Below are 57671 nucleotides of genomic sequence, written 5' to 3' on the forward strand. Positions count from 1 at the left end.
GAGGGTGTTCATTATTCTGTGTCAAGGCTTACAGGTCGATATGATTATCAAGTCGACCGGCGAAGTGGATCGACAACTGAGACAGTGTCAGATTCCAGTTCTGTACCGGGTGGGTCCAGCGCTCTGATGCTCGTAAAATACCGGCATAAAGTAACTTCAGCAAGCTGTTTTCATTAGCAAAACCGCCTTTGGTTTTCGTCAGCTTGCGGAACTGACGGTGGACAGCCTCTACCGCATTGGTGGTGTAAATTGCTGTTCGAACATAGTCGGGATATTTAAAATACGCTGATAACGTCTGCCATTTGTTACGCCAGGAGTTAATAACAACCGGATATTTTTCGCCCCAACGGCTCTCCAGTTCGTCCAGCGCCTGCTCTGCTGCATTCAGTGTTGCAGCCTTGTAGACACACTTTAAGTCGGCCATGAAGGCTTTCTGGTTCTTGCTGGCGACATATTTAAGTGAATTGCGTATCTGGTGGATAATACAATGCTGAATCTCTGTTTGTGGATAGATGGATTCTATAGCTTCCGGGAAACCTTTAAGACCATCAACACAGGCTATCAGGATATCTTTAACGCCCCGGTTATGCAGGTCGGTCAGAACGCTGAGCCAGTGATGAGCGCCTTCATTTTCAGACAGATACAGACCCAATAGTTCTTTTTTACCCTCGATATTCAGTGCCAGAATCGTGTAAACCGCTTTGGTGATGAAGCGGCCATTTTCTTTGATTTTATAGTGAATGGCATCCAGCCAGACCACATCCTGTAAAGCCGGTGTTCAAGCAAGGTGGACTGCTGCCAGCGCTGCCCAGGATGTAAGCTATGCCGCGGGAATGCTTGCAGGCGTACCGGCAGGACTGTATGACGCTGTTGACAGTATCGTGAAAACGGCCAGTAGTCCGGTTGAAACGTATCAGGCGCTGAAGTCGCTGTTTAACAGCGGTGATGTTCTTGGTAACGTGTCGGATGCGGTGAAGCAATCGTATATTGACCGCATTGACCGGATGGAAGCGGAGTATCAGAAAGCCGGAGCCAGCGGGTCGTTTAATGCGGGTGTTGAGGGCGGCAAGCTGGTGACAGACATTGCCAGTCTTCTGGCTGGCGGTGCCGGAGTGGTGAAAGGTGGCGCGGTACTGACGGAGAAAGTTGTTGCTAAGGTTGCGGGTAAGGCTGAGTCGGCAGTTGTAAATGCAGGAAAAGTGCCAAAGAATCCTAATTCATCGAGTGCAATTACAGATAGTGAAGCCGGAGGTTATTCGTACTATGACAAGTTCAAAAATGCTGATGGTGGATGGAATTGGCCTAAGAATCTAGGATTTGAAGGAGATCCTGTTAAAACTACTATACCAGTAGGCACTCGCTTAGATAGGTATGGAGAGCCTAGTGGTTCTTTCCTTGCTCCAAAAGGGACACCTTACGAACAACGTGCTCTTGCACCAGGTGCTAAGGCTGAAAAATACTATGAGTATGAGGTAATCAAACCGTTGCCTGCTATACAGGGTAAAATTGCCCCTGCTTTTGGTGAGCCAGGGGGAGGGATTCAAATATTACCTAATATGCAAGATCGAGTGAATGTAGAATGGCTCTTGAAGAATGAATATATCCGTGAGGTTCGCTGATATGCTGCTGAATATCGAAGAAATACAAAAAAAAATTGACGACCTGACCTTGCGAGCTGGTCTACCAAGACATTCTGTTAATCTTTGTACCTCCCCAATTGGTGATGGTACTCCATATGTTACATTTGAAAATGATGTATATAATTTTATTCATTCAGAAAGAGGGTATGAATTCTCGCGTAAGATTACTGGATCGCTAGATGAGCTACTTTATTGGATTATGTCGGAACTTGCTTATAAGACAGCATTTCAATATGAGTTAGAATACAGGGTGAAAGGTAGAGATGGACGACGCATCGCCTTCCCAAAATTTATTGAGTTAATGGCAAGTATGAATATTTCATGGGAGCCAAAAGCACAACGTGAAATTCAAAATATTCTGACCGAAGTGCCCTACGACGATAGTCTTTATACATAAGGGTAACGAATCCCAGCTATTGCGGCTGGGTTGTTGTTGAGAATAATGCGCTGGGAAGTATTCTGGCAGCAGCGAATAAGCAGAAACCGGGAACCACTGCGAATTACGAATCGGGAACACAGGCTGCTATTAAAGAGGCCTGTAGTGGCGGAACACCGGTGTCCTGTGAAACGGCAATGGCAGCAGTAGGGAGCGCTTTAGCCTGGCCGTTATTACCCGCAGCGGCAGCGACGACCAGCCTGATAGGTGCAGGTGCTAACGCTGGAGTGGGTTATCTGATGAATGGTGAAGTGAACCCGAATGATGTGATTCTGGGTTACTGGACAGGTGCGCTGACTGCCGGAACGGGGCTATGGGGTACAATCGCCGTGAATGCAGGTAGCGGTGCCACCTCCAGCTGGATTAAAGGTGACGATCCGCTGAAAGGTGGTGTAATCAGTGGTGCGGCGATTGGGAGCGGGATTAAAGGGGAGAATCCGATTAACTCTATGGCTGGTGCAGGATTCGGTAGCGTGGCTGGAGGAATCGCTGGGAAGGTTGCATCAGAAGTCATAAAGCCAGTTGTTAAGGAGACAACATCTGAAGTAGCTGAAGCTGCTATTGGTTCCATTACATCTGAAGTGGCTGGTAATAAAGTTAAAGAGCAATTAGACCATGGGAGGAAAAAATAATAATGTTCAAGAAAATTGGATATCCATTGTTTATTTACCTCGTTTTATATTGGGTGATGATGATTTTCTTAATAGTTTTTTTATTAAGTCTTGGTATTGCGTTCATTTTTTACTTGGGAAATGATAGTGGTTTTTATTTTGATTTTTTTAAAGAAGCAACTTATTCCCTAAGTAAGGCTGTACCAGGTGGTAGTATCCTGGGAAGTGGCCTCTGGATAAAAGTCTGGCTACAAGAGAGGAAAGATAAAAAAAGTTTATCAAAATAAACTCTCATCAATTCCAGCCTTAGTGTCGGGATTATTGTGGAGAATAATCATTTAAGCCTGTCAAATGGAATGATGAATTATGGTCAGGCGGTTGCCTCCTGGAGCCAGTACGCAACGGATAATAATCTCACGCCGGAACAAACCCAGACCGGACTGAATCAATTGGCGAAAGGTGATTTACCGGAAGGAGCGAATATCACCAACGTTATCGTTAATGGCTATAAAGATGGGGTCTTGATTGCAGGTGCGGCTTATTTAGGCCCGGCTGCATCAGTAGGTAAATCTGTGGGGGGAGCAGTCATCGCGGAAATCGCTAATGGTTCTTATCAGTGGTTCGATCTGAGTAAGCCGGGAAATGAAAGTAAAGGTTGGGATTACCGGGGGAGTGCTTCGGCAGGTATTACGGGAGCACTGGCTCCGGGCCGTGGTGTCTGGCAGAACGTTGGCATAGCGGCAGGTGGGGCTGTGTTTACGGATGGAGCTGATGCCGGGGCTGTTGGAAGTGCCGCCGCTGGAGCATGGGTCGGCGGAAAGTTCGGGGAATATGCGCCAGGGTTGGTGAACTCGGTCATAGGAAAAGAATCACCAGGATTTATCTATGATGTTGGAGGTGCTTTCGCCTCAGAAGCTACAACAGACGCAGGCAAAAGCATTATCAAAAAACAGGGGAACGAAAAGTGATGAAAACCGTTCTCAAATATATACTGCTTTTTAGCTACTTTACAGTTGGCTTTTTCTTCCTGGGCTTACTTATAAAAATTGTCATTGGCTTTATACATATAGGTGGTTTTTTCTTGCCATTTGAGGAGATCACTAAAAATTTCATCAAAAGTATTATTGCTGGTTCAGCTATAACAGCAGCTGCAATCATCTTTAATCTGATTGATTATTTTAAGGCCCGAAAATCTCCCCCATCCGGTCCGCAGTAAACAGCGCCCCCAGCCCTTGCAGCTGGGATTTATTACCCGCCGAACACTCCTCAGCCAGTGGCCCTTAAGGGTAACCGCCCGGTTCCTGGGTAATCCCCCCGAAAAGCCGGTGTATTTATAAGCAGAATTTTATACTCACCTGAATTCAGGGGGATTTCTATGACCCGAAAGGCAGCGAAGCTCACCGATCACGTTTTACTGACAGCCAGATCATCGCGATTCTTAAGCAGACGCAATCTGCCTTTTTCCCCGGAATTATTTGAAAATCAGAACCTCACTCAGGGCGGTGTCTGCATTACGTGGGTAGGAGCATTGTCTCTGCTGGTTTGACCGCAGGGTCTCCCCCCCGATTAGTGGGTGACTGATTTTGAAAACAGCTGGATAACAACCACGCCGCTGATAATCAGTCCGATGCCCAGAATGGCGGGTAAATCCAGCTTCTGGCGGAAAAAGAACCAGGAGATCAGTGAAACAAGGCAGATCCCGACCCCCGCCCAGACGGCATAAGCAACCCCGACATTCATCACTTTAACGACCTGAGATAACCCGATAAAAGAAATTATATAGCCACAGATCACGGCCAGCGAGGGCAGCAGACGACTGAAACCTTCAGAAGATTTGATCATTGAAGTGGCAAAGGTTTCGGCAACGATCGAAATGAAAAGAATAATCCATACTTTTAACATGACACAATCCTGTAAATGGCGTGGTGGCCGGGGGAAGTTGCCGCAGGGGCACTCTTAATCAGCCGTTATCTTCGGGCAGCGTACGACCCAGTATACAGACATTTTTCTGTTTCCCTGAAGATTACGGAAATATACCTGGGATCAGCCGGGTGAGTATGCCAGTCATCGGGCAGTGAATATTTGACCGGACAGCGGTTGTTGAGTAGAAAATGGATTTCCCGGGGGGAGGCGGTATGATCTTCAGAAGGCAGCAGTGAATCTGGTTGTGTGATATTCACGAATAAATAATCTTTTTGTGGTTATATTTATGAGCATCCGGAAAGTCGGGTAATATGACTGCTAAAGAGAGCTGACGATAAAAGTAATAATCTGTTTCAATGGCTACACTCTGAAATAATAAAACAACCTGATTAAATAATCAGGAAATTATAACGACGGGCGTTACCGTACATTCCCTTCAGCAGTTAGAAAAAATGACCGGATTGTCTGTCTTGTTACTGTCAATCAAAGGTATGCGCCGGACGTGCAGCAGTCTCAAAATATAAGGTATTTTTATGTCCCTGCTATATTCTGTATCACCGGAAGTACATTCATTACAGCTGTTACAATTTTTTATCGTCTGACAACAGGCGGCTGTATTATACTTGCCGATTATATAAAAAATACATAATTAAGTTACTCTGCCTTATGAACTTTTTGACAAAAAGTGCGTTTATTTTTTCGTTAAAAACGACACTTGCGGCTTTTCTGGCCTTTTATCTGGCACTCAGGCTGAACCTGGAAAAACCGACCTGGTCTCTTACCACCGTCTATGTGGTTTCACAGATTTACACTGCCTCTACTGTTTCAAAATCGTTTTTCAGGCTGGCCGGGACGGTACTCGGGGGGATGTTTATATTTCTGATCTACCCGGCGACCGTGATGTCCCCGGTACTGTTCAGTCTGGCGGTTTCAGCCTGGGTTGCTGTTTGTCTGTATCTGTCTTTACGGGATCGTACACCGAAAAGTTATATTTTTATGCTGGCAGGTTACAGTGCCGCGATCATGGGGTTTCCGGATGTGGCTACTCCTTCGGCGATTACTTACACTGTAATTTCCCGTATCGAAGAGGTTGCCGTTGGGATTATTATCAGCAGCCTGGTCCATGTACTGATTTTCCCGGTCAGTATGAAGTCGTTGCTGGAAAACAGTGTCAATAACTGGTATCAGCAGGGGAAAAAACTCTGTGGTTCTTTACTCAGGCAGCATTCGTCGGCCGGCTCCCCTGAGCGTGACCAGATTCTGGTTCAGATGGCTAACTATCCGCTGAGTGTGGAAGTACTGATGACCCACTGTGCCTATGAAGCCAACCAGGTTCAGCGTCTGGTAAGACTGGTATCGGCGCAATATCAGCATTTATCCTACCTGGTGCCGACACTGACCGCGATCGAAAAACGACTGAATTTACTGGCTGCTGACAATATCCGGTTGCCGGAATTTGTCCATAACAGTGTCTGCCGCTTCCTCGCCTGGCTGGATGATGCGGCCGGTGAGGACAGTGCGTCGGTAACCCGGCAACTGGCACATACGCGGAGTATGATTGAACAGCATTTCCTGGAAAACAGGATGAGTACCGAAGAAAGTCTGCTGTTTACCGGTCTGATTGATCGCTTACAAAATGTTGTCCGTATTCTGACGGCTTATCACGGCGTCGGGGTCCGCTTATCCCGGCTGAAAAAACGTCCTGAGGGTGCTGAAGCAATCCACAGGAAAAAGTATATTGATAAAGGAATGAATGCCTTGTCTGCATTCACTGCCTTTATTGCTACGTTACTGGCTTGCCTGTTCTGGATTGGCAGTGGCTGGCACAGCGGAGCAAATGCGGCAATGATCGCCGCGGTGACCTGCTCTTTCTTCGCCACCCACGACAGCCCGGTGGGTGGTATGCGTATTTTTATGAAAGGCATGGTTATCGCGATAGCCATCAGTATTTTCTATTCTTTGATGGTGCTGCCGGCAGCCGTTACTTTTGAATCAATGATTATTTGCCTGTCACCGGCACTGATATTCATGGGACTGGTGATCGCTAACCCTGCGACTAATTTTATCGGATTAATTGTTGCGACCCAGTTACCTGCATATATCGGATTGACCCATGATTTTGCACCCGATACTCTGACAACGATCAATGCAGCAATATCGACAATGGTCGGGATTATTATTTCGCTGGTTGTTACTTTAATGATACGTAATAAACGTCCCTCCTGGACTGCCAAAAGAGCTCTCAGGGCGGGGATCCGTGAATTACTACAGCTAATAATCGATATCCGTCTGCAGCAGGCCTCGCTGCTGCAACGTCAGCAGTTCATTCAGCGGATGCTGGACAGAATCAATATTATTCTGCCACGTAACAAAGCTGACCCGGCAATCAGTATGACGATAGAAAATAATCTGATTACTGAGTTGTGGCTGGGGGCTAATCTTTTTGATTTTTATGGGCGTCATTTTCAGATTATTCAGCAATACGGGATAAAAACTGAGCCTTTATTTCACGAAATTAATCTTTACCTGAAAAGGCGGTTGAAAAACATCCATGAGTTACCCGGCGGGCATTTATTACGCGAGCTTGAAAAGGTACTGTCAGTCATGGAGTTGCGGGTAAAGGAAAATAATACGCTTTATATGCCATTCTATTTTTTATTTAATATCCGGTTAGCACTGTTTCCGGGAGTACGATGGAAAATTTCTCAGGGACAAGGGTACCTGTCAGATGATATCGAATGACAGTACTTCGGAAAAAAGACATATTGAGGTAATCAAGTGAAAAAATATTTTGCGGTGCTCGGGGTATGTGGCGGATTGCTGGCTGCGCCACTGGCGGGGGCCACCGATTTAAGCTATTTATTTATGCCCGCAGCCCAGCCGGGGCCGGATCCGTCAATGCTGGTTATGATGCACGGCTACGGGGCGAATGAGCAGGATTTTAATGATTTTCCGGTGATTGTGCCGGGCAACATGCTAGTGGTTTCCTTGCGGGCACCGTTACCTGTAGCCGGTGACAGCTACCAGTGGTATCGGAATAATGTCAGTGAATCTCAGGCGGCATCTGATGTTACAGAAAGCGGCAATGCGGTGGTAAAAACTGTGCAGGCGCTACAGCATCAGTACCATATTTCACCGGCACATACGTATCTGGGGGGGTTCAGCCAGGGAGCGGTGATGACCTATGCGGTCGCTCTGACACACCCACAGTTGTTTCATGGTGCGGCAATTTTCAGTGGTCGTTTACCGGATGGGTTCAGTCCTGCTGAGGTACCGGCTGAAGCAGCGAAGCAGCTGCATGTGTTTGTTGGTCATGGTGAGGCCGATCAGCGTATTCCTCTGAAAACCGGCCAGCAGGCAGTAAAACAGCTGACAGATTTTACCCCGTCGGTGGTCTTTAAAACTTATCCGGGAATGGGGCATACGATCAGTCTTGATGAAATAAAAGATTTCAGACAGTGGTTATTCCGCCAGGAAACACCCTGATCGGTGACTATTTCCTGCCCTGTCCGGCGCATCCTTAATATTCTTCCGGGGAATATTAAGGATGATTTTCTTATATAAAATACACAGAGTAACGGCTTCTCCCCGCCGGGCGATTATGTCATTATCATGAACGTTTACATTCTGCAATAAATGACGGAGCACAGGTGAGTAAATCTTTGAAATTATTTTTCCCCGTATTATTACTGGTCGGCGGTAGTTTACTGACGGCCTGTGATAAAACCAGCGAAGACAGTAACCATATAAGAGTCGGTGTTATTAACGGAGCAGAGCAGGATGTGGCAGAAGTCGCCAAACAGGTTGCTCTGAAAAAGTATGGCCTGCATGTTGATTTAGTCGGATTCAGTGGTTCATTATTACCAAATGATCCTACGGCTAATAAAGAGCTGGATGCAAACGTATTTCAGCACCGGCCTTTCCTGGCAGAAGATAACCAGGCGCGGGGATATCACCTGGTGGCGGTAGCTAACACCTTTGTGTTTCCGATGGCCGGATATTCACGAAAAATCCATAATGTCTCTGAACTGAAAAGCGGAGATACCATTGCTATTCCCAATGATCCGACCAACCTTGGCCGTGCATTATTGTTGTTACAGAAAGAAAAGCTGATCACTCTGCGTAGCGGCACCGGATTACTGCCGACCGCTGCGGATATTACCAGTAATCCCCTCAGACTGAATATTATGCAACTGGAAGGCGCCCAGTTACCGCGTGTTCTGGATGACCCTAAAGTCACGGTCGCTATCATCAGTACCACCTATCTCCAGCAAACCGGCCTGTCTCCGGTCAGAGATGGTATCTTTATCGAAGATAAAAACTCACCCTATGTGAATGTGATTGTGACCCGCGAAGATAATAAAGATGCACCTAATGTGAAAAAATTTATTCAGGCCTACCAGTCACCGGAAGTGGCAGCGGCGGCGAATATTATATTTAATGGCGGTGCAGTCAAAGGCTGGTAATATGTCCGGTGTTGCTGTCAGGTGACTGGCAGCAACGGGATCATGATCAACAGGTGAATAATGGCTATTGATATTACGTTCTATCGTGCTTTTTCTGCAGATATTCTGGCTGGCCGCAAGATCATCACCATTCGTGACCACAGCGAAGCGGGTTTTTTGCCGGGCCAACGGCTCAGGGCTGGGTATCAAGATGATCAGCAGTATTTTGCTACCCTGCGGGTTATCCGCATTACGCCGGTGTTACAGTCACAACTGACAGGGGAACATGCCCGCCAGGAAAATATGAGCCTGCCACAGTTACACAAGGTTATCGCGACCATTTATCCGCAGACGGAACAGTTATTCGTGATTGAGTTCTGTCTGTGTGAGCCTGCAGACTGAAACACCTTCAATGCCGGTGTTCTTTCACCGGCGACGATGTGCCATATAAACCATGATAAGATCACCTTTCTCCGCGGACTGATGAACGTTTTATCGGCGAAAGGGAAATATCATCGCCTGACACCGCGTAAAAATGCCATTACTGGTGCCATATTGTTTTATATGTATATTTAACGACATAAATAACTTACCTCAGGATATATATCATCCTATTCGAAAATATAATGCACAGGAGATGCATTTTTATTTCGCAGTCTGACTTCCAGAGCAGATGATTTCATCAAATTACATTTTTTAAAAAATGTCCCCTGATATTCACGAAAACTCCTTATGCATAATCTATATCAATGCTCTATGCTAGATTTATGTCAGACTACAGAGTAATGATGATGGAACAGATATACCGGATGGCGGAGCAGTCAGAATGAATAAAAAAATAATACTTACGGTGTTATTAATGGTCGCAGTAGTATCGCTGGCGATTTTTTTCAGGGCACAAAACCAGGGGTTATTATTACAAGGAGAAGTTGATGCACCGGAAGTGATTGTTGCTTCTAAGGCAAAAGGGCGGGTTGTGCAACGGCTGGTTGAACGGGGCGATGATGTACAAGCCGGACAAGTGCTGATGAAACTGGATGCACCTGAACTGATAGCACAGTTACGGGCTGCACAGGCTGCCAGGGACCAGGCAAAAGCGCAACTTGATTTATCTCTGAGTGGTACCCGTGAAGAGAGTATTCGTAATCTGCGGGCGGCACTGGCTTCTGCTACCTCTGATTACCAGAATGCCAGGGATGAATATAACCGTCAGCAGAAAATTGCTGAAAAGGGATATATTTCGGCACAGGCCCTGGATAATGCGCGTAATGCGCGTAATACGGCATTGCAGTCAATGCAAAGTGCCCGTGCGAATCTGGATGAAGGGCTGCATGGCGATCGTCTGCAACAGCGTGATATTTATGCCGCACAGCTGGATGAAGCCGAACAACAGTTACTTGAAGTCAAAGCCCAGACCGATGATCTGGTTGTCAGGGCTCCGGTATCTGGCGAGGTCGGGCCGATACCGGCAGAAGTCGGGGAGCTGCTAAGTGCATCCAGCCCGCTGCTGACTCTGGTCCGTCTTCACCAGGCGTATTTTATTTTTAATCTGCGTGAAGATATTCTGGCTCATGTCAGGAAAGGTGACCTGATTAAACTCAGGGTACCGGCACTGAATAACCAGTTAATCGAAGCCAGAGTGCATTACATCGCACCTCTGGGGGATTTTTCGACCAAAAGTGCGACCAGGGCGACAGGAGATTTTGACCTGAAAACCTTTGAAGTGCGTTTAACGCCGGTGATGCCGGTGAAAGGATTACGACAGGGAATGAGTGCATTATGGCAGTGGCAACATTAAAACGCAGCTGGCGTTATTTCTACCGCGCATTTAATAAACAAATCCGCACTGACTCACGCAAACCAGTGATCCACTGGCTTACGTGGTGTTTTCCGTTATTACTGTTCTGGTTACTGAGCAGTAACTTTTCTGCCGGTACTTTGCTGAATCTGCCGGTCGCGGTCGTGGATAATGACCATAGTCAATTGTCCCGTGAACTGATCCGTAAACTGGATGCCGGTCCCCATGCCCGCCTCACCGAATGGCCGGGCGGATTGCCACAGGCGGAGGAAAAATTACGTACCGCAGACGATTACGGGATTTTGTATATTCCGCCTGATTTTGAAGCTGATGCCCTGGCGGGACGTCAGCCGCAAGTGGTGTTTTATTATAATGCGCTGTTTTATGCGGCCGGCCTGTATTCGACACAGGATTTTTCCGGACTAATGAGCGCTCTGAACAGTCAGTACCGGACGATTATTGCGGCTAAAATCGGTAAGCCTGTGCCCGCGCTGGCGCAGGTATCACTGACCTACCAGAGTTTGTTTAATGCCAGCGGCAGTTATATTTATTACCAGCAATTTGCGGCGACGATCCATCTGATGCAGCTGTTTGTTGTAACCTGTATGATTTATGTGCTGTCACGCAGTAAAGCACTGATCTATTCCGGTGCCTTTACCTTGTCCCTGCTGGGGAAACTGGCGCCTTACACTCTGGTGTATACGGTGGTGCTGATGGGCCAGATTGCACTACTGGTCTGGAGCTCAGATGCCACAGTGGCAGGTAATCCGTTGTATATGTTCTGTGTGGCATTCTTCTATATTATTGCCGCACAGAGCCTGGCCGTATTGCTGTTCACTTTTACACGGACCTCGATTACCGCCTATACCCTGATGGCATTAATGGTCAGTATTGCGATGACTTTTTCGGGGATTGCGGTCCCCGAATTATCGATGCCATTACCGGCACAGATTATTGCGAATCTTGAGCCTCTGACCCATGCATTATATGCCATGTTTGATTTGTTCCTCCGCCAGGTCCCGGCGAAGCCGGTTGCCTCGGTCTGTGCCCTGTTACTCGCCTATCCGTTAGTGATCAGCCTGCTGGTGAGAAAGCGGTTACCGGTCCGGTTACGTGAGCAGGAGGCGATGGTATGAGGGAATACCGGCAGACTTTTATAAAGGTGCTCAGCGGGATGCTGCAACGGCCGATGTGGGGGATGCTGCTGATCTCTCTTTGTGTTATGAGCCTGGTGTATGCTAACCGTACCGTATGGAATTTACCGGTCGCGGTGGTGGACATGGACCACAGTCCGGCCAGCCGTTTATTTATCCGTGATCTGGATGCCACCTCGAAGATTGATATGCTCAACTACGCCAGCCTGGAAGGCGCAAGGCGTGATCTCGGCTGGCGCAAGGTATTTGCGGTCATTGTTATGCCGGTAGATTTAGAGAAAAAAATGCTGGCTGGCCAGAGTGTGGCTATCCCCGTATTCGGCGATGCGACCAACCGGCTGGCGAATGGCCAGATTGAGCAGGATATTATCGGGGCGTACCAGCAAATGGTCACCCATTACAACAGCGCGATTCTGATGAATAATGGTTTTACCCGGCCGGAAGCGCAGGTGCTGCTGACACCGATTCGCGCCATCACCCAGCCATTATTTAATCCCGGCATCAGTTTTGCCGCGATAGTCTTTCCGGGGCTGCTGGTGATGCTGCTGCAACACTCACTACTGATTGCCAGTGTCAGGGTCAACCTGACCATCAGCGCCAGTGGCCAACCCTCCCTGTCGGTGATCCTCGGCGCGTATTCGGCGTTGATCCCGATCTGGCTGTTTTTATCTGTGGTGTTGTTTGGCCTGTGGCCATGGGTATTAGGTTACCGGCAAACCGCGTCTATCCCGGAAATTCTGCTGCTGACGTTCCCGTTTTTACTGGCGGTGATCAGCCTCGGTAACCTGCTGACTGAATGTATCCGGCGGGTGGAAATTGTCTATCTGACACTGTCATTTATTACTATGCCGGTATTTTATATTTCCGGAACCATCTGGCCGGTTCAGGCGATGCCGTGGGGGGTAAGATTTATTTCTGATCTGTTGCCTTCAACATGGGCGATAAAAGCCATTGCCGGGGTAAATCAGATGGGACTGCCATGGAAAAATGCTCTGCCTTATATCATGGTATTACTGCTGCTCTGTCTGTTGTTTAATGTTCTGGAATTTCTGATCAATATTTTTCGTAACCGCCAGCGCAGAGAGACTTTTCTGAAATACCTTGGTTATCGCGGATAAGCGGGGGGCAGTGATAAAATCCGGCGGGGAGTCTCTCCCCCGCCGTTATCGGACTCAGGTTTTTTTTCTGGCCAGCAGGTTATAACCAATCATCAGCAGATAGATTGCCACCAGCAGCGAAATAATAGTCGCAGGGGTCAGGTATTTAATCCCGTTGCCGAGAATAATCCCTACCACACCGAAGTCAGAATCTGAGAAAGTGGTATTCTCCAGTCCGACCTGACCGAGCAATGGCAATAGCATCGCCGGCAGGAAGGTAATTAACAAGCCGTTAGTAAAGGCTCCGAATACCGCGCCCCGGCGTCCGCCGGTGGAATTGCCGAAAACACCGGCGGTTGCACCGGTAAAGAAGTGCGGGACGACCCCCGGCAGGATCAGTACCCAGTTCAGCTGGCCCAGAATAACCAGTCCGGCCAGCCCGCCGGCAAAACTGGAGATAAAACCGATTAATACTGCATTAGGTGCATAAGGATAGACAATAGGGCAGTCAAGGGCTGGTTTTGCGTCAGGGACCAGCTTTTCCGAGAATCCCTGAAAGGCAGGCACAATTTCTGACAGAATCAGACGCACCCCGGCCAGAATAATATAAACGCCGGCAGCAAAGGTGATGCCCATTATCACAGAAAAGATAATGATATTCTGTCCCTGACTAAAGTTTTGCTCAACATAACTGCTGCCGGAACAAAGGCTCAGAATGATATAGACCACCATCATGGTCAGTGAGATAGAAATAGTACTGTCCCGTAAGAAACCGAGATTTTTCGGTAAGTCCATCTCTTCAGTAGACGGCGAATTTTTGCCGACCAGTCGTCCAATCAGACCTGAAAGTACGTAACCAATGGTGCCGGTATGGGCCAGTGCGACGTCATCCTCACCGGTAATTTTCCGCATAAAAGGCTGTGCCAGTGCCGGGAAAACAACCATAAACAACCCCATAATCAGTGAGCCGCAGATAACCAGCGACAGACCACTAAACCCGGTAATGCTTAAAATAACAGCCAGCATACAGGCCATATAAAATGAGACATGTCCTGACAGGTAGATATATTTAAGCCGGCTGAATCTGGCCAGGAAAATATTGGCGACCATACCAAAAGCCATAATATAGGCGGTACTTTCACCATATTTACTCATGGATAATGAAACAATGGCCTCATTATTAGGAATAACACCCTGCACATTAAATGCATGTTCAAACATTCCGCCCAGCGGTCCGAGGGTCGTCACCAGTAAGGCTGCACCACCGCTCAGTACCAGAAAACCGAGAATAGTTTTAATTGTGCCCTGGATGATCAGATCGATGCTTTTTTTCTGGGCACACAGGCCGATCAGTGCGATCAGGCCCACCAGAATAGAAGGAACTTTTAGTATATCGAGGAAAAAAGAGAGAACCGAATCCATAGTTATACCCCCCGAAGCTATACAAGTCAGATGGTCAGTGATAAATCAGCGGTGATCCCCCAGAAACAGGGTCAGTTTTTCTTCCAGTTCAGCTTTTGAAATAATACTTTTCAGTACGATGACTTTCTGACTATCGACTTTTCCGGCAATGGCTGCTGCCAGGTCCTGACCGACCACAAAAATATCGGCAAGATTATCAGAGACAGAAGCCAGGTCGATATGGCCGACATCGGCAGTGGTGCCGTTTTTTGCCAGCACAGTGTTAATATTTTTTTCCAGCATAAAACTGCTGCCGAGACCATGACCACAAACCGCAAAAATTTTCATAGTACTTCCTCTGTTTAAGTAACGTGCCCCGCAAGGTAGGGGCACTGCAAAATAAATCAGTCAGTACGGATTAATAGCGCTGAATAATTGTATCGATGGTATCCCTGTTGCCGGTAGCCAGCAGAGCAATATTCTCTTCATCATCAAGTAATTCTGCCAGGGAAGAGATAAGAGCGATATGGCTGTCAGCATCTTTGGCAGCAAGAAAGAAAATTACTTTGACCGGATCATTGTCTTCGCTGCCGAAGTTAATACCTTGCCTGATCACCAGCAGTGAGAGGCCAATACCGTTGGAACCATTTTCCGGACGGCTATGGGGCATGGCAACGCCGGGGGCCAACACATAATAAGGGCCGGTTCGCCCGTGTTCTGCGATAATCTCATCAATATATCTCTGGCTGATCACACCCTGTTTCAGTAACGGGTCAGCAGATAAGGTCACCGCCTGTTGCCAGTCAGCGACAGTGTCACAGATATGGATTCTTTCTTTGGTCAGATAGTCAGTTAACATTGCATACCCTTTTCATGATGAAAACCGCAGGGATCTGAAAAACCTCGTAAAATCAGCGTCTCACATTACATAAAGCCTGCAGACATTATTGTGATGTGTTTCACAGATTAATCAGTGGCAGAGCCAGACAGCCGCATAACCCCGCAGCTGCGAAGTTAACCGTGGCCGGCTTTGCACACATCAGCGGCTAATCAGTTCCCCTTTATATGTACTGAGTAGTGTCTGTAAATCATTAACCACAAGGGCTATTTTTTCGTTATCAGGCAATATCCGGATAATCACCAGATATTCATGCAGTAACTGCTGCAGTTTTACATAAGCCCGTTCCCGCTGAATCGCCATTTTCTGCTGAGATAAATCACTGGCTGTTTCACGGATCTGCAGGTGAAAGTCAGACAGTGTCTGCAAATAGGGAATATTTAAGGCGGTAATACGCCGGTAAATAATGATCAGATTAATCCCGAGACGGTAACGTTTTAATTTACGGCTATCAAGGGTGATCAGTAACAACAGGTCATCGTATAAGGCGCTGAGACGACTGATTTTACGTCGTTTAGGGTTAGTGGTCAGTGTCTGCAGTGAGGTAGTAAGAATATTGCGTAACAGTGCATTGGACATGGAGCTTTTACTTAAGTCCGGAATCAGCCAGATAATCAGCAGGGTCACAATGGCACCGATAATCTGTCCCAGGGCGCTGTCCAGATAATGACTGAAATTGAACACTTCCGGGTTGGTAATCGGGATCAGGTTAAAAATAAACATCAGAGAAGCCGCACTGCCCAGGATTTTCCACTGTACACACAGAGAAAAGAAAAATACCAGAATACTGACTGCAATAATCAGTAATAAGAAACTCTGCTGGGTGGCAGGCAGGACAATCAGGTAATAAAAAAAGCTGACCGGCAGGATATAAATCATACCGTAGATAAAATCCATGGCGACGCGGCGCGGATTTTCTGCCCGCATCGCCAGGGTAGCAACAATACTCGAGATAATCAGAAACCCTGTGACTGCTGTTGAGGTGGTGGTAAACCATAAACAGCAGCCGACAAAGCCGGTCAGGAAAGTACGGAAGCCGTTCACCAGAGCATGTTTTCTTTGTACCGAAGCCGCAGCATTAATCGCATAACGGCTGATTATTTCCTTCTCGATATCATGCAATGGCACTTTGGAGTGAAACCCGGTGCACAGAATACGTAATTCTTTCAGCCCTTTTATCCAGGAAGAGAGGGCATACGGGGTCTGATGTGACGCTAACTGAGGAATAAGTAAAGTAAACTGGTGGAGTTTCTGTGTCAGTGCCGGAGTGCTGTCTGGTATCTGGCTGAACAGCAGATACCAGCTGGTACTGCGTTTTTCCGGACGCTGGTGGAAATACTGCCAGGTTTCATAGGTCAGGGTACATAAATGAAACATCAGTCCGTTTATTCCCTTCAGCCGCTGCAGTAACACCGGATTATTATGGGTGGACTCCATTTTCAGTACCTGACGCATTGCATTAAACTTTTTACATTCTTCAAGCATATGCCTGAAACGCTCTTCAAATTCCTGCTCATTGGCTGCGGTAAAGCAGCAGGCCATCAGGCGAAATAATGCCATTGGACAGTCATCAATAAAGCGTTTTATTTGCGGCTTAATACTGCGGGGCATAAAGATTAAATCGGAAAATATAATACACAACAGCCCTAAAGATATTTCCAGCGAACGGTAAATTGCTATTTGCGGCGCTGCCTGAGGCGTTTGCCAGGCGGTGACCAGAATAATAAATACCGAATAGCCGGCAAGGCCGAAAGCATAAGAGATTTCCTGCTTAACAATCGTATATAGCCAGGAAAAGAAACCCGCCCACAGACAACAGGCAAACAGCATCAGTACCGGGGCACGTGACAGGCCGCAGATAATGATGACCGCCCCCAGTGAACCAATCGCGGTACCTATCAGCCGTAAAAATCCCCTGAACCTCAGTACGCCGGTCATCGGCTCTCCGCCGGAGGCGAACGCCGGAGAAGCAGCAATAATAGCGACTGTCATCATTGACCATTTTGGTGTGTCCAGCTGCAGGACAAAGCTAAGTACTAACGCCATCACCAGGGCAAAAGTCGTTTTGCAGGCAAAACGAAGCCGGAAAAGTAATGAATTATGCATTTTTTATTGAATCATTATTAAAATAATTGCAGGCAGCTAAAAAAAGCCACACCTATACAGCAGCAACCAGCGATGGTTACAAAAGAGGCGATTAAATTAACGGTGCATCAGGGACATTTCCACACAGGAATTGGGTGATGAGCCTCATCTTACGCCTTTGTGAAGGAACACAAAAGTGTGATTTACATCAAAGTAATAAAATTTATTTCGGAGTCTGGCTGTCAGGAGAGCAGTAAAGGAACGGCAGAGCGGCTGGCGATCTGCCGTCAGTTAATCAGGCGTTGCGGATCCGTTCTGCCCACTGACTGATATCTTCACCACTACCCATATCCGGCTGGATCAGGCCATTAATCATAAAGGTCGGAGATACATGAATCCCGTTCTGACGGGAATATTTGCAATGCCATTTGATCAGCTGTTGCAGTTCCGGCTTTTCAAACGGCAGCCAGATATCAACACCACTGTATTTCTCAATACGTTCGATAATCTGCCGTGGTGTGGCATCCATATTCGGCCCGCTGCAGTGGTCGGTAAACTCGAACTCTTCACGATGATCACCCACCGCTTTCAGGACTTTCAGGGCGGCACTGTTGCCCTGTGGCAGGGTAGCGGCGGCGAGGATAGCGCGGACAATCACCCCGGAAAACATATGCCATGGCTGAGACTGCAGATAAATTTTGATAGTCAGTTGATCTTCGCCCATCAGGCTGAGCAACCCGTCGAGTTTATTCAATGCCCGGACCGAAAAAGGGCAGGTCGGTTCGAGAAAAATCGCCAGTAACGCCGGGCCATGGCCCAGGGTCAGTGCTTTTTCAGAAACAGGTGTTACAGCCATGATAATCCTCATTAGTCATTGCAGACCAACAAATACCCTGAGTTCTGTATGCAGGGTATTTATCAGTACAGGAGTGATGATGTCAGAATAAAGGGCGATACCGCCGGGCGCAACTCCTGCCGGTGACGCCCGGGGCAGCCGACCGGATGATTAGCCTGCGGGATTTAACTGAGAAAAAATACCGGTCACCGGTTTCGGTACCGGATAAGCCAGGTCACCGTGTTTGCTGGTGGTAAGGCCGAGAGACAACAGTGACTCCAGCATTTTCACTGCCGCAGTCACACCATCAATAACCGGGATCCCCAGTTCACGGGTAAGTTCACTGGCCAGCCCGGCCATCCCGCCACAGCCCAGCACAATCGCCCCGCTGTTATCATATTTCATCGCCTCAATACACTGCTGACGTATTTTCTCCCCCGGCAGCGGGCTGTCCTGTTCCAGAGCCAGTACCGGCAGGTCGATAGTACGGATTGCCGCGCAATGCCCGCTAAAGCCATACTGCTGTAACAGGTGGCGGGCGATAACCACTGTACGTGGCAGGGTGGTAACAATAGTGAAACGGGTGGCGACCATTGTCGCCAGATGCATTGCCGCTTCAGCAATACCTATCACCGGGCCGCTGGCCAGTTCCCTGGCCGCCAGCAGCCCCGGATCGCCGAAACAGGCAATAATGTGCCCGTCGACCCGCTGGCGCAGTCCTGCGTTCACTTGTTGCAGTACCCCGACCGCCGCAATAGCTTCATCAAAATGTCCTTCAATGGAATTGACCCCTGAATCCGGACTGACAGCCAGAATACGGGTGTCAGGAGCAGCGACCGAGCGTGCAGCGGAGGCCATATTTTCGGTCATCGACTGGCAGGTGTTAGGATTAATTAATTGTATACAATACTGACCCATAAAGACTCCGGAATATTATTCAGCAAACAGTTTTCGAAAATCGGGCAGGGGCTTTTTAGCCCCGTTAAAATCCAGGCTCTGGACGATATTGTCAAAATGCGCCTGCATCAGGGCACTGAGAACCGGCAGATCCCGGTCCCTGACGGCATCCAGTAACTGCTGATGTTCTGAATCCCGGCACCCCTGTTGCCACTGGCTTCCCCAGGCGGCAATCACCAGTGAAGATCGTAATGTCAGATTAGTAACGATTTCGCTTATTACCGGGTTACCGGCGACCGCATGTAAACGAATATGGAACATGGCTGAATGGCGGATTGCCGCAGCCGCATCCCGCTGATGGTGCGCCTGGTGTTCGAGCTGCAGGACCTCTGCCAGCTCCTGATGATCCTGTGGCTGCAGGCGTTGTGCCACATCCGGCAAATTTGCCAGTTCAATCAGGGTCCGCGTCCGGAAAATCTGTAATGATTCGCCGGCTGTCGGGTTAGCGACAAATGCACCACGGCCGGGCGTCATATTCACCATTTGCACCGTGGCGAGGCGGGTCAGCACTTTCCTGATGCCGGTCCGGCTGATACCGAACGCATCGGCCAGTGCTTCCTCCGGAAGTTTACTGCCCGGCGGTAGCTGGTGTTCCACCATCGCTTTTATTAAAGCTTCCCGGATGTGGTCTTCTTTTTCCTGCCCTTCGCGACTGTCACGGTAAGGGGTGGCGGTTAACATGCGGTTCTCCCGGATAATGTTCTTTATTAGGTATACCAATTTTTTGTTTTTTGTATACAAAAAAATGAAAGCTGGTCTGGATCCTGCAAGGTATCAGAGCGTGTGATTATTACTTCAGAATAGCTAAAGGGTCTGCAACTATGCCAAAAAATGAACCACAGAACGCCGGGCTCGTCAAACCAGGTTACAGCCCGAGGCTGACCAATGACGACTTAGCGCCGGTCAGAAAGCAACACTGGAACTGGTACAATATTTTTTCTTTCTGGATGTCAGACGTACACAGTATGGGTGGCTACGTGGTTGCCGCCAGTTTCTTTGCCCTCGGGCTGGCAGGGTGGCAGGTGCTGCTGTGTCTGCTGGCAGGAATTTGCATTGTCCAGTTTTTCGCCAACCTGGTCGCTAAACCCAGCCAGCTCAGCGGGGTGCCCTATGCGGTTGTCTGTCGTCAGGCCTTCGGTGTGTTCGGGGCAAATATACCGGCAGTGATCCGTGGCCTGATCGCATTCGCCTGGTATGGTATCCAGACATGGCTGGCATCAAATGCATTACTGCTGGTGTTACTGAAATTCTGGCCCGCGCTGGTACCGATGACGGTCCCCCGTTTCCTCGGCCTTTCGGCTCTTGGCTGGGTATGCTTCGCGATTATGTGGGTATTACAGGCTCTGGTCTTCTGGCATGGAATGAATGCCATTAAACGCTTTATTGATATTGCCGGCCCGGCGGTCTATATCGTGATGCTGGCATTAGCCATATGGATTATTTCGCAGACCGGCTTCGCCGGTATATCTCTGACCCTGGCAGAAAAGCCGTTATCTTTTGCTCAGCAGGGATGGCAGATGATTTCGGCGGTTGCGCTGGTCGTTTCCTACTTTTCCGGTCCGTTGCTGAACTTTGGTGATTTTTCCCGCTACGCTGCCAGCATGCAGGATATCCGGCGCGGTAATCGCTGGGGCTTACCGTTTAACTTTTTACTGTTTTCGGTAATTACGGTGGTCATCGTTTCCGGAACCCATTCATTGTTCGGCAGAATGATTACCGATCCTATCGAAACCGTCTCTCAGGTTGGTAGCGGCGTGGCAATGGCAGTGGCTTTACTGACAATGATTATTGCTACGATAGGGATTAATATCGTGGCGAACTTTGTTTCACCGGCTTTTGATTTCTCTAACTGTGCACCGCAGAAAATCAGTTTCCGGATGGGCGGGATGATTGCTGCCGTAGGATCTGTCATTCTTACGCCGTGGAATTTGTTCCAGTCACCGGAGTTGATTCATTATACCCTCGACGTACTCGGTTCTTTTATCGGCCCGTTGTTCGGTATTCTGTTGTGTGATTTCTATCTGGTAAATCGCAGCCAGATAAACACCGACCAGTTATTTAATGATTCACCGCAAGGCGCTTACTGGTATCGGCAGGGCTTTAATCTGAAAGCGATTTTGTCCCTGCTGCCGGCAGTGATGCTCTGCCTGCTGCTCAGCTTTATTCCGTCTTTACATTCGGTCGCCAGTTTCAGCTGGTTTATCGGCGTTGCCCTGGCTGCCGGAATCTATTACCGGGTGAGCGGGGCCGGAGTCAGGGCTCAGTCAGCAACAGATATTTCAGCCGGCGTCACTAAAGATATCTGATAATCCTGTTCGCACTGGCGGACAGACAGGGGGGATAAGCTCTTCGTGCGCGGGGCCTCATTTCCCCCGCGAAATCCTGTGGTTGCTGTGCAACCTCTCGGCTATACTCGGCGGTCTGTTCAGCATTACCATCGCAGGAGCGATATGCTTGATTCTAACGGGTTAGTAAAACAACTTTGCGACCAGGGCTGGTTTTACCAGCAAAATGTACTGGATCCCGCGCTTATTTCGGGTTTAGCCGACTTATGTCATAGCCGTACCTTCCTGCAGGCAGGAATCGGCCGTGGCGTGAAGAACATTATTAATGAATCGATCCGTTCTGACAGCATCAGCTGGATAGAAAAGTCTGAAACAGACCCGGCCATTAGCCGCTATCTGACGCTGGTGGAGCAAACCCGGCAGCTACTTAACCGTGAGTTTTTTCTTGGGTTGCAGGATTTTGAAGGGCATTTCTCCCGCTATCCTGCGGGGGCTTATTACAAACCCCACTATGACTGTTTTGCCAATGATAAACGCCGGGCGGTCACGTTTATTGTTTATATCAACCAGAACTGGCATCCGCAGGATGGCGGGGAACTCTGTCTCCATTTACCGGAAGGGGAGCGGCTGATCCAGCCAGTTGCCGGCAGTGTTTTATGCTTCCTGTCGGAGCAGATCCTGCATGAAGTTAAGCCGACCCGCAAAGAACGTATGGCACTGACTGGCTGGTTTATCCGTAATGGCGGTCAGGATTACTACTACAGCTAACCAGCCATTCCCCGGCGGGGGACGATGTTGCCGACAGTAAAAGTCCGGTGCTGCCTGCCGGTACTCAGGAGGACGCTTTTTTGCCTGCCGTCACCTGACTGCCGGCATTTTTCTCCAGCAGTAAAATATCTGCCATTGCAATCAGGCATAACACCCCGAGGGCAATAAATGACAGCCGGAAACTGACCGCCGGTAACCCGTGAAGCCACTGTGATGTCTGACCCAGGCGCCCGGCCAGGTAGATACTGAGTGCGCAGAAAGTAATGCCTGCGCCCATGGAGAGCTGGGAAGATGCGCTGAACAGTGCGTTGGCATGGCTCATTTGCGCTTTAGGTACATCACAAAACACTAAGGTATTAATCGCGGTAAACTGCAAAGAACGGAACATACCGCCGATAAACAGCACCAGCATAATCAGCCAGTGAGCTGTCTGCGGAGTAAAAAATGCACAGGCGACCATCGCCACGACATTAAGCAGACCATTCACGGTCAGGACAGTTTTAAAACCAAAGGTCCGCAGAATCCGCGTTGTCGCGGGTTTGATAGCAAGATTTCCGGCAAAGACCGCCAGTACCAGCAATCCCGAATGAAAAGCATCCATATGAAAGCCGGTCTGAAACATCAGAGGCAGCAGGAACGGAATCGCGGAAATAGCCGAGCGAAACAGGAATCCGCCGATCAGGGTGGCGCGGAAGGTCGGGATTGATAAAGCATCCATGCGGATCATCGGACAGGGCGCCCGCTTCATATGCCACCAGGTGATCCGGAGTCCGGCCAGACTGATCACCGACAATCCCAGTGTCAGGGGCAGAGGGATATCCGACGATACCATTTCCATACTGCATACCACACCGATCATTGACAACGCAGACAGGATAAAACCGGTTATATCAAAGGGCCGTTGTCCGGTGTCACTGCTGTTTTTCATCAGTCGTCGGGACAGCATAAACGCTATCATCCCCAGCGGCAGATTCAGAAAAAAAATCCAGCGCCAGTCAAACCAGGTGGTAATAAACCCTCCCAATGGCGGGCCGATAATCGGAGCGACCAGCGCAGGCCAGGTTAATGTCGCAATGGCGGTGATCAACTGCTCCGGCGGGGTGTTTTTTAATACTGCCAGCCTGCCGACCGGCACCATTAATGCGCCACCGGCCCCCTGCAGAATACGCATTGCCACAAACATCGTCAGATTTTCGCTGAGGCCACATAACACCGAGGACAGGGTGAAGATGACCAGTGCCAGAGAAAATACATTCTTTGCACCGTAGCGATCGGCTATCCAGCCACTGACCGGGATCAGGACCGCCAGGGTCAGTAAATAGGCACTGATCCCCAGATTCAGCCGGACAACATCTGTGGCAAAGGTGTGTGCCATCTGTGGCAGTGCGGTTGCAATCACCGTACCGTCGAGGAACTCCATAAAAAAAGCGCCCGCCACCAGCAGAGCAACACCTGAAACAGACTTATTTGTTTTATTTATCAATACGCACATGACTGTTGCTTACCGGGCATGAGAACATAAGGAGCGATCATGATATCCAATGCCCTGAAGGGATGCATCTCATGAATGTATATAAATATGTTTAGTAAATATTAATTAATTGTATTGGAGTTTTTGTGCAGCAAAAGAAGACCATAAATATCGGGATGGCCCTGCTGGCGATGGGGCTGGGCGGCTTCGGTATCGGCACCGGTGAGTTTGTGATTATGGGCTTATTACCGGATGTCGCGCACGGGCTCGGACATTCAGTCACCAGTACCGGTAATGCGATCACCGCATATGCATTAGGGGTGGTATTCGGAGCACCGTTAATTGCAGTACTGGGAGCACGGGCGTCCCGCCAGCATCTGCTTATTTTTCTGATGGGGTTGTTTGCCGCCGGTAATATTGCCAGTGCATTGACCCCGGGATATATGAGCTTTGTCGTGGCGCGTTTTATCAGCGGGTTACCTCACGGGGCGTATTTTGGTATTGCCTCGCTGGTATCAGCCTCGCTGGTTGCACCGGAACAGCGGGGTAAAGCGATTGGCCGGATGATGACAGGTCTGACCATTGCCACGCTGCTGGGAGTACCGCTGGCCGCCTGGGTAGGGCACCATCTTAACTGGCACTATGCCTTCCTGTTTGTCGGGCTCTGTGCACTGGTATCACTGCTGCTGGTGATCCGTTATGTGCCTTATCAGCCTGGGGATCCGTCAGCTCATCCGCTACAGGAACTGACGGCACTGAAAACCCCGCAGGTTTTGCTGGTACTGCTGACCGGTGCTGCCGGGTTTGGCGGTATGTTTGCGGTGTTCAGTTATATTACTCCGACTCTGATGCAGGTTGCCGGGCTGGCCGAATGGGCAATCCCCTGGGTGATGGCCGCTTTCGGGCTGGGAATGATTGTCGGCATGATGGCCGGCGGACGGTTATCTGACTGGAGTGTCAGGAGGGGGATCACGGTGGCTCTGTTATGGAACCTGGTGGTGATGGCTCTGTTCCCGCTGCTGGCTAAATTTGTGAGCGGTGGTGTGGTAGCAACTTTCCTGGTGGGGACAACTTCGCTACTGATCCCTTGTCTGCAAATCCGGCTGATGGATGTCGCGGGTAAGGCCCAGACGCTGGCGGCGGCTATGAATCACTCAGCATTAAATATTGCTAATGCATTAGGGGCGTTCTTCGGCGGAGTGGTGATCAATGCCGGTATGGGCTGGACAGCCACTGCCTGGGTGGGTGGTGCTTTAGGGATTGTCGGACTGTTAGCCTGGCTGAGTGCTTTAGTGACCAGTAAAGCGCAGACCTCCGTGCGCTAAGTCATCTGAGGTTTCAGACATATTCTGTCACCTTTTCTCTGTTACCGGCAGTATTCTGAAAGCCCCGCGGACTTTACAAAAAGCCGCGGGGCTTTTATACCTTTAATAGCCGTACGACGCAGTTACCGGGCAGACGATATCTGTTTGCTGCCGCTTATTCTCAGGGTAGAAATCTGCAGTTTTGTTAACTATTGCTCAAGGGGGAAATATGTCAGTCGATTCCCGCCGGGACTTTTTACGTGTGATGACGCAGATCGCGCTTAGCACACCACTTTTGTTTGCCGCCGCTGCACGTGGTGAATCTCCCTCCCGGCTCACTCCGGAACATTTCAGATTATCAGCCAATGGCTGGGTACCGAATAATCCGCACCTTCCTGTCCTGCTCTACCGGCAGGTATTGCCGCTATCCGGCGCGGTTACGCAGCACTCTGAACAGGCTTTTCAACATAACGGCTGGCCACCCCAGTGGGTGGCCGGGGTATTCGACTTCCACCATTACCACAGTACTGCCCATGAAGTCCTGGGGGTTGTCGGTGGTGAAGCCCGGCTGATGCTGGGCGGCCCGGGAGGAAAGACGGTGACGGTTAATGCCGGGGATGTGGTGTTACTGCCGGCAGGCACCGGACACTGTAACACCGGCAGCAGTGACGATTTTCTGGTGGTGGGTGCCTACCCGCCCGATCAGCACTGGGATATCTGTCGTTCTGCCCCGACCGCCGGGATGCAGCAGCGTATTGCCTCGCTGCCTTACCCGCATCAGGACCCGGTCAGTGGTCAGCCTCAGCCCCTGATGACCCTGTGGGATCCGCTCGCCTGATTTATTTGTATAACTAAGGAGGATTCCGTGACAGGAATTAAGCAGTTATTTTGCAGCGCTATATTGCTGGCTGGCAGTATGCTAACCGCCCACGCCAGTAGCTTACCGGTTGTCGGTATTATCGGTGCCGGTCAGATGGGCGGAACTCTGGCAACTCTGTGGAGCAAAGCCGGATATCCGGTGATTTTATCATCGCGGCATCCGGACCAGTTACAAAGCCAGGTCAGTGCCCTTGGTGCCCATGCCAGTGCCGCCACTCCTGAGCAGGCCGCTGAAAAAGCCAGTATTGTCGTGCTGGCCGTGCCTTATGGCGCATTGCCGTCTCTGGCGAAGGTTATCGGCCCGCAACTGAAAGGTAAAGTTGTCCTGGATGTCACCAATCCTTACCCCGGCCGCGATGGTAATATTGCGCAACAGGCCCTGAAACAGGGAGCAGGGGAATACAGTGCAGGGCTTTTCCCCGGTGCCCGTCTGGTACGCGGATTTAATTCGGTTGCTGCTTACACTCTGAGTTCACAGGCGCACCGGTCAGGGGAGTTACTGGCCATTCCGCTGGCGGGTAACGATCAGCAGGCCCTGAATGAAGTCTCTGAACTGGTAAAAAATGCCGGTTTTGATCCGGTGGTGGCTGGCGGACTGGATAAAGCGCGTCTGTTTCAGCCGGGCAGTGAATTATTCCTGAACAGTCTGACCGGTCAGCAACTCCGTCAGCAATTATCCCGCTAACCCTGCGGGCAAAAAAGGGGGCAGTCGCCCCCTTTAACCCGTTCGTCTAACGGCGGCGACTGCGCCGCAGGCGGAAGGCAACCAGCAACAGTATCACAATAATGACCGCAACACTGATGGCGGGGATCATGTACGGCTGCAGAGCGACCAGAGCCGGCGGATGACCGCCCTTACGGACCCAGGCCACATCACCTGCCTGCACGGTGACCTCAGGATTACCGTAATTATGCAGAACATAGTTACTGATATCCGCGATTTGCTGATCGGTCAGGTTATCCACATAAGTGGGGGAACTGAAGCCGGGCATCAGCACCTGATGATCTTTGGTATTGCGTTGCACACCGAACAGAATGGTCGCAATCAGGTTTTGCGGATGGATCATGCCGGTCGCGGTGTTATGGAACAGGGAAGGGTAGGCCTGATTCTTGCTGCCGGCACCGTCTGGCTGGTGACAACTGGCACAGTTACCGCTGAACAAGGCTGCACCGGAAGTCAGAGAGTCACGGGCATTATTTGCGGCCATCCCACGGACCTCATCATCCACATTGACCGATGAGGAGCCATAGCTGTACGCGGCTTTGGTTTCCCCCGCGGTGCGGATTGGCGTGGTCTGTTTCAGATAGACAGCAATCGCCTGCAGATCACTGTCCGGCAGGTATTGCAGGCTGTGCTCAACGGCTTCAGCCATACCGCCAGCAGCCTGGTTTTTACCTTCGGCCCGGCCGGTTTTCAGGTAGCTGATGATTTCATCATTGCTCCAGCCACCAATCCCGCTGATCTTATCGGAAGTAATATTCGGCGCGTACCAGCTGCCAAGCGGAGCCCCGGCCAGTGGCTGATCCGTTTTTTCATTCATCATAAAACCGCGTGGCGTGTGACAGGTGTCACAGTGAGCCAGCCCGTTAACCAGATAGTTACCGCGGTTCCACTCGGCACTTTTCTGCGGATCCGGTTGCAGGGTTTTATTATCGGCATACAGCAGGTTCCAGAACTTCATACTGAAACGGATATTGAACGGGAACGCTAACCGGGTTTCTGTATTCTGCTGTACCACCGGTTTAACGCCATGCATAAAGTAATAATACAGGGCATGAGCATCACTGTCGGTCATCATCCGGTACGAAGTATAGGGCATCGCCGGGTAGAGTTGCGCTCCGTCGGCCCGGACACCATGACGTACGGCATCAACAAACTGTGCTTCAGTGTAGTGACCAATCCCGGTGGCCGGGTCGGGGGTGATATTGGTTGAGTAAATCGCCCCCATCGGTGAGGCGATAGCATAGCCGCCACTGAAGGCAGTTTTACTGCCGGGGGCGGTGTGACAGGCCTGGCAGTCAGATGCCGTTGCGACCAGCTCACCTTGTTTTAGCAGAGACTGATCAATATCTGCCGCCCTGGCAGCCACGGATCCCAGGCTGCCGCAGACCAGAGCCAGTAACGTCAGCTTCAGGCGGAAAAATCGTTTCATGCCAGCTCCTTCATACGCAGAGAGATATCATGAGCCGCTTTCAGGCCCAGCGCCGCCATACTCAGGGTACTGTTCACCACACTGGCGGAAGGGATCGCGCCGCCACCCGGTAGCCACAGGTTTTCATGATCAAAGGTCCGGCAGTTTCCATCGACGACAGAATCTTTAGGGCTTTTCCCCATAATGGTGCCGCCCATAATATGGTTGTTAGCATTCAGGGCAGTAGTAATGTTGAACTCTTTGCCGTTGAACAGTGAACCGATATGCTGCAGCTGTTCGTGGGCAGCGGTGGCACCTTTACGGACATAATCGCCGACATCATAGTGAATATCCGGGCAGGCCAGTCCGTGGGGATCTTTACGGGTTTTACTCAGGGTCAGGCGGTTTTCCGGGTCTGGTAACGGTTCCAGACTGATGGAAAGATCGACACCATGGATAGAACGATAACGGATCTCTTCATCCAGTGCTTTACCGACCAGCCCTTTCGCCAGCGCCTGTTTGGTTGCCGGTACTACGCGGGAAATATTATTCAGGATCATTTTGTTCGCTGAATATTCACTGCGGAATTCACCGTCACGCGGGCCGACCATACAGCTGCTCTGGGCCGGACCACGCCCCAGCCAGACAGGTTCTTCCGTCAGGAAACTGCAGTGAAAACCTGAGTGATCCATCATATTACGGCCCACCATATCGGAACTGTTAGCAATTCCGGTCGGGTTAGCCTGGTTGGCGGCCTGTAACAGCAGGCGCGGGGTTTCTATGCCGTTACATGCCAGAGCAAAAGCTTTGCCGGTCGCTTTGTGAGAAGCGCCCTGATTATCCAGCCAGTGTACGGCAGTGACACGGTTATTATCATCGGTATCAATTTTATAGACCACCGATTCGGCCAGTACCACAGCACCTTTCTGCTCAGCACGTTCCACATGATGAATACCGTTATACATAGCACCAATCGGGCAAATAGGCTGGCAGTTATTATTGCCACAGCAGACCGGACGGCCTTCCCAGGGGCGGGTACTGCGGCCCTGCGGGATCGGTACCAGATTATAACCGTGCGGGTTAACCACACTGGCAAAATAAGTGTCTCCATGGGCAAAAGGCACCATATCCATCGGGTAGGGCCTGCTGCGCTCACTGGGTGACTGCATAGACGGGTCGCTGGGGCCCGCGACACCTATCGCATACTCAGCCTCACAGTACCAGGGTTCCATTTCATCATAAGAGACAGGCCAGTCACGACCGACACCGTATTTGCTTTTCATCACAAAATCGCTGGGATGGTGACGCCAGCAGGATGCCGCCCAGTGCCAGGTGGTTCCGCCGACGGTCCGTAAGTAGCCCTGCTGGAAGCTGCCGGCACTCGGGCCTGTGACATTGACATAATTATTTGGCGGGAAATAGAGTGGGGCTGGCGCAAGGGGAGACTGAGGGTATAGCCCCTGAAAATCAGAGCCTGCGCGGTTAGCAAACGGCATATTTCGCCAGTTTTCTACTGCCTGTGCACGGCTGATCCGCAAGCCGGCTTCAAGGATCAGTACCGAATATCCCTGGCTGACCAGCTGGTCTGCAATCAGTCCGCCAACGATACCGGAGCCCACAATAACAATATCCGCGGATGCATCACCACCCGCAGTAAATTCTGGTTTTTTCATCATGATCTGTCTGTTTTAAGTGTTATTTACAGGTTATTAATCAGTTCAGGATCCAGCGGATCCGGTACCGGCGCTGTCCACCATAAGGGACCATTGCCGCAATAAGTGGGTACCACCAGCCCGTCACTGACCGTGTCGTACATCAGTGCCTGTTTATAGGCAACCAGGGTACCTTTGTAATCATCACCGATAGTCCCCGTATACCAGGCGGTCAGGATTTGCTGCAGGAAGTCGCCCAGTCCTGCGTCAATCGCTTTCTGCCTGAAAGCGATGGCGGAATCTCCGGGCTGACGTAGCTGTGCCAGTCGGGTGATTTTGCTGCTGAACTGATTATCACGTTTGATAAATGCACTGAGGAAGTGTGCGGCAAGCTGCGGGCTAATATGTTTATGCTCGGTAATCGCCTGCGAAACACTGATAAAGTCCTGAGTGGTATCGCCACCGTGAACCAGGCTGCTGGCAAAACTCTGCAGCGGTAAAGAGGCTGCCAGGCTGCCGGCGGTTAATATCAGCGCAGATTTTATAAATCCCCTGCGACTGGAACCGGTTCCACTGGCCGGTAAATCCGTATGACTTTGCTCAAAAATTTGCTTCATGTGAAATCCACATCTGTAAAACTATTTGTGATGGAAGTCACATCATATAATTAAAAGAAAATGATTTGTTAAATTTAATTGCCATGGTTAGCAAAAAAAAGCACTTTTTGTGCTTTTCCGGCCAGTGAAAAATATGGCGGAGAAGGTGATGTCTGGTAACAGAGGGAAGGGAACTGATGGCGTGGATAGCTCTGTGCGACGTCTGCCGGATAAACAGCGGCCATCCGTGGCCGTCAGATCGGTCAGTCCAGCTTACCACTCAGTCGCTGGTGAAGATCTTTGCTGCGTCCGTCAAGGCCGGCAATGGTCACTGTTGCATTATGGCGGCGGTAACGCTGTTCGATGGCATCCAGTACTGCCACCGTGGATGTATCCCAGAGTGTGGCGGCAGACAAGTCAATGATTACCGTCGCCGGGTCATCGGCATAACTGAAATGCTCATACAGGTCATTGCTGCTGGCGAAGAACAGGGGGCCGTGAATCTGATAACAGACTGACTGGCCATCGGCTGATACCCGGCGTTCGGCACGGATCACATGGCTCAGGCGGCGGGCAAACCACAGTATCGCCAGCACAACACCGCTGACCACGCCCAGTGCCAGATTAGCGGTTTGTACGGTAATAGCCACTGTTGCCAGCATAATCAGGGTTTCTGATAAAGGAATGCGTCTCAGGGTCGCAGGGTGAATACTGTGCCAGTTAAGGGTTTTGACTGCGACCACCATCATAATGGCTGCCAGTACGACCATCGGTATATGCGCCATCACCCGGCTCAGGACACTGACCAGTAACAGCAGGACCAGCCCGGCAGCCAGTGTTGACACCCGGCTGCGGGCTTTGCCTAACTCTACGTTGACAATTGTCTGGCCAATCATGGCACAGCCGGCCATTCCGCCGCAGAAACCCGCGATAATATTAGCGATACCTAAGCCGGTTGCTTCTTTGCGTTTTGACGAAGTGGTATCTGTCAGATCATCGACCACTTTGGCTGTCAGCAGCGTTTCTATCATACCGACCAGTGCCACACTGACCGCCGTTGGCCAGATGATCTGCAGTGTTGTCATATTCAGGGGTACCAGCAGCCAGGTAAGTGCCGGTAATCCGCCCCCGATAGCGCCTTCATCACCGACATTCGGTACGGTATAGCCCATTGTCCAGCAGATGGCTGTCACCGCGGCAATCGCGACCAGCGGAGCAGGGATGGCAGGTAACAGACGCGGCAGTAACAGCACAATCACCAGTGTCAGGGCAAAAAATCCCCAGACCACGGCAGAATGTCCAAGCACATGAGGCACCTGAGCAAAAAATATCAGGATCCCGAGGGCGTTAACAAAACCGGTCATTACGGAACGGGGAATATAACGCATCATGCGTGACATGCCCGTCAGCCCGAAAATAATCTGCAATATCCCCGCCAGAACCACCGTCGGCAGAATATAGCTGATGCCGTGCAGATGCACCATCGGGCCGATCACCAGTGCCACAGAACCCGCAGCGGCACTGACCATCGCCGGACGGCCACCGATCAGTGACAGGGTCAGGCAGATCACTACCGAAGCAATCAGGCTGACCTGCGGTGATACCCCGGAAACGACGGAAAACGAAATCACTTCCGGAATCAGTGCCAGTGCGGTAACCACGCCGGCCAGGCATTCACGGGTAAGCAAAGCCGGAGAACGGAATACGGTGGTTATTCCCGGTGACTGGTGCGGCACAGGGCAGGATGAAGATAGGGTATTTTCCTGATTCATGGGGAAGATAACTCTTACGCTAAAGGGGATTAATGACCGGGGATGGCAGGGCGGCGGCGTTTGTTTGTGCAAACCCCGCGATGCTGACCCCGGGGGCTGCCGTGTCGCCTGGTGAACGACGTTACGGCAGACCACGAAAATATCAGGCTTTTTTACCGGAAAACAAAAAGCGTAGCAACGGAATACGCAGATGAATTTCGTAGAGCAGGAAAGATATACCGAAAACAAATATCAGACCGGCAAAAAAACCGAGGCTGTTACTGGCAATATGTGGCATCACAAACAGACCGAATACCAGGGTTAACGGGTGGTGTACCAGATAAATAAACAGAGAGGAATTGACCAGATACCTGACCTTCCCTGACGGATTATTCAGGAAACGATAACCGAAACTGAAACAGATATTCAGCATGCACAGGCCCATGGCCATAGAGATTAACGCGTCCAGTTCATATAACCAGCCAGCCCCGGAACTGTATTGCTGGTTAAGGTGATAGGCGATAAACAGCAAAATAGCCCCGGCCCAGACCGGCGGGTGACGGCGAATAAACAGGGCTTTGGCCTGCGGGTTAATCCAGGCAATGGCGCCCAGCAGGAAAAAGGGTAAATAAAATAATGACTGCATAACGGCAATATTAAATAACCCGTCCATCAGCACCGCAGGTGCCTGCCAGAGTAATAAACGGCGAACCACTCCCCAGCCGATCACGCAGACCGACAGGGCAAGGAAAATACGCGGCCAGTTTATGGTCAGGGTACTTAATCGCTGCTTATGTTTATTGATCATCGCAAACAACAGCATGCCGGAGGCGGTCAGTAACAGTAATACCAGTAAAAACCATAAATGTGAGATCAGCTCCCAGACCAGAGTGTTATAACGCTGATAGAGGCTGTACTGCGACCAGTCGGTAAATTTATCCGACCAGGCTTTCAGCATAAAAAACTGCGGCAGGGTAATTAACGGGATCGCGGCCAGAAAAGGGATCCCGACTCTTTCCATCCTGACTTTCAGCCAGCGTACCGGCTGGTAACGCAGATAGAGCATATAAGAAAAATAACCGGAGATAACAAAGAAAACCTGCATCCGGAAGGAGTGGATAAACTCGTTGAATAACGTCAGCCACAATGAGTCTGTCGGGCTGTTCACCGTCCACTTCTGGCTTGAATAGATCAGTGATACATGGAAGGGGACACCGAGTAACATTAGCCCGGCACGGATGGAGTCCAGAAAATATTCTCGTTCAGGTTTTGCGGTAACCATAAAAATCACTCATAAGATAAATTAGAACTTTCCGGAAGTAACTGCTGGAAAAGTCATACTATAATTGTATCAGACAAGTGTTAACACTGGCTGGTTTCGTTAAAGATTCCGAAAAAAAAGCCTGTAGTAAGATAATCAGTACAATCTGCAGGCGTAGCTGTCAGAATCAGAAATAATCAATTACTATGGGCGCGATTTATTCAGGCACACGCACGCAAGGGGGAGATGTGCTCACGACAGAATGTAAAAAATCAGGATTGATGAAAATGCACTGGGTTGGTGCTGCGGTCCTGCTTGCAATGTATGCCAGCAACAGCTGGGCATTTGATCTGAATGATGTGGCCAGACAGGCAAAATCACTGGCTGATAAAAGTTATGAGGCACCGAAAAGTAATCTGCCTTCCCAGTTCCGGGACATGAAATTTGCGGATTATCAGAAAATTCAGTTCAGACAGGACAAAACCTATTGGGGTAAATTGCGTACCCCGTTTAAGCTCGAATTCTATCCGGAAGGCATGTACTTCGATTTGCCGGTGAAACTGAACGAAGTGACCGCCTCTTCAGTGCGTGAGATTAAGTACAGCCCTGATTATTTCAACTTTTCCAATGTTCAGGCCGATGCGGACTCGGTGAAAAACCTCGGTTTTGCCGGGTTTAAAGTTCTGTATCCGCTGAACAGTAAAAACAAACAAGACGAGATAACCAGTTTCCTCGGGGCCAGCTATTTCCGTGTGGTCGGTGCCGGACAAGTCTATGGACTGTCAGCGCGTGGCCTGGCGATTGATACCGCGTTACCGTCCGGTGAAGAGTTCCCGCGCTTTAAAGAGTTCTGGATCGAGCGACCGAAACCGCAGGATAAACAACTGGTGATCTATGCGCTGCTGGATTCGCCGCGGGCAACCGGTGCTTACCGTTTTGTACTACACCCGGGGAAAGAAACCACTGTTGATGTCCGTTCTAAAATATACCTGCGTGATACGGTCGGCAAACTGGGGATTGCCCCGCTGACCAGTATGTTCCTGTTCGGCGCGAATCAGCCATCACCGGCCATGAACTACCGTAATGAATTACACGACTCTGACGGACTGTCGATCCATAACGGTAACGGTGAATGGATCTGGCGACCGCTGAACAATCCGAAGCGTCTGGCGGTCAGTTCCTATTCACTGGAAAATCCGAAAGGGTTTGGTCTGTTACAGCGTAACCGTGACTTCAGCCATTATCAGGACCTGGATGACCGCTATGACTTACGGCCGAGTGGCTGGGTTGAGCCGCTGGGTAACTGGGGTAAAGGTCATGTTGAACTGGTAGAAATTCCGACCAATGATGAAACCAACGATAATATCGTTGCTTTCTGGTCACCGGAAAAAATGCCGGAAACGGGCAAGGCGTCAGACTTCAACTACCGTTTACATTTCACGGGTAACGAGTCTCAGCTGCACACGCCGGATGTGGCGTGGGTAAAAGATACCCTGCGTTCCGCGGGAGATGTACGACAGTCCAATCTGGTACGTCAGCCGGATGGTTCAATCGCCTTTATCGTCGATTTTACCGGTCAGGCAATGAGTAAACTGCCACAGGATACTCAGGTGTCTCCGCAAGTCAGTATCGGGGATAATGGTGACGTGGTGGAACAGAGTGTCCGTTATAATCCGGTCACTAAAGGCTGGCGTCTGATATTGCGATTGAAAGTCAAAGACCCGAAAAAAACCACCGAAATGCGCGCTGCGTTAGTGAGTGGCGACAAAACGTTGACGGAAACCTGGAGCTATCAGTTACCTGCCAATGAATAAATCTACCTTTAACCCCGAAAAATATGTCGATGCTCTGCCGCTGTCTGCGGCGGAGCAGGCACAGCTGCGTCCATCCGCAGAGACTGATTTTGCGGATTTACAGCAGCAACTTGGTCATGACAACGCCGCCAGTGATCGCGAGGATGATGCCGCACTGAAATCAGTGTCGGCCAGGATCCGGATGGCCTGGCCGGACTCCGTAGACGGAGGCCGGCAGTTTGGTAAAGATGACGCTGACCGGACGACCCTGAAAGCAACGCCGCCGCTGAAACGTGCCGGTATGTATCCCTCACCCTGGGAAACAAACCCGCTGACCCGCATGTGGGGCGCGATGCGTGGCAGGGCCAAAAAGCCGCTGCATCAGGACCAGGCCAGTGTCGATGAGCGTATTGCCGAAGAGAAATGGCGTACTGTCGGTACCATTCGCCGTTATATTCTGCTGTTACTGACAATGGTTCAGACAGTGATTGCCACCTGGTATATGAAGACTATTTTACCTTACCAGGGCTGGGGGATGATTGATTCTTCGGAATTACTCAGCCAGAGCTGGCAACAGACGGTGCTGCAGCTGTTACCTTATGTCTTACAGACCGGCATTCTGATACTGTTTGCGATTCTGTTCTGCTGGGTGTCTGCCGGATTCTGGACGGCGCTGATGGGCTTCCTGCAATTAATGATCGGTAAGGATAAATACAGTATCTCCTATTCGACCACCGGAGAGGAGCCCCTGAATCCTGAACACCGTACCGCCCTGATTATGCCAATATGTAATGAGGATGTGGAAAGGGTGTTTGCCGGTCTGCGCGCCACCTGGGAGTCGGTGGTACGTACGGGTAACAGTGATCACTTTGATGTCTATATCCTCAGTGACAGCTATGATGCTGATATTGCTATTGCAGAACAGAAAGCCTGGATGGAGCTGGTCCGTGATGTCGGCGGTGCCGGTAAAATCTTCTATCGCCGTCGTCGCCGTCGTGTAAAACGTAAAAGCGGTAACATCGATGACTTCTGCCGCCGCTGGGGCAGTGAATACAGTTATATGGTGGTACTGGACGCCGACAGTGTGATGAGCGGTGAATGTCTGACCGGTCTGGTACGGATGATGGAAGCGAATCCTAATGCCGGTATCATTCAGTCTGCCCCGAAAGCCTCAGGGATGGATACTCTGTATGCCCGTTGTCAGCAATTTGCGACCCGGGTCTATGGGCCATTGTTTACTGCCGGTTTACACTTCTGGCAACTCGGGGAGTCTCACTATTGGGGACATAACGCGATTATCCGTGTGAAACCTTTTATTGAGCACTGTGCTCTCGCACCGTTGCCGGGGGAGGGGTCTTTCGCCGGGTCAATTCTTTCTCATGACTTTGTTGAAGCAGCACTGATGCGCCGCGCCGGCTGGGGGGTATGGATTGCCTATGACCTGCCGGGTTCTTATGAAGAATTGCCGCCCAACCTGCTGGATGAACTTAAACGTGACCGCCGCTGGTGTCACGGTAACCTGATGAACTTCCGGCTGTTCCTGGTAAAAGGTATGCACCCGGTGCACCGCGCAGTGTTTCTGACAGGGGTGATGTCTTACCTGTCAGCGCCCTTATGGTTTATGTTCCTTGCCCTGTCGACAGCGTTGCAGGTGGTGCACACGCTGGTGGAACCGCAGTATTTTCTGCAACAGCGACAGCTGTTTCCTGTCTGGCCTCAGTGGCGACCGGAACTGGCGATTGCGTTATTCTCCACCACGCTGGTGCTGCTTTTCCTGCCGAAACTGTTAAGTATTATTCTTATCTGGTTTAAAGGCTCGAAACCTTATGGTGGTCCGGTCCGGGTATTCCTGTCACTGATGCTGGAAATGTTATTCTCGGTATTACTGGCCCCGGTACGGATGTTATTCCATACAGTATTTGTGGTCAGTGCCTTCCTCGGGTTAAAAGCCGTGTGGAATTCACCACAGCGTGATGATGATGCTACGCCCTGGAAAGAAGCCTTTGCCCGCCATGGCTCGCAGATGCTGCTGGGAATTGTCTGGGCCTGGGGAATGGGGTATCTGGACCTCAACTTCCTGTGGTGGCTGGCACCGATCGTTTTCTCGCTGATCCTGTCGCCGTTTGTGTCCGTTTTCTCCAGCCGCGCAACCCTCGGGCTGAAGAGTCAGCGCGCCAGACTGTTTCTGATCCCCGAAGAGTATCAGCCACCGAAAGAGCTGGTAGATACGGATGCTTACCTGCAGCTGAACCGTGGCAGAGCACTGGAAAACGGCTTTATGCATGCGCTGTTTAATCCGTCTTTCAACGCGCTGGCCACCGCAATGGCGACCTCCAGACACAAGCGTAGCCAGTTACTGGAGCATGCCCGTGACCGGCGGGTGGATCAGGCACTCAGTGACGTACCGGAAAAACTTAACCGGGATCAGCGTTTAGAAATCATCAGTGATCCGGTGGTTCTGGCACGGGTGCATAGCCGGCTCTGGCAGTCCGGTGATAAATATCACCAGTGGCTGAGCAGTTATCAGAATCAGCCGCTTAACCCGCTGGCATTACCCCGCCACTGAACGGGCGTTACTCTGACGGCTACAAACCCCTGACTGGCTCAGGGGTTTTTTTATCCCTGCAGCAGCGGAATTAACAATAATCCGACAAAAAACAGAGAATTCCTTATCGGCACCCGCGGGGGAAACAGGCTAGACTACGCGGCACTGAAAGATAAAGGGTATCACAGAATGAGAGTCGTAATGCTGGCGGGATGTATGATGTTACTGACCGGCTGTGGCAGTATTATCAGCCGTACAGTGCCTGGTCAGGGCCACGGACACCAGTATTACCCGGGGGTGCAGTGGGATATGCGTGACGGGGGGCTGCGTTATCTGACGTTACTCGACCTGCCACTGTCTCTGATTATTGACACACTGTTACTGCCGGTGGATGCAAAACACGGAGCTTACGATTGATTCACCGGCCAGTGTTTGTTACCAGCGTTCAGCCTCGCTGTCGTCATCATTCCATTCTTCGGCGGCGGCTTCCCCTTCTTCGGTATCTGTAGGAGGGGTCAGCTGGAATTCGCCTTCATCCCATTCATGCAGTGTGTTTTCGTCCTGCCATTCCAGCGTCAGTTCCTGAGGGTCAAAATCTCCTGACCAGATAGCCTGCGCGGCATCATCATAGAGTAATGGCAGACATTCACTGGTTTCCTGATTTTCGTCGTCTGAGAATTGCGCCTGCCACATAATATCACCGTCCTGCATTACATATTTCTGTAAAGCAAACTGACTGATTTCCGGCTCGTGGTCAGCTTCCGGATGATCGGCCAGAAACTGTTCCCGTGCGGCATCGATTGCTTCAGACAGGGTGCTAAAAAGATCCATATGATAACCTCAGATTATCCGTGAGAAGAATGTAAAGCATAGATCAAAACAGACAGGGGGCAACCGGCGGAGTGAAGGATTTACGGCGTGCCGCCCGGAATGTGTATTGCCGGGCAGCAGTGGCAGATTAATACAGCGAAGGTTCACCTTCCGGCTGAGTTTTAAAGCGGCGGTGTAGCCACATATACTGTTCCGGGGCCAGCAGGATAGCCTCTTCGACAATCTGATTCATACGGGTGGCAGTTGACACTTCATCAGTCAGCGGAATGGAGTCACTGGCATCCGGTAAAATCACCATTTCGTAACCACGGCCATTCGGTAACCGGCGGGGCACAAACGGGATGACGGTCGGATGACTGGTGCGCATTAGCATATAGGTACCGCGGGTGGTTGCTGCTGTTCCGACCGCGAAAAAGGGTGCAAAAACACTGGCGCGCGGGCCATAGTCATGGTCCGGCGCGTACCAGATAATCTGATTATTTTTCAGCGCGCGGATCATACCTTTAACGTCTTTACGGTCAATCATATCTTTATTGGAACGCATCCGGCCGTAGGTTTGCAGCCAGTCGAGGAGTTTATTGTCATTCGGACGATACACGCCGATACCCGGATTAAATACACCAAAAATACGGGCCCCCAGTTCCAGCGTCAGAAAATGCATCCCGATTAACAATATGCCACGGCCACTGGCCAGTGCAGTATCAATATGTTCCAGTCCGGAAACCCTGAACCACTTACGTACCCGCCATTCCGGCCAGAACCAGGCCATCCCGGTTTCCATCAGGCCCATACCGACAGATTCAAAATTATGTACCAGCAGTGCTTCGCGATCAGCCACCGGCATCGCAGGAAAACACAGTTCCAGATTACGTCTGGCAGTGATCACCCGGCTTTTCAGAAAATGCATGGATAAACGACCAAGATTAGTCCCTATAAAATAGAGCACCGGGTAGGGCAGTAATACCAGAAGGTACAGAAAAACAATCCCCAGCCAGGTAAGCCAGTAACGCGGATGGAAAAGGCTTCGGTTAAATTCAGGCAATTGAGTCATATTATTTTATTATTTCCAGGTTTCCGTGGAACGACAGGGGAATCACTTCCCCACAATTCGGCGACTATTGTGCCATTTTTTTAGCTAAGCTAAAACGCAATATACGGGGGGGGCAGCTACCGGACAGCGGTGTATCGCGAAGATTTAGCATGATTCGCCAAAGAATCGGTAGTCCCCGTTTTTTCATGATAACAAATCAGTTATCATACGCGCCCCCGATAATGAGTATAGATGACAGGAACGAACACCATGCCAGTGTTACATAACCTTGTATCCAATAAAGAGCTGAAAGAGCGGATGCTGGCCGAAACCGAGCCACGAACAACCGTCTCTTTTTATAAATATTTTCAGATCACTGATCCTCAGGCATTCCGTGACAGTCTGTATATTCTGTTAACGTCATTACAGGTTTTTGGCCGTATTTATGTGGCACATGAAGGGATTAATGCCCAGATCAGTGTACCGGCCAGCCGTTATGAAGAGATGAAACAGGCACTGTACAGTTTTGATCCGGCCCTTAATCATCTGCGTATGAATATTGCGCTGGATGACGATGGTAAATCCTTCTGGGTATTACGCCTGAAAGTCCGTGACCGTATTGTGGCAGATGGAATTGAAGATGACAGTTTTGATGCCAGTGATGTGGGCGATTATCTGAAAGCCGACCAGGTCAATCAGATGCTGGATGATCCGGATGCGGTATTTGTCGATATGCGTAATCATTACGAATACGAGGTCGGACATTTTGATCGCGCGATGGAGATTCCGGCGGATACTTTCCGTGACCAGCTGCCGATGGCTGTCGATATGCTGGAACAGCAGAAAGATAAAAAAATTGTGATGTACTGTACCGGCGGGATCCGTTGCGAAAAGGCCAGCGCCTGGATGCGACATAACGGCTTCAGTAATGTTTACCATATTGAAGGCGGGATCATCGAATATACCCGCCGCGCCCGGGAGCAGGGGCTGCCTATCCGTTTTAAAGGTAAAAACTTCGTGTTTGATGAACGGATGGGTGAACGTATTTCCGATGATGTGCTGGCACACTGTCATCAGTGCGGCACCCCCTGTGACAGTCATGTTAATTGCATTAATGATGGCTGCCATTTATTGTTTATCCAGTGCCCGCAGTGCGCGGAAAAATATCATGGCTGCTGTAGCCCGATGTGCATGGAAGAGTCTCAGTTATCGCCGGACGAGCAACGCTTGCGCCGTGCGGGGCGGGAAACCAGTAATAAGATCTTTAATAAATCACGCGGAGTATTACGTATGACTCTGCCACAACCGGTTAAACCGGAATAATAACAATTAACGCCGGATAAAATCAGGCATATTGTTATCAGGAAACAGCCCCCGTGACAGCAGGGGCTGTTTTATATATCAGACCGGAAAACGCAGTATTTCGGTTAAGTCACCCATCGGGGCAGACCCTTGTTTCGCCAGCGCTTTGTCGCGGGTCTGCAGACCCGGTAATTTCGGTAAATCATAGACCCGGCTGATTAACCGCAGAATTGAGCCGGTATCATACTGGGTATGTTCCACATGGCCTTTCAGGGCAAAGGGTGACACCACCAGTGCGGGTATCCGGGTGCCCGGTCCCCAGCGGTCGCCTTTCGGCGGAGCAACATGATCCCACCAGCCGCCATTCTCATCGAAAGTAATCACCACCACAGTATTATCCCACTGCGGGCTTTGCTGCAGGCGGTTAACAATATGGGCAATATGACGGTCCCCGGATTCTACATCTGAATAACCGGCATGCATATTCAGGTTACCCTGTGGCTTATAGAAAGTGACCGGTGGTAATTTTCCGGCATCGACATCTGCCAGAAATTTATTGGTCGCAGCCGTATCCCCCAGCCCGCCGTCACGCAGGTGTTTTGCCCGTCGCTCAGGGTGTTGCGGGCCGAGATCAGCAAAGTAGTTCAGGGGCTGATGATGCAGCTGGAAATCAGGGCGGGCAGGAAAAGTATCACTGTCTTTTTTACCGTCAACGGCAAACTGCCAGCCGCCTGAATACCAGGCCCAGTCAATACCTTTATCCGACAACAGGTCCCCGATATGCTGGTGTGTCTGTGCCGGCAGAGTTTTAGGTGAAGAAAGATCTGCCAGTGCCGGATTATTTTTGTCCCGGCTGCCTGATGGCCAGTACGGCGGCAGCATAGTATTTACCGCATAGCCATCGGGGGTCAGCTGGCTGGGACCGAACTGAGGGATCCCCTGTAATGCGCTGGTCGGTGAGCTGTCTTTTGGTTTCAGACGCGGATCGGTCGGGTCGTCGCTCATCAGGGTAGCGACCTGATCTTTCGCCGGTGACTGGTGGACATCCGGATAAAACGGCGGGCGGGCGCAGACCAGATACTGGTGGTTAAGGAATGAACCGCCAAAAGCGCCCTGGAAAAAGTTATCACAGAGAGTATATTCGCTGGCCAGATTCCACAGGCGCATATTATAGGCACCATCTCCGTAATGGCCCATCGTCAGGGCACCTGAATCTGCCCAGGCGACGAATTTATCGTTTTTTCCGCCGTTAATCTGCATCTGGTTCTGATAGAACACATGCCAGAGATCGCGGGTGATCACACCCTGTGGCAGAGCTTCACCATCGGGCCCCTTCAGCGCGAAGGGTTTATTAGGCAGATGCTGCATATACGGGGCATTTTCTGCGACCTGGTAACGGGTATGGTTGACGGTTTGTTCGTCAGGTACCAGTCCTTTCCAGACCGGGGGAAACTCGCTCAGTAGTGTGCCATCGCGGTCGCGCTGCTGATACTGTTGCGGGTGCAGTTCGGAAAGGGGATGTTTTACCCCCGGGAAATTGGCAAATAAATTATTAAAGCTGCGGTTTTCTGCATAGATAACAACAATATTGCGGACATGCTTTCTCAGCAATTGATCCTGCTGTTTCTCAGGCAGTTTATTTAAGGCTACAGGCTGATGAGCAGATGGCGTTTTTGCGTCTGCCAGCGGCAGTATCCCCGAACTCAGGCCGATAACCGAGGCTCCGGCGAGGAAGCGACGGCGGGCCGGGTTGTCAGGACGCGTATTTTGCGCCGAAGGCTGCTGTCCGGTAGCGTCATTCTTCTCATTTTCTGGTTTCTTCATTTGCACATAACCTTAATAGATTCATCATGGTAAAAGCAGCCAGAATCCTATAAGGCAGTTATGACAATATTATTACAACCACAGACTGGCGGAGGTACCGGCAGAAAAGAGCCTTCGTGACCGGGAGACCGGGCCAGCCCGGGGTACAGACCCGCGCAGGGTAAAATAGACAGCCCGCAGGGCCGCAGGAATGAATTGGTTTGTTACAATTACCCTGCGCCAGAGCGGCAGCAGGGTAACGCATTCAGCCAGTGAAGCGCTGCAGAGAAAAAGGTTTTACTGAGTCGGGTAACTGTCCCTGAGTAGCAAAATGGCAGGCAATTTCGCCTAACACCGGAGAAAACTTAAAGCCATGGCCGCTTAGCCCGGTGATCACCAGACAATCCGGGGTATCCGGCAGAGTATCAATAATAAAATCTTCATCCGGCGACATATCATAACTGCAGGACTCGCCATACAGACAGCCACCCACACCACTCAGACACTGGCGCAGAAAAGCGAAACACTCGCTGCCATCCCGGGCGATACTGCCAAAGGGCGGGCGGGGCTGATTCAGGGATAAGGGTTGTCCGCCGTCATGGCGTCCGGCTTTCAGAGCATTGTCCTGTGCCGGAAATCCGTAGTACTGGCTGCCGTCGTCCAGTTCGATACTGAACCCCGGGAAATGGTTGTTTTCACTATAGCGCCCGTCAGCCTGAAACCAGGAAAATACTTTGCGTATCGGGGTGACAGGTAATCCGGGCAACAGAGTCTGCACTGTGCTGCCGGAACTGACCAGCAGCTTGCGCCCGAAGTACTCACCTTCGGCAGTGGTGACTTTTTGCAGACCATCCTGCCGGCCGATGGCAGTGACGGGGCAATTAAACAGCTGGCCGCACCCCTGTTCCCTCGCCAGCCGGATCCAGTGTTCTATCGCACTTTCGGCAGAAAGATAACCGGCATCCTGTTCGTAAACGGCACAGAAGTGTTCAGGCAGGGTAATTTCAGGCCAGCGTTGCTGTACCTGCTTTGCAGTCAGGGTCTCTGTATTCAGTGACCAGCGTTGTGCACTGGTCCTGATATTTTCCATAAATCCCGAACCGCGGGGACCGGCATTTAATACACCACAGGGATGTAACAGCTTAACCCCGGCGGTTTGTTCAAATTCCTGCCACAGTGCCTTACTGCGCAGCAGCAGGGGAACATATTTTTCACCTTCGCCATAGGCATAACGGATCAGGCGGCTGGTGCCATGGTGTGCCCCCTGTTTATGGGGAGGATGGTGAGCATCAATCATCAATACATTCAGTCCTGCACGGCTGGCGTAATAACCGGCCGCTGCACCGGCAGAGCCACTGCCGGCAATTATTAAATCGTAAATCATTCCCGTTAACCCCCTGAGACAGTGCGGATAAACAGGATAACAGAGCCCTGAATGATAGCAAAAATAAAGGCACCCGGTCGGGTGCCTGCTGACGAGGGAGCAGAGACTAATGTTTTAACGGATGGAGGGGCCGGTCTTCGGCTGACTCTATTTTGGCAATACCGGCTTCCAGAATCGATATAAACTGCCGCGCCACATCAGTGGTCAGCCAGTAGGTCGGTCCTATATCCGCTTCTTCTTCTTTCTGTTGCATCGACGATAATGAATGCAGGCGGATCATCATTGCATCATAGACATCAACGGTGCTGATATCCCAGCCGACCAGTGAATGGGTCTGAATGACATCTTTCTCTCTATCCATAAAACCCCCTGATTACTCGTGAAACGACGTGTATATTGAGGTTTAGCTCCAGCCTGTGTAAAAAATTGCAAGGCAATATAATTATAACATGTATCCTGAAAACTGGCAGAAACGCAATAAAATATTGCGGGGGATGGCAGAAAAACAGCCCGTTCAAACCGGGCTGTGTCCCCTGACAGGGCTCTCGCGGCAAGAGTACAGGGTTGACCTGCACCATATTGTTTCCGGGCCGGGTCGCAGGCGATTACTACAGGCTACGGGTCAGTAAAGCCGAATAAAAAAACCGGATGGCGACACCCGGTGGCGTATCAACGCTTAACCACCGTTTCACTGCCACCTTGTGTGGCAGTGAAACATGACTGACTGTCCACAGTAAGGGGGCTGCAGGCAGATATTACTGTATATGTATACAGTAATATCTCTGCTAAGGCAACGGCTGATCAGGGCGCTACCGTCCAGTTCAGTGTCTGGCCGGCGAGGAAGGGAACAATAACATCATCTCCGGCAGCTATCGTTTCAGGAACCGTCCATGGCTGGCGTAGCAGGGTCACTGTATCTTCGTTGACCGGTAACCCATAAAACTGCGGCCCGTTGACGGAGCAGAAAGCTTCGAGATGTTGCAGTGCATCCAGTTCTTCAAATACGGTAGCGTAGGCCGACAGTGCACTCGGGGCATTAAAGACTCCCGCACATCCGCAACTGCTTTCTTTACGGTGGCGCAGGTGTGGTGCCGTATCAGTGCCGAGGAAAAAGCGCGGATGACCACTGGCAACCACCTGACGCAACGCTTCCTGATGAATATTACGTTTCAGGATCGGCAGACAGTACAGGTGCGGGCGAATGCCGCCACTCAGCATATGGTTACGGTTAAACATCAGATGTTGCGGAGTAATCGTTGCTGCCAGGTGTTGATCACCGGCACTGACATAGTCAGCCGCATCTTTGGTGGTAATGTGTTCCAGCACCACCCGCAGGGCCGGGAACTGGCTGCGCAGCGGGATTAATACCTGTTCAATAAAACGTGCTTCACGGTCGAAAATATCCACATGTGAGTCGGTCACTTCGCCGTGGATTAACAGCGGCATCCCCAGCGACTGCATACGATCCAGCACGGAGGCAATATGTCCGATACTGGTGACCCCGTGGCTGGAGTTGGTGGTGGCATGTGCCGGATACAGCTTGGCAGCAGTGAATACTTTATTGCGAAAACCGGTTTCGATTTCGTCCGGATCCAGCGAGTCGGTCAGGTAGCAGGTCATCAGTGGCTGAAAACTATGCCCGGCAGGGCGGGCCGCCATGATACGGTCACGGTAAGCAATGGCTGCGCTGACGGTGGTTACCGGCGGGACAAGGTTTGGCATGACTATTGCGCGGCCATACACCTCGCTGGTATATGGCAGGACGGTGTTCAGCATTTCATCGTCACGTAAATGGATATGCCAGTCATCGGGACGGCGTAAAGTGATCTTATCTGGGTGAACAGTCATGCATCAGGCTCCGGCGTAAAAGAGTAAACGTTTGCGGGGGTTTTTACCGGGGACTAAGGATAAAGCCCCCGCGGCCGGATTGCACTTGTTTTTTGCGCTGATTTTTGGCAGTCAGTCGCCGGTTAGCGGGTCAGGGAAATCACCAGTTCGCCGGGTTTCACTTCCAGACCTTTGGCCAGTTTTTTTGCCAGCCCTTCGGCAGTACTGCGGTCCGCACTTAGCACATAGGCCGGATGATTCTTAAAATACTCCTGCAATGACTGGTTCAGAACCGGCATCAGGGCAGTGACAACAGAACGGAGCTTATCCGGGCTGACCTGTGAGTCGGTGATTTGCAGATCCTGCAGGTAGATAGCTGACTGTTGTGGATCAAAGACCGGCTGTGCTTTCATTTTCAGGCTCACCCGGGCGTCCTGCTGACCAAACAGTGATTGTAACTGTATATCGGCAGTGCCGGAGAGCGTCATTTTATTCGGTTCTTCCCTGCCGATAGCTGATTGTAAGTCAGTCAGGACAATATGCGCGCTGGCCAGCCCGTTAACCCCGATATCTTTCTGATAGTTATCGTGTTTTTTCAGCGCGTTGTTCACCTGTTGCTCGCTGATGGTGTATTGTGTCAGGTGGTCACAGCCTGTGAGCAGCAGGGCAGTGAATAAAAGTGACAGGCAGATAAACAATTTACGCATATATTCCTCAACTTACCGGTAAGATCCTTGCGGGCCGGGGAGTATTCTGCCTGAGTTACTGCCGGGTGTCATCCCGTGTCCCTGTCTCCTTCTCTGCCAGTTACTTCCGGCAACAGTGGCTGAAAATTACCCGTGTGCGACAGCGATTTCGCGACAGTCAGCAGAAAATAAGTGTGTTTTTAATGGGATAAATAAGCCGCTGGTATTAACATAATCAGCAGTCCGTCCGGAGCAAACCGGACACGGAACAATCTGTTCATTAGTCAGGGAGTCTTTATGTTTGGATACCGTACAGCATCTTCCCGCGTGAGTCTGACGACTGACCGGATGGTGGTCCGGCTGGTGAATGATCGCGATGCATGGCGAATGGCAGACTATTATGCCGGTAACCGTGCCTACTTAATGCCGTGGGAACCTATCCGTGATCAAAGCTATTTCCAGGCGTCCGGCTGGCAGGCCCGGTTATCGGTGATGACAGAGCAGCAGCGTCAGGGGGCGGCCTATTACTTTATTCTGCTGGATCCCTCGGAACAGGAAGTAATGGGCGTGGCCAATTTCAGTAATGTGGTACGTGGCTGTTTTTATGCCTGCTATCTCGGTTATTCGCTGGGGGAAAAATGGCAGGGGCAAGGGCTGATGCAGGAAGCGTTACAGGCGGCCATTCGTTATATGCAGCGGCAACATAAGATCCACCGGATAATGGCCAATTATATGCCGCGGAATCAGCGCAGCGGAAATCTGCTGGCACGGCTGGGTTTTGAGAAAGAAGGGTATGCACGGCAATATCTGCTGATTAATGGTGTCTGGGAAGATCATGTTCTGACGGCACTGACTCGTGAGGATGGCAGTGCTGATAAGTATTGCTGAATTACGCCTTGTAACAAACACTGCTGGTGATTTTTACCAGCGCCGATAGACTATGCCCGCCTACAGAAACTGTGTGCCAATGGCCGGGGAGCAGATCACCGTTCCGGGCTATAAATGTCGAAATTGCAGGATGTCTGAACACTTATGAATTTGCTTAAATCACTGGCTGCGGTCAGTTCAATGACCTTGTTTTCCCGCGTGCTGGGTTTTGCCCGCGATGCCATTGTGGCGCGGGTATTTGGTGCCGGGATGGCGACCGATGCTTTTTTTGTGGCGTTTAAACTTCCCAATCTGTTGCGCCGTATATTTGCCGAAGGTGCATTTTCACAGGCCTTTGTGCCTATTCTGGCCGAGTATAAAAATACTCAGGGTGAAGAGGCCTCACGTATTTTTGTGTCGTATGTCGCGGGTTTACTGACACTGGTGCTGGCGGTAGTGACAATCCTGGGGATGCTGGCAGCCCCGTGGGTCATTTATATTACGGCCCCCGGTTTTGCTGATACGGCGGATAAATTTGCGTTAACCACCGCGTTACTGCGGGTAACCTTTCCATATATCTTACTGATCTCTCTGGCATCGCTGATTGGTGCGGTACTCAATACCTGGAACCGTTTTTCGGTACCGGCCTTTGCCCCGACCTTGCTGAATGTCAGCATGATCGGCTTTGCGCTGTTTGCTGCCCCCTGGTTTCACCCTCATGTGATGGCACTGGCCTGGGCGGTTGTAGTCGGCGGGGTACTGCAACTGGGTTATCAGCTGCCCCATTTACGTAAGATAGGTATGCTGGTATTACCGCGCATCAATCTGCACGATGCCGGGGTATGGCGGGTATTACGTCAGATGGGGCCGGCGATCCTCGGAGTCTCCGTCAGCCAGATCTCTCTGATTATCAATACTATTTTTGCTTCATTTCTGGTATCCGGCTCCGTGTCCTGGATGTATTACGCTGACCGGCTGATGGAGTTTCCTTCGGGAGTGCTGGGGGTTGCCCTGGGGACGATTCTGTTACCGTCACTGTCCCGCAGTTTTGCCAGCGGTAATCACCAGGAATATTCCAACCTGATGGACTGGGGGCTGCGCCTGTGCCTGTTGCTGGCGATCCCCAGTTCAGTGGCAATAGGTATCCTTGCCGGGCCATTGACTTCAGCTCTGTTCCAGTATGGTAAGTTTACGGCATTTGATGCCCTGATGACTCAGCATGCGCTGGTTGCTTATGCGGTCGGGCTGGTAGGACTGATCGTGGTGAAGGTGCTGGCTCCGGGCTTCTATTCCCGGCAGGATATTAAAACACCGGTAAAAATTGCTATTTTCACCCTGTTATCGACTCAGGTGATGAATCTGGCATTTATTGGTCCCCTGAAACATGCCGGTTTATCCTTATCCATCGGGCTGGCGGCCTGTCTGAATGCCGGACTGTTATTCTGGCAATTACGCAAAAAGAAAATTTTTCATCCACAGCCGGGCTGGGCCGGTTTTCTTTCCCGACTGATTTTATCGGTGGTTATTATGGGGGCAGTCCTCTATACCCTGCTGCAATACATGCCATCGTGGGGGGAAGGCGAAATGGTGTGGCGGATCCTGCGGCTGACCGGAGTCTGTGCCGTCGGCGGGCTGGTGTACTTTGGCAGCCTCGCGATAATGGGATTCCGTGTCAAAGACTTCGCCCGGCGCAGTGTGACCTGATCAGCGGGCCACGGCCGGACTCTCAGGAAAGCAGTGATCACTGACAGGGTAACTTTTATCGGAAGTTACCCTGTCTCCGGCAGAGCCGGCATCTGCGTTTATATATCACTCAGCATAGCCATCCGGTCCGTAAAAGGGCCGCTGACTCAGGGGAGACAAGACGGATAAAGCCTGTTGTGTCCAGCGAAGTTGTTGTTGCAGCAGCAAGCCCGTATGCTGGTTGGCCTGCTGTAGCACACAAAGTTGCCGGCAAACCGCCTGCCACAAGTCGGCTAACGGTCCGCAGTCCGTATAGGGGGCCTGTAAACTGTGCTGCTGACCGGCCTCCGCCAGCCGTAAATCGAGATAACTTAAAGTATTCAGGGCTGCCTGCTTATCTTCTGTCAGGCTCTGCAGCCGGTAACTGTCAGGATGTGCTGCCATCAGTTCCTGTTGCTCTGTTTCCATCATCAGTTGCAGTGACGATAAAACCTGCTGCATGTTCTGCACGATTATCAATAACGCTTGCTGCGGATTAGTCTGCGTCATCATGCTCCACCCTCAGGCTGTCAGCGATCCCGTTAGCAATTATCCGGCTATCAGTGTGGTAATGTCCGTCGGCAATTGCCTGCCGGAGGTCATTAACCTTTGACTGACGGATATCCCCCTGACTGGTGTTATGCAGTAATTGTGGTACCCGGCTCAGGTTTACCCTGGCAGCGGGGGCCGCAGTACCGGACAGTGACAGTTTGTCCTGAAGACGTATGCCGGCTGATGGCTGTTGTTCTGCCTGAGGGATAAGCCCGCTGACCCGTGTTTTGTCGATGCTCATAAACGTGACTCCGCTGCTGGATTATTCTGTTCGCCTGACAACTCAGGCAGGATATCCGGATTATCGGCATTTGCCCCTGAAACCTTATGGCCTGCTTTGTGTTAGTTGATTTTTACGGATAACAGCCCGTGACTATCAACAGTTGCGATAATGATCTGACCATTCAGCGTTCTGACTCTGACTTCATTGCCTGCGGTTGCGTTGTTCAGTGCTGTACCGGCAGTGCCGACACTGAATCCGTTGCCATACAGGCTCACCTGTACCTGATCACCGCTTGTTACCTGCCAGGGCTGACGTAACTGTGTCCGGATAATCACTTTCCCGGGTTGCAGAGTTTGTAAGGCAATGGCAGGTAATGTCTGCGACGGTACCAGCAGCGACCGTGCTGGCAGGGTATCCAGCCTTCCGTAGCAGCGGGATAACAGTTGTTGCGTGACCAGACCCCCACGGGGAATTTGTTGTGCTGCAACATAATAATTGCCGGTAACCTGTAATTCAGTTTGCAGAAAATTCTTTCGCGGGCCACAGCGGGCTGCCACGGTCATTTTCCCCCAGCGGCGGCTGTTACCGGGTAAACTGAATACCGGCCGGGAACAGACCGGCCAGCCCTGGCGGGGGGTAATAATGACCGCCTGCATCTGCCCGGCATATTGCGGTTCCCGTTGCCGGAAAAACTGCGTCAGCTGCTGTTGCAGGGGACTTGCCAGGCTGAACAGTGGGGTAATAAGCAGTAATAAAAACAGCATTTTTTTAGACATATTATTTCTAATTGTTTGTAATTTCAGTTAATTTTACATCTCCCCGGTGATTCTCAAACGCTAAACTGGTGACATTTTTTTCGGCTATTCTGTCGATTTCCCGCCACTGCATTCCCGTATTCTGCATGTCATACCTTCCTGACCGGAGACACTTATGTCCGACAGACTGGATACGGAACTTGGTTTTGCCCGCCAGGTGCTCAGCCTGCGTCAGCAGCGACAAACAATACTGGCCGCAAACATTGCTAATGCAGATACCCCGGGTTATCAGGCACGGGATATCGATTTTTCTGCACAGCTGAAAAAAGCAGTTTCCCGCGGGCAGCAAGGCGACCAGCCACTGGCCCTCACCCTGACCTCCGGGCGGCACATGGCTGCACAGGGCCATCCGCCCGCCGACTCCCGGCTGTTGTATCGGGTGCCCGATCAGCCAGCGGCTGACGGCAACACGGTAGATATGGATCGGGAACGGGTTCAGTTTGCGGATAACAGTGTCAAATATCAGACCGATCTGACGATGCTGTCAGGCCGGATTAAACAAATGATCAGCGTATTACAGGGATAAGCGGATTGTATGAGCCTGTTCAGTATTTTTGATATTTCCGGGTCGGCACTGAGTGCCCAGTCCCAGCGGCTGAATGTCAGTGCCAGTAACCTGGCCAATGCGGATAGCCGCACAGGGCCTGACGGACAGCCATACCGTGCCAAACAGGTGATCTTCCGCACCGATGGCGGCTACCCGTCCGGTATCGGCGGGGTACATGTGGCCGGGGTGATGAATGATCCTTCACCATTCAAGCTGGTGTATGCGCCGGGTGATCCGCTGGCCGATCAGCAAGGCTATATCCGTATGCCGAACGTCGATGTGGTGGCAGAAACGGTGAACACTATTTCTGCATCGCGCAGCTATCAGGCCAATATCGAAGTGATGAATACGGTCAAAAGCCTGATGATGAAAACACTGACCCTCGGTCAGTAACCGGAGAGAGTGTTATGAGCATAACTGCAACAGTCGGAGATATGCGCAGCAGACCCCCTTTACTGCGTGACAGTAACAGCAGCACAGATAACGGTAACAGCGCGGCTGATCTGCAAAATCAGTTTATGACGTTACTGATTGCCCAGCTGAAAAATCAGGATCCGACCAACCCGATGGATAACAGTCAGCTGACCTCCCAGCTGGCACAAATCAATACCCTCAGTGGTATAGAGCAACTTAACAGCACTCTGGGGGCGATTTCAGGACAGATCAACACCAGCCAGTCGATGGAAAATACGTTACTGATCGGTCATGGCGTGATGCTGCCAGGCAGTGCGGTACTGGCAGGTAAAGATACCTCTTCCGGAGACGGCAGTATCACAACCACACCGTTTGGCGTCGATGCGCCAGCCAGTGTCAGCGATGCAGTCGCCACCATTACTGACAGCAGTGGTAATGCTATCGCCACTCTGGACCTTGGCAGTATGGATCCCGGAGTACATACCTTCCAGTGGGATGGTAATCGTGACGATGGCAGTCCGGCAGAAGAAGGGAAGTATCAGGTCACCATCAGTGCCAGTAACGATAATGCGCCGGTGGATGTGACCAGCCTTAATTATGCCCGTGTTTACGGGGTTACCCCGGCAGGAAACGGTAATGCAGCGGTATTGAATCTGGGGGCCTATGGCACCGCGACCCTCGATCAGATACGGCAGATCCTTTAACTCAGTCAGGAGTCATTATGTCATTTTCACAGGCTGTCAGCGGTCTCAATGCCGCGTCGGCAAATCTGGATGTTATTGGTAATAATATTGCTAATTCTGCGACATCCGGTTTTAAATCGTCTGCCACGGCATTTGCCGATATGTTCGCAGCGTCACAGGTCGGGCTGGGGACTAAAGTGGCAAAAGTCATTCAGGACTTTGGTGACGGCGCGACGACCTCTACCGGCCGGGCCCTGGATGTCGCTCTGAGCGGTAACGGTTTTTTTCGCCTTACGGATCAGAACGGTAATGTTTATTATTCGCGTAACGGCCAGTTCGCGCTGGACGCCAATCGTAATCTGGTCAATACCGCCGGGCTGAATGTCAGCGGGTACCCGGCCAGTGGTATTCCGGCGGTGATCCAGACCGGTGCGAATCCTGGTCCGCTGTCGATCCCTGATACCCAGATGCAGGCCAATGCCACCAGTAAAGCAGCACTGGTGGCTAATCTTAACTCGACGGATGCTGTACCGACTGTAACGCCGTTCGATCCGACCAACGTCGACAGTTTTAATGCCAAAAGTACCGTCACAGTTTTTGACTCGCAGGGGAATCAGCATCAGCTGGATCTTTATTTTGTTAAAGACGCGGATAACCAGTGGACAGTGAATCCTCTCGATTCCTCGACCGGTCAGGCATCGGCATCTTTCGCTATGTCATTCGATGAAAATGGTATGCTGACCAGCAACCCTCAGCAAACCCTGGTGATCCAGGGCAGTAACGGGGCGGCGGCTAACCAGTCGATCACCCTGAATATGCAGAACAGTATGCAACAGAATACGGGGGCCAGTACGTTCGGCAGTCCGGTACAGGACGGGTTCGCCCCCGGTGATCTGACCGGCTATAAGGTGAATGATGATGGCACCATTACCGGGACCTATTCTAACCAGAAAACACAGTTACTCGGGCAAATTGTCTTGTCCGGATTTGCTAATCCGGAAGGCTTGCAGCCGGACGGTGATAATGTCTGGTCAGAGACCAGTGCTTCCGGTCAGCCGATGATTGGTGTGCCGGGGACCGGTAACCTCGGGTCAATGACCGCCGGAGCCCTTGAAGCCTCAAACGTCGATATGAGTAAAGAACTGGTAAATATGATTGTTGCGCAACGTAACTATCAGTCTAACGCTCAGACGATCAAAACCCAGGATCAGATCCTGAACACCCTGGTGAACCTGCGATAGCCGGAGGACTGCATTATGGATCATGCCATTTATACGGCGATGGGCGGGGCCAGCCAGACACTGGCCATGCAGGCGGTCACCACGGCGAACCTGGCCAATGTTTCCACCCCCGGTTTCAGGGCCCAGCTCAGTGCTTTTCGTGCCGTTCCGGTGAACGGGCCGTCATTGCCGACCCGCATCCTGGTGACCGCGTCTACCCCGGGGGCAGATATGTCTGCCGGGAAGCTGGATTATACGGAACGTCCGCTGGATGTCGCCACAGAGCCGGATGCCTGGCTGGCCATCCGTATGGCCGATGGCAGTGAGGCCTATACCCGCAACGGCAATATGCAACTGGATCCTCAGGGAATGCTCACTATCGCCGGGCATCCGGTGATGGGGGAGGACGGACCGATCGCCCTGCCGCAAAATGCAAAACTGACGATTGCCGCCGATGGATCTATTACCGCCTTAAATCCCGGTGATCAACCCAATGCGACGGTTCAGGTTGCCAGACTGAAGCTGGTTTCCGGCGGGCCGGCCACCCTGGTACGTTCTGATGACGGTTTTTTCCGGCCTTCGCGACAGGTGCAGCAGCAGTCAGGGCCGGTATTAGCGGAGGATCCGAATCTGCGGGTCATGCCCGGGGTACTGGAAGGCAGTAATGTGAATCCGGCAGAAGCGATGGTGTCGCTGATCAGTCAGGCAAGGCAGTTCGAAATGCAGATGAAAGAGATTAGCAGCGTTGATCAGAATGAACAGAAAGCGAATCAGCTACTGTCATTAAACAGTTAAGGGAAACGACAGCATGATACGTTCTTTATGGATTGCAAAAACCGGGCTGGATGCACAGCAGACCAATATGGATGTTATTTCCAATAACCTGGCCAATGTCAGTACTAACGGCTTCAAACGCTCCCGTGCTGTTTTTGAGGATCTTCTCTATCAAACGTTACGTCAGCCGGGAACCCAGTCTTCTGAACAGGATACTTTACCCTCAGGCCTGCAAATCGGTACCGGGGTCCGGCCGGTAACCACCGAGCGTCTGCATTCACAGGGAAACTTGTCCAAAACGGATAATGCCAAGGATATTGCGATCAACGGGCAAGGCTATTTTCAGGTACTGCTGCCCGACGGGAGTTCGGCTTATACCCGTGATGGTTCCTTTCAGGTCGATCAGAACGGACAACTGGTCAACAATGCCGGTTTCCAGGTGCAGCCGGGGATTACGATCCCGGCCAATGCCCTGAGTATTACTATCTCCCGTGACGGAGTGGTGAGTGTTACCCAGCCGGGCCAGACGCAGGCGACACAGGTGGGGCAGCTGACGCTGAATACCTTTGTAAATGATGCCGGTCTGGAGAGTAAAGGCGAAAACCTGTATCAGGAAACCCAGGCATCAGGCGCTCCCACAGAAAGTACCCCCGGGCAGAACGGGGCGGGGTTGTTGTATCAGGGCTATGTGGAAACCTCAAACGTCAATGTCGCTGAAGAACTGGTATCGATGATCCAGACACAGCGAGCCTACGAAATTAACAGTAAAGCTATCAGTACTTCTGACCAGATGTTACAGCGTCTGACTCAGCTGTAAATGTATCCGGCAGACCGGCGGATCGTTCCGGTCAGAATTGCGTCTGAAAAGGTAGTGACATGGTAGTGAAGTCTGTTCTGTACCCCGCGGGGCTGGCCGCGCTGTTGCTGCTAATGGCTGGCTGTGCGCTGATCCCTCAGACCCCGCTGGTGAAAGGGAGTACCAGTGCTGAACCACCGGATACGGGGAGTCCGCTGGCCGATGGTTCAATTTTTCAGGGGGTTGCTCCCCTCAGCTACGGCTACCAGCCATTATTTGAAGACCGGCGGCCACGCAATATTGGCGATACCCTGACCATTGTGTTGCAGGAAAACGTCAGTGCCAGCAAAAGTTCGTCCAGCAATGCCAGCCGTAAAGCGAGCAGTAACTTTGGTCTGGCGACCACTCCGCGTTTTCTTAACGGATTACTGGGCGGCGATAAAACCAGCTTTGATGGCAGCGGTGGCAATGATTTTAACGGTAAAGGCGGAGCCAGCGCGAATAACACCTTTACGGGCACCATCACTGTGACGGTGGATAAGGTGCTGACCAATGGCAACCTTAAAGTGGTGGGTGAAAAACAAATTGCGATTAATCAGGGGACCGAATTTATCCGTTTCTCCGGAGTGGTTAATCCCCGCACAATCAATGCCAGTAACTCCGTTATCTCCACCTCGGTGGCTGATGCCCGTATTGAGTATGTCGGAAACGGTTATATCAACGAAACACAGCAAATGGGCTGGTTACAACGGTTCTTTCTGAATATTTCCCCTATGTAAGAGGCAAGACAAATGTCAGTCATATTTCGCTGGATCAGCGGCGGGTTAATTCTGGTCGCGCTTTGCCTGCCCGCCAGTGCGGAAAGGATACGTGACCTGACCTCAGTGCAGGGTGTGCGGGCGAACCAGCTGATTGGTTACGGGCTGGCCGTCGGACTGGATGGCACAGGGGACCAGACCACGCAGACGCCGTTTACCACCCAGAGCATGAGCAATATGTTGTCACAGCTGGGGATCACTGTGCCCGGCGGAACCAATATTCAGCTAAAAAATGTCGCGGCGGTAATGGTGACCGCGACCCTGCCGCCTTTTGCCCGCCAGGGGAAAACCATTGATGTGGTGGTTTCGTCAATGGGGAATGCCAAAAGCCTGCGGGGCGGGACCTTATTACTGACCCCGCTGAAAGGCGCTGACAATCAGGTGTATGCCCTGGCCCAGGGGAATATTCTGGTCGGCGGCGCGGGGGCCCAGGCCGGGGGCAGCAGTGTACAGGTCAATCAGCTGAACGGCGGGCGCATCAGTGGCGGGGGGATTGTCGAACGTGAGTTACCGGATGATTTTGGTACCCGCAATCAGCTGGTATTGCAGCTTAATCAGCAGGACTTTACCACCGCTCAGCGTATTGCCGATGCGATTAACCGCTTTACGGGTTACCCGGCCGCCGCACCTCAGGACAGCAGCTCGGTCCGGATAAAAGTTTCCCCGTCCCAGACATCACAGGTACAGCTGCTGGCGGCGATCCAGAATCTGGATGTGACCGTGCCTGTCGAAGATGCGCGGGTAATTATTAATTCGCGTACCGGTTCGGTAGTGATGAACCGTGAAGTTGAACTGAGTACCTGTGCAGTGGCTCAGGGGAGTTTGTCGGTCACTATTAATCAACAGCAACAGGTCAGTCAGCCAAATACGCCACTGACTGGCGGACAAACGGTGGTTACTAACCAGACACAGATTGATATGCGGCAACAGGGGGGGGCACTACAGCATGTACAGGCCAGTGCCAGCCTGAACAGTGTGATCCACGCACTGAACACCCTCGGGGCGAGGCCCACCGAACTGATGTCGATACTGCAGGCGATGCAGTCTGCCGGTTGTTTACGGGCACGGCTGGAGATTATCTGATGCGGGTCAGGGATCCTCTGAACGAACTGGCCTATGACAGCAATGCGCTGGATAAGCTAAAACGTGCCGCCGCCGCCCACCCCCGCCAGCAGGCGATGGCGGTTGCCCGCCAGGTGGAAAGTCTGTTTATGCAACTGATGCTGAAAAGCATGCGTGAGGCTTTACCAAAAGATCCGTTATTTGGCAGTGAACAGAGCCGGTTATTTACGTCTTTATACGATCAGCAAATCGCCCAAATGGCGGGAAACCGTGGTCTGGGCATGGCTGAACTTATCGCACAACAAATACAGCCAGCACCTGCGGTGGATCAGCGGGCGGGAACAGTCCCTATGCCTCTGGGGAGCGAACGGGTGGCTGCGCTGCTCCGGGGGACGGCACTCCGGCAGCAGGCAGGTCAGGCACTTGCCGTATTGCCTGCACCTTCGGCATCGATGGGGGCGTTTTTACAACGCTTATCACAGCCTGCCAGTCAGGTGAGCCTGCGCAGCGGTATACCACATCATCTGATTCTTGCCCAGGCGGCTCTGGAAACCGGCTGGGGACGGCGAGAGATACTGCGCAGTAACGGGCTGCCGAG

57 protein-coding genes and 1 pseudogene (1 of these 58 running past the window's edge) are annotated in these 57671 nt (G+C 51.2%); 33 read left to right on the plus strand and 25 right to left on the minus strand.

All coding sequences use genetic code 11. The features are described 5' to 3' along the window. Nucleotides 1–28: 28 nt before the first annotated feature. A pseudogene (locus JK198_RS12585) lies at nucleotides 29–760 on the minus strand (IS256 family transposase); the annotation flags it as partial. 73 nt (nucleotides 761–833) lie between these two features. Here JK198_RS12585 and JK198_RS12590 point away from each other — a divergent pair. The 6 genes from JK198_RS12590 to JK198_RS12615 all read left to right on the plus strand — a co-directional run bounded on the left by JK198_RS12590 (nucleotide 834) and on the right by JK198_RS12615 (nucleotide 3903). Further along, entirely contained in the window at nucleotides 834–1619 is a 786-nt protein-coding gene (locus JK198_RS12590; RefSeq protein ID WP_249213323.1) for a TNT domain-containing protein, read from the plus strand. Between the two features lies 1 nt (nucleotide 1620). Next, nucleotides 1621–2037, plus strand: coding sequence for an Imm63 family immunity protein (locus JK198_RS12595; RefSeq protein ID WP_212710704.1), 417 nt, complete (start codon nucleotides 1621–1623; stop codon nucleotides 2035–2037). Between the two features lie 158 nt (nucleotides 2038–2195). After that, nucleotides 2196–2708 carry a hypothetical protein gene (locus JK198_RS16840; RefSeq protein ID WP_349290175.1) on the plus strand — a complete coding sequence of 171 codons (513 nt, stop codon included), beginning with the start codon at nucleotides 2196–2198 and terminating at the stop codon, nucleotides 2706–2708. Between the two features lie 2 nt (nucleotides 2709–2710). After that, the gene (locus JK198_RS12605; protein ID WP_212706642.1) at nucleotides 2711–2974 is read left to right on the plus strand and encodes a hypothetical protein; all 264 of its coding nucleotides are present in this window, start codon (nucleotides 2711–2713) and stop codon (nucleotides 2972–2974) included. Between the two features lie 36 nt (nucleotides 2975–3010). Then, nucleotides 3011–3655 carry an adhesin gene (locus JK198_RS12610; RefSeq protein WP_349290193.1) on the plus strand — a complete coding sequence of 215 codons (645 nt, stop codon included), beginning with the start codon at nucleotides 3011–3013 and terminating at the stop codon, nucleotides 3653–3655. Continuing rightward, the gene (locus JK198_RS12615) at nucleotides 3655–3903 is read left to right on the plus strand and encodes a hypothetical protein (protein ID WP_249213109.1); all 249 of its coding nucleotides are present in this window, start codon (nucleotides 3655–3657) and stop codon (nucleotides 3901–3903) included. Before JK198_RS12610 ends, JK198_RS12615 begins: the two co-directional genes overlap by 1 nt. 350 nt (nucleotides 3904–4253) lie before the next feature. Here the strand turns inward: JK198_RS12615 and JK198_RS12620 are convergent, their stop codons facing one another. Further along, nucleotides 4254–4589: an SMR family transporter gene (locus tag JK198_RS12620; protein ID WP_212706640.1), complete on the minus strand. Its 336-nt coding sequence runs from the start codon at nucleotides 4587–4589 to the stop codon at nucleotides 4254–4256. A gap of 687 nt (nucleotides 4590–5276) precedes the next feature. Here JK198_RS12620 and JK198_RS12625 point away from each other — a divergent pair. The 7 genes from JK198_RS12625 to JK198_RS12655 all read left to right on the plus strand — a co-directional run bounded on the left by JK198_RS12625 (nucleotide 5277) and on the right by JK198_RS12655 (nucleotide 13125). Further along, nucleotides 5277–7352 (plus strand): FUSC family protein, encoded by a 2076-nt coding sequence (locus tag JK198_RS12625; protein ID WP_212706639.1) that lies wholly within the window; start codon nucleotides 5277–5279, stop codon nucleotides 7350–7352. A 36-nt stretch (nucleotides 7353–7388) separates the two neighbouring features. After that, a complete protein-coding gene (locus tag JK198_RS12630; RefSeq protein WP_212710705.1) occupies nucleotides 7389–8096 on the plus strand; it encodes a dienelactone hydrolase family protein in 708 nt (235 codons plus the stop codon). 176 nt (nucleotides 8097–8272) lie between these two features. Further along, nucleotides 8273–9076, plus strand: a complete 804-nt coding sequence (gene nlpA / locus JK198_RS12635) for a lipoprotein NlpA (RefSeq protein ID WP_212710724.1) — start codon at nucleotides 8273–8275, stop codon at nucleotides 9074–9076. Between the two features lie 60 nt (nucleotides 9077–9136). Next, nucleotides 9137–9457 (plus strand): N(4)-acetylcytidine aminohydrolase, encoded by a 321-nt coding sequence (yqfB, locus tag JK198_RS12640; protein WP_212706637.1) that lies wholly within the window; start codon nucleotides 9137–9139, stop codon nucleotides 9455–9457. Nucleotides 9458–9881: 424 nt separating this feature from the next. Continuing rightward, entirely contained in the window at nucleotides 9882–10853 is a 972-nt protein-coding gene (locus JK198_RS12645) for an efflux RND transporter periplasmic adaptor subunit (RefSeq protein WP_212710706.1), read from the plus strand. Next, nucleotides 10835–11989, plus strand: a complete 1155-nt coding sequence (locus JK198_RS12650; RefSeq protein WP_212706635.1) for an ABC transporter permease — start codon at nucleotides 10835–10837, stop codon at nucleotides 11987–11989. Before JK198_RS12645 ends, JK198_RS12650 begins: the two co-directional genes overlap by 19 nt. Continuing rightward, complete coding sequence (locus tag JK198_RS12655) at nucleotides 11986–13125, plus strand: ABC transporter permease (protein ID WP_212710707.1); 1140 nt, start codon at nucleotides 11986–11988, stop codon at nucleotides 13123–13125. Before JK198_RS12650 ends, JK198_RS12655 begins: the two co-directional genes overlap by 4 nt. Nucleotides 13126–13179: 54 nt before the next feature. Here the strand turns inward: JK198_RS12655 and JK198_RS12660 are convergent, their stop codons facing one another. From JK198_RS12660 to JK198_RS12690, 7 genes are all read right to left on the minus strand, one after another. Beyond that, on the minus strand, nucleotides 13180–14526 hold the full coding sequence (locus tag JK198_RS12660) for a PTS ascorbate transporter subunit IIC (protein ID WP_212706633.1): 1347 nt from the start codon (nucleotides 14524–14526) through the stop codon (nucleotides 13180–13182). A 45-nt stretch (nucleotides 14527–14571) separates the two neighbouring features. Further along, nucleotides 14572–14853 carry a PTS sugar transporter subunit IIB gene (locus tag JK198_RS12665; protein WP_212706632.1) on the minus strand — a complete coding sequence of 94 codons (282 nt, stop codon included), beginning with the start codon at nucleotides 14851–14853 and terminating at the stop codon, nucleotides 14572–14574. A 70-nt stretch (nucleotides 14854–14923) separates the two neighbouring features. Then, nucleotides 14924–15364, minus strand: a complete 441-nt coding sequence (locus JK198_RS12670) for a PTS sugar transporter subunit IIA (RefSeq protein WP_212706631.1) — start codon at nucleotides 15362–15364, stop codon at nucleotides 14924–14926. Between the two features lie 180 nt (nucleotides 15365–15544). After that, nucleotides 15545–17509: an FUSC family protein gene (locus tag JK198_RS12675; protein ID WP_212706630.1), complete on the minus strand. Its 1965-nt coding sequence runs from the start codon at nucleotides 17507–17509 to the stop codon at nucleotides 15545–15547. 274 nt (nucleotides 17510–17783) lie between these two features. Then, nucleotides 17784–18347, minus strand: a complete 564-nt coding sequence (locus tag JK198_RS12680) for a thioredoxin (protein WP_343876831.1) — start codon at nucleotides 18345–18347, stop codon at nucleotides 17784–17786. A gap of 147 nt (nucleotides 18348–18494) precedes the next feature. After that, a complete protein-coding gene (locus JK198_RS12685; protein WP_212710708.1) occupies nucleotides 18495–19241 on the minus strand; it encodes an aspartate/glutamate racemase family protein in 747 nt (248 codons plus the stop codon). A 15-nt stretch (nucleotides 19242–19256) separates the two neighbouring features. After that, nucleotides 19257–19961 carry a GntR family transcriptional regulator gene (locus JK198_RS12690; RefSeq protein ID WP_212706627.1) on the minus strand — a complete coding sequence of 235 codons (705 nt, stop codon included), beginning with the start codon at nucleotides 19959–19961 and terminating at the stop codon, nucleotides 19257–19259. 140 nt (nucleotides 19962–20101) lie between these two features. On the opposite strand from JK198_RS12690, the gene JK198_RS12695 reads away from it, so the two are divergent. Then, a complete protein-coding gene (locus JK198_RS12695; protein ID WP_212706626.1) occupies nucleotides 20102–21586 on the plus strand; it encodes an NCS1 family nucleobase:cation symporter-1 in 1485 nt (494 codons plus the stop codon). A gap of 144 nt (nucleotides 21587–21730) precedes the next feature. Further along, nucleotides 21731–22333 carry a 2OG-Fe(II) oxygenase gene (locus tag JK198_RS12700; protein WP_212706625.1) on the plus strand — a complete coding sequence of 201 codons (603 nt, stop codon included), beginning with the start codon at nucleotides 21731–21733 and terminating at the stop codon, nucleotides 22331–22333. Nucleotides 22334–22397: 64 nt separating this feature from the next. On the opposite strand, the gene JK198_RS12705 is transcribed toward JK198_RS12700, so the two are convergent. Next, on the minus strand, nucleotides 22398–23825 hold the full coding sequence (locus JK198_RS12705; RefSeq protein ID WP_212710709.1) for an MFS transporter: 1428 nt from the start codon (nucleotides 23823–23825) through the stop codon (nucleotides 22398–22400). 125 nt (nucleotides 23826–23950) lie between these two features. On the opposite strand from JK198_RS12705, the gene JK198_RS12710 reads away from it, so the two are divergent. The 3 genes from JK198_RS12710 (at nucleotide 23951) to JK198_RS12720 (ending at nucleotide 26672) form a co-directional block, all read left to right on the plus strand. Beyond that, nucleotides 23951–25129, plus strand: a complete 1179-nt coding sequence (locus JK198_RS12710) for an MFS transporter (protein ID WP_343876820.1) — start codon at nucleotides 23951–23953, stop codon at nucleotides 25127–25129. Nucleotides 25130–25337: 208 nt separating this feature from the next. Continuing rightward, entirely contained in the window at nucleotides 25338–25946 is a 609-nt protein-coding gene (locus JK198_RS12715) for a cupin domain-containing protein (RefSeq protein WP_212710710.1), read from the plus strand. Nucleotides 25947–25973: 27 nt separating this feature from the next. After that, nucleotides 25974–26672 (plus strand): NADPH-dependent F420 reductase, encoded by a 699-nt coding sequence (locus tag JK198_RS12720; RefSeq protein WP_343876818.1) that lies wholly within the window; start codon nucleotides 25974–25976, stop codon nucleotides 26670–26672. A gap of 46 nt (nucleotides 26673–26718) precedes the next feature. On the opposite strand, the gene JK198_RS12725 is transcribed toward JK198_RS12720, so the two are convergent. The 5 genes from JK198_RS12725 to mdoC form a co-directional block, all read right to left on the minus strand. Further along, nucleotides 26719–28140, minus strand: a complete 1422-nt coding sequence (locus JK198_RS12725) for a cytochrome c (RefSeq protein ID WP_212709523.1) — start codon at nucleotides 28138–28140, stop codon at nucleotides 26719–26721. Next, complete coding sequence (locus tag JK198_RS12730) at nucleotides 28137–29792, minus strand: GMC family oxidoreductase (protein WP_212709526.1); 1656 nt, start codon at nucleotides 29790–29792, stop codon at nucleotides 28137–28139. The genes JK198_RS12725 and JK198_RS12730 overlap by 4 nt, the downstream gene beginning before the upstream one ends. 26 nt (nucleotides 29793–29818) lie before the next feature. After that, complete coding sequence (locus tag JK198_RS12735) at nucleotides 29819–30388, minus strand: sugar dehydrogenase complex small subunit (protein WP_212710711.1); 570 nt, start codon at nucleotides 30386–30388, stop codon at nucleotides 29819–29821. A gap of 242 nt (nucleotides 30389–30630) precedes the next feature. Next, the gene (locus JK198_RS12740) at nucleotides 30631–32139 is read right to left on the minus strand and encodes a SulP family inorganic anion transporter (protein ID WP_212710713.1); all 1509 of its coding nucleotides are present in this window, start codon (nucleotides 32137–32139) and stop codon (nucleotides 30631–30633) included. A 142-nt stretch (nucleotides 32140–32281) separates the two neighbouring features. Continuing rightward, nucleotides 32282–33400, minus strand: a complete 1119-nt coding sequence (mdoC, locus tag JK198_RS12745; protein ID WP_212709520.1) for a glucans biosynthesis protein MdoC — start codon at nucleotides 33398–33400, stop codon at nucleotides 32282–32284. Nucleotides 33401–33657: 257 nt separating this feature from the next. On the opposite strand from mdoC, the gene JK198_RS12750 reads away from it, so the two are divergent. The 3 genes from JK198_RS12750 to JK198_RS12760 all read left to right on the plus strand — a co-directional run bounded on the left by JK198_RS12750 (nucleotide 33658) and on the right by JK198_RS12760 (nucleotide 38134). Further along, entirely contained in the window at nucleotides 33658–35193 is a 1536-nt protein-coding gene (locus JK198_RS12750; protein ID WP_212709525.1) for a glucan biosynthesis protein G, read from the plus strand. Further along, the gene (mdoH, locus tag JK198_RS12755) at nucleotides 35186–37738 is read left to right on the plus strand and encodes a glucans biosynthesis glucosyltransferase MdoH (RefSeq protein ID WP_212709519.1); all 2553 of its coding nucleotides are present in this window, start codon (nucleotides 35186–35188) and stop codon (nucleotides 37736–37738) included. Before JK198_RS12750 ends, mdoH begins: the two co-directional genes overlap by 8 nt. 168 nt (nucleotides 37739–37906) lie before the next feature. Then, complete coding sequence (locus JK198_RS12760) at nucleotides 37907–38134, plus strand: YceK/YidQ family lipoprotein (protein WP_212709518.1); 228 nt, start codon at nucleotides 37907–37909, stop codon at nucleotides 38132–38134. A gap of 18 nt (nucleotides 38135–38152) precedes the next feature. Here JK198_RS12760 and JK198_RS12765 read toward each other — a convergent pair whose 3' ends face one another. Both JK198_RS12765 and JK198_RS12770 read right to left on the minus strand, forming a co-directional pair. Then, nucleotides 38153–38548, minus strand: a complete 396-nt coding sequence (locus JK198_RS12765) for a MysB family protein (RefSeq protein ID WP_212709517.1) — start codon at nucleotides 38546–38548, stop codon at nucleotides 38153–38155. 127 nt (nucleotides 38549–38675) lie between these two features. Beyond that, on the minus strand, nucleotides 38676–39599 hold the full coding sequence (locus JK198_RS12770) for a Kdo(2)-lipid IV(A) acyltransferase (protein ID WP_212709516.1): 924 nt from the start codon (nucleotides 39597–39599) through the stop codon (nucleotides 38676–38678). Between the two features lie 249 nt (nucleotides 39600–39848). Between JK198_RS12770 and JK198_RS12775 the strand changes: the two genes are divergently transcribed. Then, on the plus strand, nucleotides 39849–40901 hold the full coding sequence (locus JK198_RS12775) for a rhodanese-related sulfurtransferase (protein WP_212709515.1): 1053 nt from the start codon (nucleotides 39849–39851) through the stop codon (nucleotides 40899–40901). 78 nt (nucleotides 40902–40979) lie between these two features. Here JK198_RS12775 and acpA read toward each other — a convergent pair whose 3' ends face one another. The 5 genes from acpA to JK198_RS12800 all read right to left on the minus strand — a co-directional run bounded on the left by acpA (nucleotide 40980) and on the right by JK198_RS12800 (nucleotide 46601). After that, a complete protein-coding gene (gene acpA, locus JK198_RS12780) occupies nucleotides 40980–42704 on the minus strand; it encodes an acid phosphatase (protein ID WP_212710714.1) in 1725 nt (574 codons plus the stop codon). 244 nt (nucleotides 42705–42948) lie between these two features. Next, nucleotides 42949–44067, minus strand: coding sequence for an N-methyl-L-tryptophan oxidase (solA, locus tag JK198_RS12785; RefSeq protein WP_212709513.1), 1119 nt, complete (start codon nucleotides 44065–44067; stop codon nucleotides 42949–42951). Nucleotides 44068–44173: 106 nt separating this feature from the next. Further along, nucleotides 44174–44428 carry a biofilm formation regulator BssS gene (gene bssS / locus JK198_RS12790; RefSeq protein WP_212708706.1) on the minus strand — a complete coding sequence of 85 codons (255 nt, stop codon included), beginning with the start codon at nucleotides 44426–44428 and terminating at the stop codon, nucleotides 44174–44176. A 440-nt stretch (nucleotides 44429–44868) separates the two neighbouring features. After that, nucleotides 44869–45915: a dihydroorotase gene (gene pyrC / locus JK198_RS12795; RefSeq protein ID WP_212708707.1), complete on the minus strand. Its 1047-nt coding sequence runs from the start codon at nucleotides 45913–45915 to the stop codon at nucleotides 44869–44871. Between the two features lie 122 nt (nucleotides 45916–46037). Next, a complete protein-coding gene (locus tag JK198_RS12800; protein ID WP_212708708.1) occupies nucleotides 46038–46601 on the minus strand; it encodes a lipoprotein in 564 nt (187 codons plus the stop codon). A gap of 276 nt (nucleotides 46602–46877) precedes the next feature. Here JK198_RS12800 and rimJ point away from each other — a divergent pair, with 276 nt between their 5' ends. Together rimJ and murJ are read left to right on the plus strand one after the other, a co-directional pair. Beyond that, a complete protein-coding gene (rimJ, locus tag JK198_RS12805; RefSeq protein ID WP_212708709.1) occupies nucleotides 46878–47468 on the plus strand; it encodes a ribosomal protein S5-alanine N-acetyltransferase in 591 nt (196 codons plus the stop codon). A 144-nt stretch (nucleotides 47469–47612) separates the two neighbouring features. Beyond that, entirely contained in the window at nucleotides 47613–49151 is a 1539-nt protein-coding gene (murJ, locus tag JK198_RS12810) for a murein biosynthesis integral membrane protein MurJ (protein WP_212708710.1), read from the plus strand. Nucleotides 49152–49256: 105 nt separating this feature from the next. Here the strand turns inward: murJ and flgN are convergent, their stop codons facing one another. The 3 genes from flgN to flgA form a co-directional block, all read right to left on the minus strand. Then, complete coding sequence (gene flgN / locus JK198_RS12815; RefSeq protein WP_212708711.1) at nucleotides 49257–49682, minus strand: flagellar export chaperone FlgN; 426 nt, start codon at nucleotides 49680–49682, stop codon at nucleotides 49257–49259. Beyond that, a complete protein-coding gene (locus tag JK198_RS12820; RefSeq protein WP_212708712.1) occupies nucleotides 49666–49962 on the minus strand; it encodes a flagellar biosynthesis anti-sigma factor FlgM in 297 nt (98 codons plus the stop codon). Before JK198_RS12820 ends, flgN begins: the two co-directional genes overlap by 17 nt. A gap of 101 nt (nucleotides 49963–50063) precedes the next feature. Beyond that, nucleotides 50064–50720, minus strand: coding sequence for a flagellar basal body P-ring formation chaperone FlgA (gene flgA / locus JK198_RS12825; RefSeq protein WP_212710715.1), 657 nt, complete (start codon nucleotides 50718–50720; stop codon nucleotides 50064–50066). A gap of 154 nt (nucleotides 50721–50874) precedes the next feature. Here flgA and flgB point away from each other — a divergent pair, with 154 nt between their 5' ends. The 9 genes in view from flgB to flgJ are tightly spaced (at most 59 nt apart) and all read left to right on the plus strand, a layout consistent with a single transcriptional unit that may run on beyond the window. Then, entirely contained in the window at nucleotides 50875–51285 is a 411-nt protein-coding gene (gene flgB, locus JK198_RS12830; protein WP_212710716.1) for a flagellar basal body rod protein FlgB, read from the plus strand. Between the two features lie 9 nt (nucleotides 51286–51294). After that, complete coding sequence (gene flgC, locus JK198_RS12835; RefSeq protein WP_212710717.1) at nucleotides 51295–51699, plus strand: flagellar basal body rod protein FlgC; 405 nt, start codon at nucleotides 51295–51297, stop codon at nucleotides 51697–51699. Between the two features lie 14 nt (nucleotides 51700–51713). Continuing rightward, complete coding sequence (locus JK198_RS12840) at nucleotides 51714–52424, plus strand: flagellar hook assembly protein FlgD (RefSeq protein ID WP_212708716.1); 711 nt, start codon at nucleotides 51714–51716, stop codon at nucleotides 52422–52424. 17 nt (nucleotides 52425–52441) lie between these two features. Then, entirely contained in the window at nucleotides 52442–53644 is a 1203-nt protein-coding gene (gene flgE / locus JK198_RS12845) for a flagellar hook protein FlgE (protein ID WP_212710718.1), read from the plus strand. A gap of 15 nt (nucleotides 53645–53659) precedes the next feature. Next, nucleotides 53660–54418 (plus strand): flagellar basal body rod protein FlgF, encoded by a 759-nt coding sequence (locus tag JK198_RS12850; RefSeq protein WP_212710719.1) that lies wholly within the window; start codon nucleotides 53660–53662, stop codon nucleotides 54416–54418. 13 nt (nucleotides 54419–54431) lie between these two features. Continuing rightward, nucleotides 54432–55214, plus strand: coding sequence for a flagellar basal-body rod protein FlgG (gene flgG / locus JK198_RS12855; protein WP_212708719.1), 783 nt, complete (start codon nucleotides 54432–54434; stop codon nucleotides 55212–55214). A gap of 59 nt (nucleotides 55215–55273) precedes the next feature. After that, complete coding sequence (locus tag JK198_RS12860) at nucleotides 55274–55972, plus strand: flagellar basal body L-ring protein FlgH (RefSeq protein ID WP_212708720.1); 699 nt, start codon at nucleotides 55274–55276, stop codon at nucleotides 55970–55972. A 12-nt stretch (nucleotides 55973–55984) separates the two neighbouring features. Further along, the gene (locus JK198_RS12865) at nucleotides 55985–57094 is read left to right on the plus strand and encodes a flagellar basal body P-ring protein FlgI (RefSeq protein WP_249213324.1); all 1110 of its coding nucleotides are present in this window, start codon (nucleotides 55985–55987) and stop codon (nucleotides 57092–57094) included. After that, nucleotides 57094–57671, plus strand: partial view of a flagellar assembly peptidoglycan hydrolase FlgJ gene (gene flgJ / locus JK198_RS12870; RefSeq protein WP_212708721.1) — the 5' portion only. The gene runs 343 nt beyond the window's last position; 578 of the gene's 921 nt are visible here — the first part of the coding sequence; the start codon lies at nucleotides 57094–57096; its stop codon lies beyond the right edge, outside the window. Before JK198_RS12865 ends, flgJ begins: the two co-directional genes overlap by 1 nt.

Source organism: Tatumella sp. JGM91, from assembly GCF_018257575.1.
GTDB classification, from domain to species: Bacteria; Pseudomonadota; Gammaproteobacteria; order Enterobacterales; family Enterobacteriaceae; genus Tatumella; species Tatumella punctata.

Excerpts from the sequence above, each read along its gene's own strand:
- JK198_RS12590 (WP_249213323.1), top strand. The coding sequence starts at position 834 with ATGCTTGCAGGCGTACCGGCAGGACTGTATGACGCTGTTGACAGTATC.
- JK198_RS12595 (WP_212710704.1), top strand. The coding sequence starts at position 1,621 with ATGCTGCTGAATATCGAAGAAATACAAAAAAAAATTGACGACCTGACC.
- JK198_RS12605 (WP_212706642.1), top strand. The coding sequence starts at position 2,711 with ATGTTCAAGAAAATTGGATATCCATTGTTTATTTACCTCGTTTTATAT.
- JK198_RS12615 (WP_249213109.1), top strand. The coding sequence starts at position 3,655 with ATGAAAACCGTTCTCAAATATATACTGCTTTTTAGCTACTTTACAGTT.
- JK198_RS12620 (WP_212706640.1), bottom strand. The coding sequence starts at position 4,589 with ATGTTAAAAGTATGGATTATTCTTTTCATTTCGATCGTTGCCGAAACC.
- JK198_RS12625 (WP_212706639.1), top strand. The coding sequence starts at position 5,277 with ATGAACTTTTTGACAAAAAGTGCGTTTATTTTTTCGTTAAAAACGACA.
- yqfB (WP_212706637.1), top strand. The coding sequence starts at position 9,137 with ATGGCTATTGATATTACGTTCTATCGTGCTTTTTCTGCAGATATTCTG.
- JK198_RS12645 (WP_212710706.1), top strand. The coding sequence starts at position 9,882 with ATGAATAAAAAAATAATACTTACGGTGTTATTAATGGTCGCAGTAGTA.
- JK198_RS12650 (WP_212706635.1), top strand. The coding sequence starts at position 10,835 with ATGGCAGTGGCAACATTAAAACGCAGCTGGCGTTATTTCTACCGCGCA.
- JK198_RS12655 (WP_212710707.1), top strand. The coding sequence starts at position 11,986 with ATGAGGGAATACCGGCAGACTTTTATAAAGGTGCTCAGCGGGATGCTG.
- JK198_RS12660 (WP_212706633.1), bottom strand. The coding sequence starts at position 14,526 with ATGGATTCGGTTCTCTCTTTTTTCCTCGATATACTAAAAGTTCCTTCT.
- JK198_RS12665 (WP_212706632.1), bottom strand. The coding sequence starts at position 14,853 with ATGAAAATTTTTGCGGTTTGTGGTCATGGTCTCGGCAGCAGTTTTATG.
- JK198_RS12670 (WP_212706631.1), bottom strand. The coding sequence starts at position 15,364 with ATGTTAACTGACTATCTGACCAAAGAAAGAATCCATATCTGTGACACT.
- JK198_RS12675 (WP_212706630.1), bottom strand. The coding sequence starts at position 17,509 with ATGCATAATTCATTACTTTTCCGGCTTCGTTTTGCCTGCAAAACGACT.
- JK198_RS12685 (WP_212710708.1), bottom strand. The coding sequence starts at position 19,241 with ATGGGTCAGTATTGTATACAATTAATTAATCCTAACACCTGCCAGTCG.
- JK198_RS12690 (WP_212706627.1), bottom strand. The coding sequence starts at position 19,961 with ATGTTAACCGCCACCCCTTACCGTGACAGTCGCGAAGGGCAGGAAAAA.
- JK198_RS12695 (WP_212706626.1), top strand. The coding sequence starts at position 20,102 with ATGCCAAAAAATGAACCACAGAACGCCGGGCTCGTCAAACCAGGTTAC.
- JK198_RS12700 (WP_212706625.1), top strand. The coding sequence starts at position 21,731 with ATGCTTGATTCTAACGGGTTAGTAAAACAACTTTGCGACCAGGGCTGG.
- JK198_RS12705 (WP_212710709.1), bottom strand. The coding sequence starts at position 23,825 with ATGTGCGTATTGATAAATAAAACAAATAAGTCTGTTTCAGGTGTTGCT.
- JK198_RS12715 (WP_212710710.1), top strand. The coding sequence starts at position 25,338 with ATGTCAGTCGATTCCCGCCGGGACTTTTTACGTGTGATGACGCAGATC.
- JK198_RS12725 (WP_212709523.1), bottom strand. The coding sequence starts at position 28,140 with ATGAAACGATTTTTCCGCCTGAAGCTGACGTTACTGGCTCTGGTCTGC.
- JK198_RS12730 (WP_212709526.1), bottom strand. The coding sequence starts at position 29,792 with ATGAAAAAACCAGAATTTACTGCGGGTGGTGATGCATCCGCGGATATT.
- JK198_RS12735 (WP_212710711.1), bottom strand. The coding sequence starts at position 30,388 with ATGAAGCAAATTTTTGAGCAAAGTCATACGGATTTACCGGCCAGTGGA.
- JK198_RS12740 (WP_212710713.1), bottom strand. The coding sequence starts at position 32,139 with ATGAATCAGGAAAATACCCTATCTTCATCCTGCCCTGTGCCGCACCAG.
- mdoC (WP_212709520.1), bottom strand. The coding sequence starts at position 33,400 with ATGGTTACCGCAAAACCTGAACGAGAATATTTTCTGGACTCCATCCGT.
- mdoH (WP_212709519.1), top strand. The coding sequence starts at position 35,186 with ATGAATAAATCTACCTTTAACCCCGAAAAATATGTCGATGCTCTGCCG.
- JK198_RS12760 (WP_212709518.1), top strand. The coding sequence starts at position 37,907 with ATGAGAGTCGTAATGCTGGCGGGATGTATGATGTTACTGACCGGCTGT.
- JK198_RS12765 (WP_212709517.1), bottom strand. The coding sequence starts at position 38,548 with ATGGATCTTTTTAGCACCCTGTCTGAAGCAATCGATGCCGCACGGGAA.
- JK198_RS12770 (WP_212709516.1), bottom strand. The coding sequence starts at position 39,599 with ATGACTCAATTGCCTGAATTTAACCGAAGCCTTTTCCATCCGCGTTAC.
- JK198_RS12775 (WP_212709515.1), top strand. The coding sequence starts at position 39,849 with ATGCCAGTGTTACATAACCTTGTATCCAATAAAGAGCTGAAAGAGCGG.
- acpA (WP_212710714.1), bottom strand. The coding sequence starts at position 42,704 with ATGAAGAAACCAGAAAATGAGAAGAATGACGCTACCGGACAGCAGCCT.
- solA (WP_212709513.1), bottom strand. The coding sequence starts at position 44,067 with ATGATTTACGATTTAATAATTGCCGGCAGTGGCTCTGCCGGTGCAGCG.
- bssS (WP_212708706.1), bottom strand. The coding sequence starts at position 44,428 with ATGGATAGAGAGAAAGATGTCATTCAGACCCATTCACTGGTCGGCTGG.
- pyrC (WP_212708707.1), bottom strand. The coding sequence starts at position 45,915 with ATGACTGTTCACCCAGATAAGATCACTTTACGCCGTCCCGATGACTGG.
- JK198_RS12800 (WP_212708708.1), bottom strand. The coding sequence starts at position 46,601 with ATGCGTAAATTGTTTATCTGCCTGTCACTTTTATTCACTGCCCTGCTG.
- rimJ (WP_212708709.1), top strand. The coding sequence starts at position 46,878 with ATGTTTGGATACCGTACAGCATCTTCCCGCGTGAGTCTGACGACTGAC.
- murJ (WP_212708710.1), top strand. The coding sequence starts at position 47,613 with ATGAATTTGCTTAAATCACTGGCTGCGGTCAGTTCAATGACCTTGTTT.
- flgN (WP_212708711.1), bottom strand. The coding sequence starts at position 49,682 with ATGATGACGCAGACTAATCCGCAGCAAGCGTTATTGATAATCGTGCAG.
- JK198_RS12820 (WP_212708712.1), bottom strand. The coding sequence starts at position 49,962 with ATGAGCATCGACAAAACACGGGTCAGCGGGCTTATCCCTCAGGCAGAA.
- flgA (WP_212710715.1), bottom strand. The coding sequence starts at position 50,720 with ATGTCTAAAAAAATGCTGTTTTTATTACTGCTTATTACCCCACTGTTC.
- flgB (WP_212710716.1), top strand. The coding sequence starts at position 50,875 with ATGTCCGACAGACTGGATACGGAACTTGGTTTTGCCCGCCAGGTGCTC.
- flgC (WP_212710717.1), top strand. The coding sequence starts at position 51,295 with ATGAGCCTGTTCAGTATTTTTGATATTTCCGGGTCGGCACTGAGTGCC.
- JK198_RS12840 (WP_212708716.1), top strand. The coding sequence starts at position 51,714 with ATGAGCATAACTGCAACAGTCGGAGATATGCGCAGCAGACCCCCTTTA.
- flgE (WP_212710718.1), top strand. The coding sequence starts at position 52,442 with ATGTCATTTTCACAGGCTGTCAGCGGTCTCAATGCCGCGTCGGCAAAT.
- JK198_RS12850 (WP_212710719.1), top strand. The coding sequence starts at position 53,660 with ATGGATCATGCCATTTATACGGCGATGGGCGGGGCCAGCCAGACACTG.
- flgG (WP_212708719.1), top strand. The coding sequence starts at position 54,432 with ATGATACGTTCTTTATGGATTGCAAAAACCGGGCTGGATGCACAGCAG.
- JK198_RS12860 (WP_212708720.1), top strand. The coding sequence starts at position 55,274 with ATGGTAGTGAAGTCTGTTCTGTACCCCGCGGGGCTGGCCGCGCTGTTG.
- JK198_RS12865 (WP_249213324.1), top strand. The coding sequence starts at position 55,985 with ATGTCAGTCATATTTCGCTGGATCAGCGGCGGGTTAATTCTGGTCGCG.